Source organism: Curtobacterium sp. MMLR14_002 (genome assembly GCF_001864975.1).
Classification (GTDB): Bacteria; Actinomycetota; Actinomycetes; order Actinomycetales; family Microbacteriaceae; genus Curtobacterium; species Curtobacterium flaccumfaciens.
The window spans coordinates 117,739-175,409 of record NZ_MJGT01000061.1; the positions used below are offsets into that span (position 1 = coordinate 117,739).

At 72.1% G+C, this 57,671-nt stretch carries 46 protein-coding genes and 1 tRNA gene (1 of these 47 running past the window's edge); 30 read left to right on the forward strand and 17 right to left on the reverse strand.

Annotation, left to right across the window (positions count from 1 at the left end; translation table 11 throughout):
* Positions 1–33: 33 nt before the first annotated feature.
* Positions 34–615, reverse strand: a complete 582-nt coding sequence (locus tag BIU91_RS11460; RefSeq protein WP_071405545.1) for a helix-turn-helix domain-containing protein — start codon at positions 613–615, stop codon at positions 34–36.
* Between the two features lie 122 nt (positions 616–737).
* On the opposite strand from BIU91_RS11460, the gene BIU91_RS11465 reads away from it, so the two are divergent.
* On the forward strand, positions 738–1,577 hold the full coding sequence (locus BIU91_RS11465) for an alpha/beta hydrolase (RefSeq protein WP_071405546.1): 840 nt from the start codon (positions 738–740) through the stop codon (positions 1,575–1,577).
* 183 nt (positions 1,578–1,760) lie between these two features.
* On the opposite strand, the gene BIU91_RS11470 is transcribed toward BIU91_RS11465, so the two are convergent.
* Together BIU91_RS11470 and valS are read right to left on the reverse strand one after the other, a co-directional pair.
* On the reverse strand, positions 1,761–2,012 hold the full coding sequence (locus BIU91_RS11470; protein ID WP_027464702.1) for a hypothetical protein: 252 nt from the start codon (positions 2,010–2,012) through the stop codon (positions 1,761–1,763).
* A gap of 65 nt (positions 2,013–2,077) precedes the next feature.
* Complete coding sequence (gene valS / locus BIU91_RS11475) at positions 2,078–4,672, reverse strand: valine--tRNA ligase (protein ID WP_071405547.1); 2,595 nt, start codon at positions 4,670–4,672, stop codon at positions 2,078–2,080.
* Between the two features lie 288 nt (positions 4,673–4,960).
* Here valS and proP point away from each other — a divergent pair, with 288 nt between their 5' ends.
* A complete protein-coding gene (gene proP, locus BIU91_RS11480) occupies positions 4,961–6,526 on the forward strand; it encodes a glycine betaine/L-proline transporter ProP (protein WP_250897950.1) in 1,566 nt (521 codons plus the stop codon).
* A 150-nt stretch (positions 6,527–6,676) separates the two neighbouring features.
* Here proP and BIU91_RS11485 read toward each other — a convergent pair whose 3' ends face one another.
* Genes BIU91_RS11485 through BIU91_RS11500 form a run of 4 tightly spaced genes read right to left on the reverse strand, consistent with a single transcriptional unit; the run spans position 6,677 to position 11,941 of the window.
* Positions 6,677–8,428: an ABC transporter ATP-binding protein gene (locus BIU91_RS11485; protein WP_253183740.1), complete on the reverse strand. Its 1,752-nt coding sequence runs from the start codon at positions 8,426–8,428 to the stop codon at positions 6,677–6,679.
* Entirely contained in the window at positions 8,425–9,324 is a 900-nt protein-coding gene (locus BIU91_RS11490; RefSeq protein ID WP_071405548.1) for an ABC transporter permease, read from the reverse strand. The genes BIU91_RS11485 and BIU91_RS11490 overlap by 4 nt, the downstream gene beginning before the upstream one ends.
* Positions 9,321–10,316: an ABC transporter permease gene (locus BIU91_RS11495; protein WP_071405549.1), complete on the reverse strand. Its 996-nt coding sequence runs from the start codon at positions 10,314–10,316 to the stop codon at positions 9,321–9,323. Before BIU91_RS11495 ends, BIU91_RS11490 begins: the two co-directional genes overlap by 4 nt.
* Positions 10,317–10,321: 5 nt before the next feature.
* Positions 10,322–11,941 carry an ABC transporter substrate-binding protein gene (locus tag BIU91_RS11500; protein WP_071405550.1) on the reverse strand — a complete coding sequence of 540 codons (1,620 nt, stop codon included), beginning with the start codon at positions 11,939–11,941 and terminating at the stop codon, positions 10,322–10,324.
* A gap of 32 nt (positions 11,942–11,973) precedes the next feature.
* Between BIU91_RS11500 and BIU91_RS11505 the strand changes: the two genes are divergently transcribed.
* A complete protein-coding gene (locus BIU91_RS11505) occupies positions 11,974–12,573 on the forward strand; it encodes a TetR family transcriptional regulator (RefSeq protein WP_071405551.1) in 600 nt (199 codons plus the stop codon).
* A 345-nt stretch (positions 12,574–12,918) separates the two neighbouring features.
* Here BIU91_RS11505 and BIU91_RS11510 read toward each other — a convergent pair whose 3' ends face one another.
* On the reverse strand, positions 12,919–13,941 hold the full coding sequence (locus BIU91_RS11510) for a cation diffusion facilitator family transporter (protein ID WP_071405552.1): 1,023 nt from the start codon (positions 13,939–13,941) through the stop codon (positions 12,919–12,921).
* A gap of 244 nt (positions 13,942–14,185) precedes the next feature.
* Here BIU91_RS11510 and ileS point away from each other — a divergent pair, with 244 nt between their 5' ends.
* From ileS to BIU91_RS11535, 5 genes are read left to right on the forward strand one after another with little or no spacing between them, the layout of a single operon-like run.
* Positions 14,186–17,443, forward strand: a complete 3,258-nt coding sequence (gene ileS / locus BIU91_RS11515; RefSeq protein WP_071405553.1) for an isoleucine--tRNA ligase — start codon at positions 14,186–14,188, stop codon at positions 17,441–17,443.
* Positions 17,440–18,948 carry a folylpolyglutamate synthase/dihydrofolate synthase family protein gene (locus tag BIU91_RS11520; protein WP_171907822.1) on the forward strand — a complete coding sequence of 503 codons (1,509 nt, stop codon included), beginning with the start codon at positions 17,440–17,442 and terminating at the stop codon, positions 18,946–18,948. The genes ileS and BIU91_RS11520 overlap by 4 nt, the downstream gene beginning before the upstream one ends.
* Positions 18,945–19,361, forward strand: a complete 417-nt coding sequence (locus BIU91_RS11525; protein WP_071405554.1) for a DUF4233 domain-containing protein — start codon at positions 18,945–18,947, stop codon at positions 19,359–19,361. Before BIU91_RS11520 ends, BIU91_RS11525 begins: the two co-directional genes overlap by 4 nt.
* Before the next feature lie 35 nt (positions 19,362–19,396).
* Positions 19,397–19,816: a nucleoside-diphosphate kinase gene (gene ndk / locus BIU91_RS11530; protein WP_017885984.1), complete on the forward strand. Its 420-nt coding sequence runs from the start codon at positions 19,397–19,399 to the stop codon at positions 19,814–19,816.
* 14 nt (positions 19,817–19,830) lie between these two features.
* Positions 19,831–20,679, forward strand: coding sequence for a thioredoxin domain-containing protein (locus BIU91_RS11535; protein WP_071405555.1), 849 nt, complete (start codon positions 19,831–19,833; stop codon positions 20,677–20,679).
* Between the two features lie 78 nt (positions 20,680–20,757).
* Here the strand turns inward: BIU91_RS11535 and BIU91_RS11540 are convergent, their stop codons facing one another.
* On the reverse strand, positions 20,758–21,621 hold the full coding sequence (locus BIU91_RS11540) for a thioredoxin domain-containing protein (protein WP_071405556.1): 864 nt from the start codon (positions 21,619–21,621) through the stop codon (positions 20,758–20,760).
* Positions 21,622–21,652: 31 nt separating this feature from the next.
* Complete coding sequence (locus tag BIU91_RS11545) at positions 21,653–22,255, reverse strand: vitamin K epoxide reductase family protein (RefSeq protein WP_071405557.1); 603 nt, start codon at positions 22,253–22,255, stop codon at positions 21,653–21,655.
* 347 nt (positions 22,256–22,602) lie between these two features.
* On the opposite strand from BIU91_RS11545, the gene BIU91_RS11550 reads away from it, so the two are divergent.
* Together BIU91_RS11550 and BIU91_RS11555 are read left to right on the forward strand one after the other, a co-directional pair.
* Entirely contained in the window at positions 22,603–25,602 is a 3,000-nt protein-coding gene (locus BIU91_RS11550) for an Rne/Rng family ribonuclease (protein ID WP_071405558.1), read from the forward strand.
* A 1-nt stretch (position 25,603) separates the two neighbouring features.
* Complete coding sequence (locus BIU91_RS11555) at positions 25,604–26,533, forward strand: hypothetical protein (protein ID WP_071405559.1); 930 nt, start codon at positions 25,604–25,606, stop codon at positions 26,531–26,533.
* 216 nt (positions 26,534–26,749) lie between these two features.
* On the opposite strand, the gene BIU91_RS11560 is transcribed toward BIU91_RS11555, so the two are convergent.
* The gene (locus BIU91_RS11560) at positions 26,750–27,022 is read right to left on the reverse strand and encodes a DUF4031 domain-containing protein (RefSeq protein ID WP_071405560.1); all 273 of its coding nucleotides are present in this window, start codon (positions 27,020–27,022) and stop codon (positions 26,750–26,752) included.
* A 179-nt stretch (positions 27,023–27,201) separates the two neighbouring features.
* On the opposite strand from BIU91_RS11560, the gene rplU reads away from it, so the two are divergent.
* The 15 genes from rplU (at position 27,202) to BIU91_RS11635 (ending at position 43,523) form a co-directional block, all read left to right on the forward strand.
* Positions 27,202–27,510: a 50S ribosomal protein L21 gene (gene rplU / locus BIU91_RS11565; RefSeq protein ID WP_027464715.1), complete on the forward strand. Its 309-nt coding sequence runs from the start codon at positions 27,202–27,204 to the stop codon at positions 27,508–27,510.
* A 12-nt stretch (positions 27,511–27,522) separates the two neighbouring features.
* A complete protein-coding gene (gene rpmA / locus BIU91_RS11570) occupies positions 27,523–27,774 on the forward strand; it encodes a 50S ribosomal protein L27 (RefSeq protein ID WP_017885976.1) in 252 nt (83 codons plus the stop codon).
* A 104-nt stretch (positions 27,775–27,878) separates the two neighbouring features.
* Positions 27,879–29,456 carry a GTPase ObgE gene (gene obgE / locus BIU91_RS11575; RefSeq protein ID WP_071405561.1) on the forward strand — a complete coding sequence of 526 codons (1,578 nt, stop codon included), beginning with the start codon at positions 27,879–27,881 and terminating at the stop codon, positions 29,454–29,456.
* Between the two features lie 7 nt (positions 29,457–29,463).
* Positions 29,464–30,282: a glutamate 5-kinase gene (gene proB / locus BIU91_RS11580; RefSeq protein WP_071405562.1), complete on the forward strand. Its 819-nt coding sequence runs from the start codon at positions 29,464–29,466 to the stop codon at positions 30,280–30,282.
* A gap of 427 nt (positions 30,283–30,709) precedes the next feature.
* Entirely contained in the window at positions 30,710–31,975 is a 1,266-nt protein-coding gene (locus BIU91_RS11585; protein ID WP_071405563.1) for a glutamate-5-semialdehyde dehydrogenase, read from the forward strand.
* A 40-nt stretch (positions 31,976–32,015) separates the two neighbouring features.
* Positions 32,016–32,216, forward strand: coding sequence for a hypothetical protein (locus tag BIU91_RS11590; protein WP_035807661.1), 201 nt, complete (start codon positions 32,016–32,018; stop codon positions 32,214–32,216).
* Between the two features lie 11 nt (positions 32,217–32,227).
* Positions 32,228–32,827, forward strand: coding sequence for a nicotinate-nucleotide adenylyltransferase (nadD, locus tag BIU91_RS11595; RefSeq protein ID WP_027464719.1), 600 nt, complete (start codon positions 32,228–32,230; stop codon positions 32,825–32,827).
* Positions 32,824–34,341: a hypothetical protein gene (locus BIU91_RS11600; protein WP_071405564.1), complete on the forward strand. Its 1,518-nt coding sequence runs from the start codon at positions 32,824–32,826 to the stop codon at positions 34,339–34,341. The genes nadD and BIU91_RS11600 overlap by 4 nt, the downstream gene beginning before the upstream one ends.
* Positions 34,342–34,473: 132 nt before the next feature.
* The gene (gene rsfS, locus BIU91_RS11605; RefSeq protein WP_027464721.1) at positions 34,474–34,848 is read left to right on the forward strand and encodes a ribosome silencing factor; all 375 of its coding nucleotides are present in this window, start codon (positions 34,474–34,476) and stop codon (positions 34,846–34,848) included.
* A gap of 108 nt (positions 34,849–34,956) precedes the next feature.
* Positions 34,957–35,029, forward strand: a tRNA-Ala gene (locus BIU91_RS11610).
* Between the two features lie 79 nt (positions 35,030–35,108).
* Positions 35,109–36,032, forward strand: coding sequence for an aldose 1-epimerase family protein (locus BIU91_RS11615; RefSeq protein ID WP_071405565.1), 924 nt, complete (start codon positions 35,109–35,111; stop codon positions 36,030–36,032).
* Positions 36,011–37,528 (forward strand): anthranilate synthase component I family protein, encoded by a 1,518-nt coding sequence (locus BIU91_RS11620; RefSeq protein ID WP_071405566.1) that lies wholly within the window; start codon positions 36,011–36,013, stop codon positions 37,526–37,528. Before BIU91_RS11615 ends, BIU91_RS11620 begins: the two co-directional genes overlap by 22 nt.
* Positions 37,529–37,604: 76 nt before the next feature.
* A complete protein-coding gene (locus BIU91_RS11625) occupies positions 37,605–38,453 on the forward strand; it encodes a hypothetical protein (RefSeq protein ID WP_171907823.1) in 849 nt (282 codons plus the stop codon).
* On the forward strand, positions 38,450–40,078 hold the full coding sequence (locus BIU91_RS11630; RefSeq protein ID WP_084741164.1) for a DNA polymerase Y family protein: 1,629 nt from the start codon (positions 38,450–38,452) through the stop codon (positions 40,076–40,078). The genes BIU91_RS11625 and BIU91_RS11630 overlap by 4 nt, the downstream gene beginning before the upstream one ends.
* Positions 40,079–40,112: 34 nt before the next feature.
* On the forward strand, positions 40,113–43,523 hold the full coding sequence (locus BIU91_RS11635; protein WP_071405567.1) for an error-prone DNA polymerase: 3,411 nt from the start codon (positions 40,113–40,115) through the stop codon (positions 43,521–43,523).
* Between the two features lie 46 nt (positions 43,524–43,569).
* Here BIU91_RS11635 and BIU91_RS11640 read toward each other — a convergent pair whose 3' ends face one another.
* Together BIU91_RS11640 and BIU91_RS11645 are read right to left on the reverse strand one after the other, a co-directional pair.
* Positions 43,570–45,081 carry a HAMP domain-containing sensor histidine kinase gene (locus tag BIU91_RS11640; protein ID WP_084741168.1) on the reverse strand — a complete coding sequence of 504 codons (1,512 nt, stop codon included), beginning with the start codon at positions 45,079–45,081 and terminating at the stop codon, positions 43,570–43,572.
* Positions 45,078–45,755, reverse strand: a complete 678-nt coding sequence (locus BIU91_RS11645) for a response regulator transcription factor (RefSeq protein WP_017885962.1) — start codon at positions 45,753–45,755, stop codon at positions 45,078–45,080. Before BIU91_RS11645 ends, BIU91_RS11640 begins: the two co-directional genes overlap by 4 nt.
* A 195-nt stretch (positions 45,756–45,950) precedes the next feature.
* Between BIU91_RS11645 and BIU91_RS11650 the strand changes: the two genes are divergently transcribed.
* Positions 45,951–46,265: a hypothetical protein gene (locus tag BIU91_RS11650; RefSeq protein ID WP_110864838.1), complete on the forward strand. Its 315-nt coding sequence runs from the start codon at positions 45,951–45,953 to the stop codon at positions 46,263–46,265.
* 41 nt (positions 46,266–46,306) lie between these two features.
* Here the strand turns inward: BIU91_RS11650 and BIU91_RS11655 are convergent, their stop codons facing one another.
* The gene (locus tag BIU91_RS11655) at positions 46,307–47,401 is read right to left on the reverse strand and encodes an aromatic acid exporter family protein (protein WP_084741188.1); all 1,095 of its coding nucleotides are present in this window, start codon (positions 47,399–47,401) and stop codon (positions 46,307–46,309) included.
* A gap of 80 nt (positions 47,402–47,481) precedes the next feature.
* On the opposite strand from BIU91_RS11655, the gene BIU91_RS11660 reads away from it, so the two are divergent.
* Entirely contained in the window at positions 47,482–48,726 is a 1,245-nt protein-coding gene (locus tag BIU91_RS11660) for an aminoglycoside phosphotransferase family protein (RefSeq protein ID WP_071405569.1), read from the forward strand.
* Positions 48,727–49,178: 452 nt separating this feature from the next.
* Complete coding sequence (locus tag BIU91_RS11665) at positions 49,179–51,305, forward strand: DEAD/DEAH box helicase (protein WP_071405570.1); 2,127 nt, start codon at positions 49,179–49,181, stop codon at positions 51,303–51,305.
* Between the two features lie 112 nt (positions 51,306–51,417).
* On the opposite strand, the gene BIU91_RS11670 is transcribed toward BIU91_RS11665, so the two are convergent.
* A complete protein-coding gene (locus tag BIU91_RS11670) occupies positions 51,418–51,690 on the reverse strand; it encodes a mycoredoxin (protein WP_071405571.1) in 273 nt (90 codons plus the stop codon).
* Between the two features lie 58 nt (positions 51,691–51,748).
* Between BIU91_RS11670 and BIU91_RS11675 the strand changes: the two genes are divergently transcribed.
* Positions 51,749–53,278 (forward strand): CYTH domain-containing protein, encoded by a 1,530-nt coding sequence (locus BIU91_RS11675; RefSeq protein ID WP_071405572.1) that lies wholly within the window; start codon positions 51,749–51,751, stop codon positions 53,276–53,278.
* Between the two features lie 75 nt (positions 53,279–53,353).
* On the opposite strand, the gene BIU91_RS11680 is transcribed toward BIU91_RS11675, so the two are convergent.
* Positions 53,354–55,525 (reverse strand): S9 family peptidase, encoded by a 2,172-nt coding sequence (locus BIU91_RS11680; protein WP_071405573.1) that lies wholly within the window; start codon positions 55,523–55,525, stop codon positions 53,354–53,356.
* A gap of 29 nt (positions 55,526–55,554) precedes the next feature.
* Complete coding sequence (locus BIU91_RS11685) at positions 55,555–56,754, reverse strand: Fic family protein (RefSeq protein ID WP_071405574.1); 1,200 nt, start codon at positions 56,752–56,754, stop codon at positions 55,555–55,557.
* 174 nt (positions 56,755–56,928) lie between these two features.
* On the opposite strand from BIU91_RS11685, the gene BIU91_RS11690 reads away from it, so the two are divergent.
* Positions 56,929–57,671: the 5' portion of an amidohydrolase gene (locus BIU91_RS11690; protein WP_071405575.1), read on the forward strand. 457 nt of this gene lie beyond the right edge of the window; the window shows 743 of its 1,200 coding nt (coding positions 1–743); its start codon is at positions 56,929–56,931; its stop codon lies off the right edge, out of view.

Sequence of the window (57,671 nt, forward strand, 5' to 3'; positions counted from 1 at the left end):
CCACGGGCCTCCCGTCCGCTCGCTGGTCGCGTGTCAGCGCATCGCGGCGTCGATCAGGGTCACCGCGGCACGGCGCGCGTGCGCGGCCGGCGCCGTGGTGCCGGCGATGGCCGCGGTGGTCTGCGCGCCCTCGGCGAGCAGTGCGAGCTGCGCGGCGAGTTCCTCGGCGTGCTCGGGGTCGGCGACGACCTCGGCGGTGAGTCGCTGCACGAACTGCTGGAACGAGTCCTTGTGCTTGCGCGCGATCTCGGCGACCGCGGGCGAGGTCGCACCGAGCTCACCGAAGGCGTTGATGAACCCGCAGCCGCGGAACGTGTCGTCGCCGAACCACGACTCCAGGAAGTCGTAGACCGCCAGGAGCTTGTCTCGCGGGCTGGTCGCAGCCTCGACCGCGCCGTGCACGCCCTGCTCCCACATGTCGTGGCGGCCGGCGAGCACCGCGGCGATGAGCTGCTCCTTGCCGGGGAACGCCGCGTACAGCTTCTTGAGGGAGACCCCTGCGCCCGTGCGGATCTCGTCCATCCCCACGGACTGGATCCCGCGCGTGTAGAACAGCTGGTCCGCGACCTCGACGATGTGTGCTCGGACGTCCGGCTCGACGGTGCTGGTGGCCATGTGTGTACCCCGTTCCCTGAGTGTTCACCGTTCTCGACTTGCGCCGGGAACGGGCGTTCTCTACTGTAGTCCACATCGGCGGAGAACGATCGTTCTCCGCGATACTCAGGGAAGGAACGATCATGGGTGCCATCACCGTCGGAACCGAGAACAGCGTCGACATCGAACTCCACTACGAGGACAAGGGCCAGGGGCAGCCGATCGTGCTGATCCACGGCTTCCCCCTCGACGGCAACTCGTGGGAGGGGCAGGTCCCGATGCTCCTCGAGGCCGGCTACCGCGTCATCACGTACGACCGCCGTGGCTTCGGCCAGTCCTCGCAGCCGTCCACCGGCTACGACTACGACACCTTCGCCGACGACCTGCACACGGTCCTGACGACCCTCGACCTGCGCGACGTGATCCTCGTCGGCTTCTCGATGGGCACCGGCGAGATCGCCCGCTACATCGGCCGCCACGGTGAGGACCGGATCGCGAAGGTCGCGTTCCTCGCCTCACTCGAGCCGTTCCTCGCCATCACCGACGACAACCCCGACGGCGCTGGCCCGATGTCGTTCTTCGAGGGCATCGCCGCCGACGTGGCGAAGGACCGCTACGCGTACTTCACGAACTTCTACCAGGACTTCTTCAACCTGTCGGAAAACCTCGGCACCCGCATCTCCGAGGAGCAGGTCCGGAACGCCTGGAACGTCGCGGCCGGCTCCGGGTCGATCGCGTCCGCAGCAGCACCCCTGACCTGGCCGACCGACTTCCGCCAGGACATCCCGAAGGTCACCGTCCCCGCCCTGATCGTGCACGGCACGTCGGACAACATCCTGCCCATCGACGCCACCGGCCGACGCTTCACCCAGGCACTGCCCGCGGCGAAGTACGTCGAGATCGAGGGCGCCCCGCACGGCCTGCTCACCACGCACACCGCCGAGGTGAACGAGGTCCTGCGCACCTGGCTCGCCGAGTCCTGATCCCTCGGCGATCACGCGGGCGCTCCCCGGCGGGGGCGCCCGCATCGTGAGCACAAATGGTCGGGTCCGCACCGGGGACCCGACCATTTCTGCACTCCAAGCGCCGCGCAGCGCGCAGCGCGCAGCGCGCAGCGCGCAACGCGCAGCGCAGCGCGCCGCGCAGCGCGCAACGCGCCGCGCGCGCTAGTCCTCTTCGCCCGCGTCGTCGGGGTTCGTCACCTGGGCGTGCCCGAGCGCGTCGAGGTGGATCGAGGTGCCGTCGTCGAGCTCGACGATCGGCTTGCCCTCCAGGAACGTCAGGGTCCAGCCCCACGTCGCCGTGTCGACGGACTCCGCCGCGAGCTCGTCCTCGACCCCGCGCACGGCGACGACCATCGTCTCGGGCAGTCGCGCAGGCGGCTCCCCACCCACGTTCCAGCGTGTGCCCAACTGCATCCGTGCCTCCAGTCCGGTGGTTGACGGGCCGGGTCGCCGACGCGACCCGGCCCGGATCGCCGACGTTACGCCTGCTGCTCCGCGAGCTCGATCTCGGTGACGGCGAGCTCGTCGCCGTCGACGAACGACAGGTTCTCGATGCGGCCGACGGCCGCGAGGTCGACTGCCGCGCGCTCGATGAGCACCCGCGTCTCGGCGGGCGCCGCGACGACCGCACGCGTCACGGGCGTCTTCTGGGACGCCTTCGCCGCCGTCTTCGCACCGCGGATCCCGATGAGCGCCTGTCCGACGGCCACGAGCAGCCCGGTGGGGGCCGCGTCGGTCGGCAGGTCGGCAGCGGTCGGCCAGGAGGCCCGGTGCACGCTGGTGTCGTGGGTCCAGGCCCACACCTCTTCCGTCGCGTACGGGAGGAACGGTGCCAGCAGTCGGAGCAGCACGTCGATCGCGCCGCGCAGCGCCAGGACCGCGCTCGCCTGCGTCTCGTGCGTCGCGTCGGACGCGGTGCCGTAGGCACGCTCCTTCACGAGCTCGAGGTAGTCGTCGCAGAACGTCCAGAAGAAGCGCTCGGTGATCTCGAGGGCACGCGCGTGGTCGAACCCGTCGAACGCCGCGGTGGCCTGCTCGACGACGGCACCGAGCTCGGCGAGCATGTCGACGTCGAGCGCCTCGGTGACGCTCGTGGCGCCCTCGGGCAGTGGGAAGCCGTAGACGAACTTCGCCGCGTTGAGCACCTTGATCGCCAGACGACGGCCGACCTTGATCTGCTTCGGGTTCTGCGGGTCGAAGGCTGCGTCCGTGCCGAGCTTGGACGAGGCCGCCCAGTAGCGGACCGCGTCGGCGCCGTGCTGCTCGAGGATGGACAGCGGCGTGACGACGTTGCCCTTCGACTTCGACATCTTCTTGCGGTCGGGGTCGACGATGAAGCCGGAGATCGAGGCGTGCTTCCACGGCACCACGTCGGCCTCGAGCTGGCTGCGGAGCACGGTCGTGAACAGCCAGGTGCGGATGATGTCCTGCGCCTGCGGGCGGACGTCGTACGGGTACACCAGGTCGTAGAGCGCCGGGTCGGTCTCCCACTTGCCCGCGAGCTGCGGGGTCAGCGACGAGGTGGCCCAGGTGTCCATGACGTCGAGCTCGCCCTGGAACCCGCCGGGCACGCCGCGCTGGTCCTCGGTGAAGCCGGGGGCGGGCTCGGAGGCCGGGTCGACGGGCAGCTGTGCCTCTGTCGGCACGATCGGCTGGTCGAACACCGGGTTGCCGTCGGCATCGAGCGGGTACCAGACGGGCAGCGGCACGCCGAAGAAGCGCTGGCGCGAGATGAGCCAGTCGCCGGACAGGCCACCGACCCAGTTGTCGTAGCGCACGCGCATGAAGTCCGGGTGGAACGCGATCTCCTCGCCGCGCCGGCGGAGCGTGCTCTTCAGCTGCTCGTCGCGCGCACCGTTGACGATGTACCACTGGCGGGTCGACACGATCTCGAGGGGCTTGTCGCCCTTCTCGAAGAACTTCACCGGGTGCTGGATGGTCTTGACGTCACCGATCAGCTCGCCGGACTCGGTCAGCGCGTCGACGACGACCTTCTTGGCCGAGAACACGGTCTTGCCGGCCATCTCGGCGTAGAGCTCCCGGCCCGTCGCGGACTCGATCCAGGCGGGTTCGTCCGAGCGCACGCGGCCGTCGAAGCCGATGATCGCGCGGTTCGGCAGCTGCAGCTCGCGCCACCACACGACGTCGGTGGTGTCACCGAAGGTGCAGACCATCGCGATGCCGGCGCCCTTGTCCTTCTGCGCCAGGTGGTGTGCGAGCACCGGGACCTCGACGTCGAACAGGGGGGAGCGGACCGTGGTGCCGAAGAGGTCCTGGAACCGCTCGTCGTCCGGGTGGGCCACCAGGGCGACGCAGGCGGGCAGGAGCTCCGGGCGGGTGGTCTGGATGACGACGTCGTCGCCACCGTCGGTGCGGTGGAAGGCGATGCCGTGGTACGCGCCGGGCATCTCCTTGTCCTCGAGCTCGGCCTGCGCGACCGCGGTGCGGAACGTGACGTCCCACAGGGTCGGGGCGTCGGCCTGGTAGGCCTCGCCGCGCTCGAGGTTGCGCAGGAACGCGCGCTGGGCGCTGGCCCGCGAGGTGTCGTCGATGGTGCGGTACGACTGGGTCCAGTCGACCGACAGGCCGAGCGTGCGGAAGAGCTCCTCGAACTGCTGCTCGTCCTGCACGGTCAGGCGCTCGCACAGCTCGATGAAGTTGCGGCGCGACACGGGCAGCTGGTCGGCGGCCTTCGAGGACTTGCCGTCCCCGCCCTCGAACGGCGGCGTGAAGTCGGGGTCGTACGGCAGGGTCGGGTCGCAGCGGACGCCGTAGTAGTTCTGCACACGGCGCTCGGTGGGCAGACCGTTGTCGTCCCAGCCCATCGGGTAGAAGACGTGCTTGCCGCGCATGCGCTCGAACCGGGCCTTGAGGTCGGTGTGCGTGTACGAGAACACGTGCCCGATGTGCAGCGAGCCGGAGGCGGTGGGCGGCGGGGTGTCGATCGACCAGACGGCGTCGCGGTGACCGGCGGCCTCGCGGTCGAAGCGGTAGGTGCCGTCCTGTTCCCAGACCGGCCCCCAGACCTGCTCCAGTCCGTCGACGCTGGGCTTCTCGGGCATGGGCTTGGTCATGGGTGTGCCTTCCGTACGTGTGTGCGGCACCGAGTCCGTGATGAGGTGCCTGAGTGTTCCGCGCCTGACGCGCGGTGCCCCAATCGTAGCGGCCGCGCACGCGCACGCAGGCGGACGAACCGGTCGGACGCGGCCACCACCGAGCAGCGCCTAGCACACCGAACTGTCGGACACGCCCGGAGCCTGCTAGTCTTCCTGGGTTTGTCCGGCGAGCGCAGGGTTCGCAGGAGCTGCAACGTCGCCGTCCGCCGGACGCCCGAAGGAAGCACCGCACCCCGGAGGAACGACTTGGCACCGAACAACGCACCCCACCCGCACGGCGATCGGCCGTTGCGCACGAAGGGCGCCGCGAAGCGCGCTCGTCGCGATCTGACGAAGGACGACGTCACCGTCGTCGAGGAGTCGCTGCTCAAGCGTGCCGTCGCGGCTGCCGCGCTCGGCAACGCCATGGAGTGGTTCGACTTCGGCATCTTCGCGTACCTGACGGTCACCATCTCGCAGGTGTTCCTGCCGCAGGGCGACCCGGCCGCGAACATCGTCGCCACGTTCGGCTTCTTCGCCGCAGCGTTCATCGTGCGCCCGATCGGCGGTGCCGTGTTCGGCCCGATCGGCGACAAGATCGGCCGCCAGAAGGTCCTCGCGCTGACGATGATCCTGATGGCCGCGGGCACGCTCATGATCGGCCTGATCCCGTCGTACGACACGATCGGCTTCTGGGCCCCGGTCCTGCTGCTCGTCGCCCGCTTCGTGCAGGGCTTCTCGACCGGTGGTGAGTACGGCGGCGCCGCGACCTTCATCGCCGAGTACTCGCCCGACAAGCGCCGCGGCTTCATGGGCTCGTGGCTCGAGTTCGGCACCCTCGCCGGCTACGTGCTCGGCGCCTCGATCGTCACCGGCCTGCAGTTCGGCCTGTCCGAGGACGCCCTGCTCAGCTGGGGCTGGCGCATCCCGTTCATCATCGCGGGCCCCCTCGGCCTGATCGGCCTCTACCTGCGCCTCAAGCTCGAGGAGACCCCGGCGTTCCAGAAGCAGCAGGAGCAGGCCGCCGAGCGCGAGGGCCAGAAGACCCCGTTCCTCAAGCTCTTCGCCGAGAACTGGCGCTCGCTCATCATCTGCATCGGTCTGGTCCTGGTCTTCAACGTGACCGACTACATGCTGCTGTCGTACATGCCGACCTACCTCGAGCAGAACCTCGGCCAGAACGCCACGTTCGGCCTGATCCTCATCGTCATCGTGATGCTGCTCATGATGGTCGTCATCACCTTCGGCGGCCGGCTGTCCGACCGGTTCGGGCGCCGTCCGGTGCTCGCCGCCGGCTGCATCGGCTTCATCCTGCTGTCCTGGCCGGCCCTCAAGCTGGTCCAGACCGGCACCGGTGTCGGCGTCTTCGCCGGCCTGCTGATCCTCGGCGTCGTGCTGGTCACGTTCACCTCGACCATGCCGTCGACGCTGCCCGCGCTGTTCCCGACGATCATCCGCTACGGCGCCCTGGCGATCGCGTTCAACGTGTCGGTGTCGCTCTTCGGCGGGACCACCCCGCTCGCGACCGCCGCGCTCATCAACGCCGCGAAGGACGCCGGGTACGGCTGGGCCGAGGACATCCCCGCGTTCTACCTGATGCTCGCCGCCGTGATCGGCCTGGTCGCGGTGTACTTCACCAAGGAGACCGCCGCGAGCCCGCTCATGGGCTCGGGCCCGACGGTCGGCTCCGAGGACGAGATCGCCGGCGTCATCGAGGACTACAACGACCCGACGTCGGAGCTCGCGCAGTCCGACTGGGCGAAGGACTTCTCGACGAGCGAGATCCCGATCATCTCGGCCGACGCCGCCCAGAAGGAACCCTCCGGTTCCTGACCACGGGGCCGCCCCGCGGCAACCCGGCCAGGAGGCCCGGTGCACGTTCCGTCACGGAACGCGCCCCGGGCCTCCTGGCCGTTGCCGGGCCGTCGGTGACGTCACGCGCGCAGCGACAGTCCACGGGTGCGAGCGCGCGTGGACGGTCGCTCAGTCCGTGAGGTCGGCTGCGGTCCCCGCCGCGGGGCCGGCTGCCAGCCGCTCCGCGGCGTGCAGCAGCCGCGCGGTCACCGGGTGCGCCGGGCGCGCGAAGACCTCGGCGGCGGGGCCGTGCTCGACGACCGCGCCGCGGTGCACCACGAGGACGTCGTCGGCCATCCGCCGGACCGCCCGGAGGTCGTGCGACACGAACACCATCGCCACCCCGGTCTCGTCGCGGAGCCGTTCGAGCAGCCGCAGCACGGCGTCCTGCACCGTGGCGTCGAGGGCGGTGACCGGCTCGTCGAGCACGATCACCTCGGGGTCGGTCGCCAGCGCACGGGCGATCGCGAGCCGCTGTCGTTGCCCGCCGGACAGGGTGCGGGGGGAGCGGGACCGCAGCACGGGGTCGAGATCGACCTGCCGCAGTGCCGCGTCGACCCGTTCGCCGAGCGAACCGCGCGCCCGCCGTTCGTCACCGCGTGAGAACGCGTCGGCGAGGACGCGCTCGACGTTCCACCGTTCGTCGAACGTCGCGCCGGGGTCCTGGACGACGGCCGCGACCCGGTGCCGTCGGGGGCGGCGCTCGCGCTCGGGCAGCGGGACCCAGGGTTCGTCGTCGAGCGTGACCGCGCCGGCGTCGGGCGTCTCGAGCCCGAGGAGCATCCGCGCCAGCGTCGTCTTGCCCGAGCCCGAGGCGCCGATCACCCCGAGCACCCGGCCGCGTTCGAGCCCGAACGACACGTCGTCGACCGCGAGCACCCCGTCGTACTCCCGCGAGAGCCCTCGCGCCGCGAGCACGCCGCCCCTCGCACCGTGCGAGGTTGCCCGCTCGGTGCCGCGGTCGCTGATCGGCGCACGGTGCGCAGTCGCGCGGTCGGTGCGAGGTTGGCCGCTCGGTGCATCGTCAGAGGACTGCACGGAGCCATCGACCTCGCACCGGTCTGCGAGATCGGCACCGTGCGCCGGCGCCGGCGCAGCAGCCGCAGCCGCCGCGGCAGCGCCGGCCGCGCGCACCAGCGCCCGGGTCGCGGGGTGCTGCGGCGCCGCGAAGACCTCGGCGACCGCGCCCTGCTCGACGATACGGCCCTCGTGCACGACGGCGACCCGGTCCGCCCACCCCGCGACGAGCCCCAGGTCGTGAGTGATGACGAGCAGTCCGGCACCGCGGGCCTGCGCGGCCCGCAGCTGTTCCATCACGGTGACGGCGACCCCGGCGTCGAGCGCCGTCGTCGGTTCGTCGGCGACCAGCAGCGCGGGGGACCCGACGGTGGCCGCGGCGATGAGGGCCCGCTGTCGCATCCCGCCCGACAGCGTCCCGGCGAGCCGGCCGTCGGTCGCGATGTCCGGGTCGAGGTCCACCGCGGCCAGGGCGTCGCGCACGGCGTCCACGCGCTCGGCCGCACGCATCTCGGTGTGCAGGCGGAGGCTGTCGGCGACCTCGCGCCCGACGGGGCGCAGCGGGTCCAGCGCGCCCAGGGCCTCCTGGCCGACGTAGCCGACCCGTGATCCCCGCAGCCGACGCCACCGCCGGTCCGCGTACCCGCCCACGTCGACGCCGTCGACCGCGAACACGTCGGCGTGCACGGCGGCGCCGGGCGCGGACAGACCGAGCACGGCGCGGGCGGTGACGGTCTTGCCGGAGCCGGACGCCCCGACCAGGGCGACGCACTCGCCGGCGTCGACGCGCAGGTCGACACCGTGCACGATCTGGGTGCCGCCGATGGCGACGGTGAGCCCGCGGACGTCGAGCACGGCGCTCACCGCGCGGCCCCGGTCCGTCGGATCGCCCGGCCGAGCACGGTGACGGCGGTCGCGAGCACCACGATCGCGAGTCCGGGGAAGGTGCTCATCCACGGCGCGGTCTGCAGGTACGTGCGACCGTCGGCGAGCATCGCGCCCCACTCCGGCGCGGGCGGGGGCGTGCCGACGCCGAGGTAGCTCAGCGCCGAGGCCCACACGACCGCCTGCCCGACCCCGAGCGTGGCGACGGCGACGACGGGCCACAGCGCCGTCGGCAGCACGTGCCGGACCACGGTGCGGACGGGGGAGCGGCCGAGCAGCACCGCCGTCTCGACCACCTGCGAACTCCGGGCGGCGCGGACCAGGCCGCGCACGATCCGGGCGTAGCCGGGAGCGGTCGCGAACCCGACGGCGAGCACCGCCGGCACCGGACCCGGACCGGTCACGGCGATGACGACCAGGGCGACGAGCAGCAGCGGCAGGGCGAAGGCGACCTCGGTGACGCGGCCGATGACGGCGTCGAGCAGGCGTCCGGGTCGTCCGGCCCCGGCCCCGAGTCCGGCGACGACGCCGAGCAGGACGCCCACGCCGCCGCCGATCAGGGTCGCGGCGACGCCGACGACGAGCGATGCCCGGGTCCCCGCGACCACCCGCGCCAGGACGTCGCGTCCGGACTCGTCGGTGCCGAACGGGTGCGCGCCGCTCGGCGCGGCCAGGGCATCTGCGGGATGCACCGCGAGCGGGTCCCCGCCGCCGAGCAGGGCGGGCCACGCCGCCGCCACGACGGCGACCAGGACGACCACCCCCGCGGCGATGCCGCCGGCGCCGAGCGTCCCCCCACGGACGCGCTCGGTGCCGGCGGCGGTCTGGTGGCCGGGCGCTCCGGTCTGGAGGCCCGGGTCGGCGATCCCGCTCACCGCGCGCCCGCCGGACGGCCGGGCCCACGGCGTCGCGCAGCACCGGGGCGCAGGGCCGCGTTCCGTGCGGTGCTGCGCGGGTCGACGGCGCGTTCGACGAGGTCGGCCACGGCCAGCACGACCACGTACGCGGCCGCCGACACCATCGCGATGCCGGCGACGAGCGGCATGTCCCGCTGGGTGACGGCGGTGACCAGGGCACGGCCGATGCCGGGCAGGGCGAACACGGACTCGACGACCACGGCTCCGGAGACGAGCGACCCGAAGGCCCACGCGGACAGCGCGATCCCGGGCAGGGCGGCGTGCCGGAGCAGGTGCCGTCCGAACAGGCCGAGGCGGGTCTCGCCCCGACCCCGGGCGGCGAGTGCGAAGGCGGAGCGCTGCGCGTCGACCACGCCGTCGCGCACGGTCTCGGCCAGGTACCCGGCGACCGGCACGGCCACGGTCAGCACCGGGAGCACCCAGCCGCGCGCGGTGCCGTCACTGACCGCCGGCACCCACCCCAGGGACGTGGCGAAGACGACGATGAGCACGCTGCCGAGCCAGAAGTGCGGCATCACGCTCGCGGTGACGCTCAGGGCGCTGGTGAGCCCGGCGGCGACCCGGCCGCGCTGTGTCGATGCCCACGCGGCGACGATCGCCAGCACCCAGGCGACGACGAGGCCTGCGACCGCGAGCGTCAGCGTGACGGGCAGCTGCTGGGCGAGGAGCGTCGCGACCGGGGTGCGGAAGGCGTACGAGTCGCCGAGCTGCCCGGTCGCCAGGCGTCCGAGGAACACCGCGTACTGCACCAGGACCGGCTGGTCGAGGCCGTACTCGTGGCGGACCTGGGCGACGGCCTCGGCCGAGGCCTGCGACCCCGGTCCGCCCAGGATCGCGAGCGCCGGGTCACCGGGGATGAGCCGGATCGCGACGAAGACGATCGTCGCGACGGCCCAGAGCACACCGATGCCCCCGGCGAGCCGCCGGACGGCCCACCAGACCCATCGCATCCGTGTCAGCGGTCGATCCAGGCGGTGCCGAACCAGGGCGTCGAGACCGGGGTGGTCCGGATGCCGTGCACGGCCGAGCGCACCAGGAAGTGGTTCTGCTGGTCGTACAGGGGGAGCACGGTGTCGCTCGCCAGGATCGCCTTCTGCGCCTGCTCGTACAGGTCGGCGCGCTCGTCGGCGTCCGAGGTGCGGGCAGCCTGCTCGAGCAGCCGGTCGAGCGCGGGGTCGTCGAGCTGGGCCAGGTTCGCGAAGTAGCCCGACGGTGCCGGTTCGATGCTCGCGCTGTCGTACAGGATGCGCAGGACGTCCGGACCGACCTTCGTGTACGGGGCGCTGACGACGTCGTACTCGTTCGCGGCGAGGGCGGCGTACCAGCTGGACAGGTCGAGTTCGTCGAGCACGACCTTGAACCCGACGGCCTTCTCGGACGCCTGGATCTGCTGGAACAGGCTGCGCTCGGCCGGCACCGACTGGTTCGTCGAGACGGGGAACGTCACGGTGAGCTGCTGGCCGTCCTTCTCGCGGATGCCGTCGGACCCGACCTTCCACCCGGCGTCGTCGAGGAGATGCTTCGCCTTGCTGGGGGAGTAGCCGAACCGGCTCTTCTCGGAGTACGCGAGCGGCTCCGCGCTCGAGAGCACCGAGTACGAGCGCTTGGCGGTGCCGAGGAACAGCGACTGCAGGCCGGGGTCGATCTCGGCACCGGCGATGAAGGCCTGGCGCACCGCTTCGTCGCGGAACACCCCGTGCCCGGAGTTCAGCTCGAGCCGGTTCGAGGCGCCGGGGCGCGGGGCATCGAGGTCGCGGATGGCACCCTTCGCCGACGCGGCCTTGAGCTGGTCGGGCTGGGCGTTGTCGATCACGTCGACCTGGCCGGACTGCAGCGCGGCGTAGCGTGAGGTCGAGTCCGGCAGGAACCGCCACGTGATGCCGGACAGGCGCGGCTTCGTCGCGCCCCAGTAGTCGGTGTTCTTCATCAGGGTGACGCGGTCGCCGTGCTTCCAACCGGTGACCTCGAAGGGGCCGGTGCCGACGGGGGACTCGCAGTTCGTCGCCTGCTTCCGTTCGAGCGCCTTCGGGGACTCCATGCCCACCCAGGGCTGCGAGAAGGACTCGAGCAGCGCGCTGTCCGGCCGGCTCAGCGTCAGCGTGACGGTGTGCTCGTCGGTGGCGGTCGCCTTCGTGATGGACTGCAGCGCCAGGTAGCCGGTGCTCGAGGCGGTGGCCGGGTCCTGCACGTGCTCGATGTTCGCCACGACCGCGGCGGCGTCGAACGGGGTGCCGTCGGTGAAGGAGACGTCGTCACGCAGGGTGAACGTCAGGGTCTTCCCGTCGTCGCTCGTGGTCCACTTCGTCGCGAGCTCCGGCGTGGGCTTGCCGTCCTCGAGCCCGACGAGCTCCTCGATGTACTGCGTCGCCAGGAGCGCCTGCGGGTAGTTGCCGCCGACGTGCGGGTCGAGGCAGGTCGGTTCGGCGTCGCCGGAGGCGTAGGTGAGCGTGCCGCCCGCGACCGGGCTGCTGCTCCCGGTGCTCGTGCCCGGTCCGCTGCAGGCAGCCAGGACGAGCAGGACCGCCGAGGCGCCCGCGACGGCGGTGAGGGTTTTCTGTACTGAGTCCAAGATCATGGCTGACCGAGTCTAGCGGTTTACTGGGGCCCATGGACGAACCGATCCGCCGCGGTGGCCGACCCCGACGCTCGAGCGCCGAGGTGCTCGCGGACGCCGCCGCCGAGCTCTTCCTCGAGCAGGGGTACGGACGCACCACGGTCGACCAGATCGCCGCCCGCGCCGGGGTCAGCCGTGCGACGTTCTTCAACTACTTCCCGGCGAAGGCCGACGTGATGTGGCTCGAACTCGACGCCGCCGTCGCCGGGCTGCCCGGGTACCTCGCCGCGTCGACCGAGCCGAGCGTCGTCCGGGCCGTCGAGCAGGCGCTCCTCACAGCAGCCCGTGCCCACGACCCCGAGCGCGTGCCGTGGGCCGTCGCGCAGGCCGAGGTGATGGGCATCGGGCCCGAGCTGGTGGCCGGCGTCGCGGTCCGGGTGACGGCGCAGCACGAGGCCGTCGCCGCCTTCGTCGCGGGCCGCACGGGGGAGCAGCCGCGCTCGCTCTGGCCGCAGACGGTGTCCGGCGCGATGCTCGGTGCCGCCGCCGCGGCGTTCGGGGTGTGGGTCACCGACGGGGTCGGCCGCCGTGCGCTCGTCGAGTACGTCGCGGCGGCACTCACCCCGGTGGTCGCGGGCCTCGACGCCCGCTGACGCGCCGGCGTCTTCGCGCGACGCCGCCTCGACGGCGAGACGCCGCCTTATCCTGCGGCGTCTCGAGCACATGGCGGCGTCTTGCTGACACGCCGGCGTCCCACGGGCCGCGCGCGGGGCGGTGGACGTGACGGGCGGCGGACGGGAGGCCCGTGGCGGCCTGGCACCGCGCCTCCCGTCTGACGCTCTGTCGCCCACGGAACACGCCGGCGTCTTCACCTGACGCCGCCTCGACGGCGAGACGCCGCTGAAACCGGCGGCGTCTCGAGCACATGGCGGCGTCTTGCTGACACGCCGGCGTCTTGCAACACGAACTCCGCCGCCGGCCACCCACCCAGCCGGCGCTCACTCCGTGCGCAGGGTCCCCGCGCCACCGGACGCCACGTCCGAAGCCGTGCCGTCGCGCACGACCTCGGGCACGTCGCCGTCGGTCGGCACCAGCGACTCGTCGCCCGGGTAGCTCAGGGTGAGGACGGCCTCCTCGATGTACGGGCTGTCCTCGAGCGACTGCTCCACGTCGCGCAACCGCACCGCCACGTGCTCCTCGGTCTCGTTGCCCGTCAGGTCGACGGCCGCGACGAGGTACACCCGCGACGGCCCCACGAACTCCAGGTGCAGGTAGGTGACCCGCTCGACCTGCGACCGGCCCAGCAGCTCGACGAGCACCGCGTTCTCGAGCTCCGGCGACGTGCTCTGACCGAGCAGGAACCGGCGGTTGCGGTCGATCAGGACGATCGCCACGACCCCGAGCAGCACACCGATCGCGATGGAGCCGAGCGCGTCGAAGACCGCCAGCCCGGTGACCTGGTGCAGGAACACCCCGAGGAACGCCACGACCAGGCCGATCAGCGCCGCCGCGTCCTCGGCGAACACCGCACGGAGCGTCGGGTTCGACGACTGCAGCACGTGCCGCAGCACCGGGACCTTGCGCTTCGTCGCGGCGCCGTGCGCCTGCCGGTACGCCTGCAGGAAGCTCGTGCCCTCGAGCAGGAACGCGACCCCGAGCACGACGTAGTTGAGCACGACGTCCTCGGCCGGCCCGGCGTCCCCGAACTCCGAGATGCCGTGGTAGATCGACACGATCGCACCGGCCGTGAACAGGCCGAACGCGGCGAACATCGACCAGATGTACGTCTCGCGTCCGTACCCGAGCGGGTGCGCGGTGTCCCGCTTCTTGCCGCCCCGTCGTTCCGCGACGAGCAGGAAGATCTCGTTGCCGGTGTCCGCCCAGGAGTGCGCCGCCTCAGCCACCATCGAGGCCGAACCCGAGACGAGCGAGGCGACCGTCTTCGCGATCGCGACGAGCAGGTTCGCCCCGAACGCGATCAGGACGGTGACGAGTGACTCTGGGCGTTCTTCTGCGGGCATCACTCAAGCATGCTCCCGTCCGGTAAAGTCGTGTTCCACGAGCGTCGATCCGGCCATCACCGGGGAGCTTCCGGAAGAACGCGGAGCGCACCAGCGGCTCCGTCAGTAGAACCGGGCGGGTTCGGGACCGTCACCACCCCCGACACAGAGTGGTCGCACAGCGCACGTTGGGCGGCAAACGAGGTGGTACCGCGGAACCTGTTTCCGTCCTCGTGGAGATCGAGCGAACCCACAAGGAGTCCCGGTGCCGTACCCGTTGAACGCCGATGCCGATGGCGTCGTCCCCTCGCCGAGCTTCCCCGCCGTCGAGCGGGGCATCCTCGCCTTCTGGAAGCGCGACGACACGTTCCAGGCGTCCATCGACGCGCGACAGGGCTGCCCGGAGTGGACCTTCTACGACGGCCCGCCCTTCGCCAACGGCCTGCCGCACTACGGGCACCTGCTGACCGGCTACGCCAAGGACGTCTTCCCGCGCTACCAGACCATGCGCGGCAAGCAGGTGCACCGCCGCTTCGGCTGGGACACCCACGGCCTGCCCGCCGAGCTCGAGGCGATGCGCCAGCTCGGCATCACCGAGAAGCACGAGATCGACGCCATGGGCATCGACGTCTTCAACGCCGCCGCCAAGAAGTCGGTGCTGCAGTACACCGACGAGTGGCAGGAGTACGTCACCCGCCAGGCGCGCTGGGTCGACTTCGAGGACGACTACAAGACCCTCGACGTCACCTTCATGGAGAGCGTGCTCTGGGCCTGGAAGCAGCTCTGGGACAAGGGCCTGGCGTACGAGGGCTTCCGGGTCCTGCCGTACTGCTGGAACGACCAGACGCCGCTGTCCAACCACGAGCTGCGCATGGACGACGACGTCTACAAGATGCGCCAGGACCAGTCCGTCACCGTCTCGTTCCCGCTGCACGGCGACCGCGCTTCCGCGCTCGACCTGACCGGTGTGCGGGCGCTCGCCTGGACGACGACCCCCTGGACCCTCCCGACGAACGCCGCGTTGGCAGTCGGTCCGGAGATCGCGTACGCGGTCGTCCCGGCAGGGCCTGGAGGCGCGGCTGACGGTGCCGACGCCGGTTCCGTCTCCTACCTGCTCGCGTCCGACACCGTGGCCGCGCACGCGAAGGAGCTCGGCTACGCCTCGGGTGACGAGGCGCTCGCCGCCGTCGCGCGCACGCTGACGGGCGCCGAGCTCGACGGCGTCGAGTACGAGCGGCTGTTCGACTTCCTAGCCGACCAGGAAGGGTACGAGAACGCTTGGCGAGTACTGGTCGCCGAGTACGTCGAGACCGGTGAGGGCACCGGCATCGTGCACCAGGCCCCGGCCTACGGTGCCGACGACCAGGAGGTCTGCGCCGCCGCCGGCATCCCCGTCGTGCTGTCCCTCGACGAGGGCGGCGTCTTCACGTCGCAGTTCGGCGAGGTCGCCGGCATGCTCTGGTCGGACGCGAACAAGCCGCTGACCAAGGCCGTCCGCGACGCCGGGCGACTGCTCCGCCAGGCGTCCTACGAGCACAGCTACCCGCACTGCTGGCGGTGCCGGAAGCCCCTCATCTACAAGGCCGTCTCGTCGTGGTTCGTCCGCGTCACCGAGCTCCGCGACCGCATGGGCCAGCTCAACCAGGACATCAACTGGGTGCCGGACAACGTCAAGGACGGCCAGTTCGGCAAGTGGGTCGGCAACGCCATCGACTGGTCGGTCTCGCGCAACCGCTACTTCGGCACGCCGATCCCGGTGTGGCAGTCCGACGACCCCGAGCACCCGCGCACCGACGTGTACGGCTCGCTCGCCGACATCGAGCGCGACTTCGGTCGCCTGCCGGTGAACGCCGACGGTGAAGTCGACCTGCACCGGCCGTTCATCGACGACCTGACGCGGCCGAACCCCGACGACCCGACGGGCAACTCGACGATGCGCCGGATCACCGACGTGTTCGACGTGTGGTTCGACTCCGGCTCGATGCCGTACGCCCAGGTGCACTACCCGTTCGAGAACGCTGCGTGGTTCGAGTCGCACAGCCCGGCCGACTTCATCGTCGAGTACATCGGGCAGACGCGCGGCTGGTTCTACGTCATGCACGTGCTCTCCACCGCGCTGTTCGACCGGCCGGCGTTCCAGAACGTCATCAGCCACGGCATCGTCCTCGGCTCGGACGGCCAGAAGATGTCGAAGTCGCTCCGGAACTACCCGGACGTCTCCGAGGTCTTCGACCGTGACGGCGCCGACGCCATGCGCTGGTTCCTGATGTCCTCGTCGGTGATCCGCGGCGGCAACCTCGTCGTCACCGAGGAGGGCATCCGCCAGGGCGTCCGCGAGTTCATGCTGCCGCTGTGGTCGACGTACTACTTCTTCACCCTGTACGCGAACGCCTCGGGCCCCGACGGGTACCGGGCCCAGCGCCGGACCGACTCGACCGACGTGCTCGACCGGTACCTGCTCGCGAAGACCCGGGTCCTCGTCACCGACGTCCGGACACACCTCGACGCGCTCGACACCCCGCTCGCGGCCCAGGCCGTCCGCGACTTCGCCGACGTGCTCACGAACTGGTACGTCCGCCGCTCGCGCGACAAGTTCTGGACCGGGGCCGACGCGGACGCCGGCGCCGAGACCCGTGCGGCGTTCGACACGCTGTACACCGTGCTCGAGACCCTGACCCGGGTCGCCGCCCCGCTCGCGCCGCTCGTCACCGAGGAGATCTGGAAGGGCCTGACCGGCGGACGCAGCGTCCACCTGACGGACTTCCCGGACCCCGACGAGTTCCCGGCCGACGACGCCCTCGTCGACGCGATGGACCGCGTGCGCGACGTCGCCTCGAAGGGTCTGGCGCTCCGCAAGGCCACCGGCAAGCGCGTCCGCCTGCCCCTGGCCACGCTGACCCTGGTGGTGCCGGACCCGGCCGCGGTCGAACCGTTCGCCGACATCCTGCGCGACGAGCTCAACGTCAAGCGCGTGGTGCTCGAGGCCCAGGCCGAGGAGTCGCTGGCGCAGTACGGCATCGAGCGGAAGCTCACCGTCAATGCCCGCGTCGCCGGCCCCCGCATCGGCAAGCAGGTGCAGCAGGTGATCCCGGCCGCCAAGAAGGGCGACTGGACCGCGACCGACTCCGGCGTGACCGTCGGTGGCGTCGACCTGATCGAGGGCGAGTACTCGCTCGACCTCACCGTGGCCGACGCCTCGGTGGCCGTGGCGTTCCTCGACGAGGGCGGTTTCGTCGTGCTCGACACCGTAACCACGCCCGAGCTCGAGGCCGAGGGGCTCGCCCGTGACGTCGTCCGCGCCGTCCAGCAGGCCCGCCGCGACGCCGACCTCGACGTCAGCGACCGGATCGCCCTGACCCTCCGGGTGGACGACACGGCCGACGGCGCGGTCCGCGCGCACCAGGAGCTCATCGCGGGGGAGACCCTGGCGACGAGCGTCGAGATCGTGCCCCTCGGGGCGGACGACACCACCACCGACGTCGGTGACGGTGCGAAGGTATCCGTGGAGGTAGCACGCGCATGAGTGACCACGACCAGTACGACGACCACGAGGCGAACGAGGAGTTCGTCGGACACGACGAGCTCGACGGTCACGGTGTTGATGGGCGCGACGCGGACGGCATCCGGATCCCGGTCGGCCCCTCCGGCGACGCTCCGGCCGACGCCGTGCCCTACGGCGGCGACGACGACGAGGTCCGCCGCGTCGAGGCCGCCCTGTACGCCCGCATCGGCGAACAGGCCCCCGAGCGCCGGCTGACCGCCACGCGCCGCGCCGTCGAGCTGCTCGGCGACCCGCACCTGGCGTACCCGGTGATCCACGTGACGGGCACGAACGGCAAGACGTCGACCGCGCGCACCATCGAGAGCATCGTCCGGGCCCACGGTCTGCGGACCGGTCTGATGACGAGCCCGCACCTGGTGTCGATCCGGGAGCGCATCGTGGTCGACGGTCAGCCGATCGCGGCGGACCGGTTCGTCGAGAACTGGGACGACATCGCCCCGGTGCTCGAGATCACCGACCGCGAGCTCGCCGACAAGGGCGAACTCCCGCTGACCTTCTTCGAGGCGCTCACGGTCCTCGCCCTGGCGTGCTTCGCCGAGGCGCCGGTGGACGTCGCCGTGATCGAGGTCGGCATGGGCGGCGAGTGGGACTCCACCAACGTCGTGCAGAGCCAGGTGTCGGTGTTCACGCCGATCGCCATCGACCACGCGAAGCAGCTCGGTGCCACCGTGGCCGAGATCGCCCGCACCAAGTCGGGCATCGTCAAGCCGTCGTCCGCCGTGGTCTCGAGCCGGCAGGTCCCCGAGGCCCTCGCCGAACTCGAGCGTGCCGCCGAGCTCACCGAGTCCACCCTGGCCGTCGAAGGTACGGGATTCAGTGTCGTCGACGTCACCCCGGCCGTGGGCGGACAGCTCATCACCGTGCAGGGCATCGCCGGCCGCTACGACGACCTGTTCCTGCCGCTGTTCGGCCGGCACCAGGCCGAGAACGCCGCCGTGGCGATCGCGGCGGTCGAGTCGTTCCTCGGCCGCGGGGCCCAGGCCCTCGACGAGGACGTCCTGTCCGAGGGCATCGCCGGCACGACCAGCCCCGGTCGCCTGCAGCCCATCGCGACCGACCCGACCGTCGTCGTCGACGCCGCGCACAACCCGCACGGTGCGAAGGCCCTGGCCGAGGCGCTGCCGGTCGCGTTCCCGTCCGAGCACGTCGTCGGCGTCGTCGGGATCCTCGGCGACAAGGACGCCCGCGGGTTCGTCCGCGCGCTCAAGGACACCGTCGCCACGTTCGTCGTGACGCAGCCGCCGGGGGAGCGTGCGCTCGACGCGGACGAGTTCGCCCGGGTCGTCGTCGACGAGGTCGGCGAGGACCGCGTCGTCGTCGAGCCGTCCCTGGCGTCCGCACTGCAGGAAGCGCGCAGCCTGGCCGACGAGGCGGACGCCGAGGACGCCCTCGTGCTCGTCGCGGGCTCCATCGTGATGGTGGGCGCGGTCATGGACCTCGTGCACCGCGAAGGCGAGGCGAAGTGACGGACGCACCACGGGCCTCCCGGCCGGGCCGCGCACCGCGCACCCGGAAGCCGCGCCGCGAACGCGGGGCGCAGGAGAGCCTGCTCTCGATCACGCTCGTGCTCGAGGCGATCATGTTCTTCTTCCCCATGCTCGTCGTCTACGGCAAGGGCACGCTGCCGCCCGCAGCGGCCTTCGGCGGGGGCATCGGCGCGATCATCGTCCTCGCAGCTGCCTCACGTCTGACGGGCAACCGGGCCGGTGTATGGTTCGGGTGGCTGCTGCAGGCGGCCATCCTCGCCACCGGGTTCATCGAACCGTTCATGTTCGCGGTCGCCGTGGTGTTCCTGGCGCTGTGGGTCTTCTGCTTCGTCAAGGGCGGTCAACTGGACCGTCAGAACGCCGCGCGCCGAGCGGCCATGGGCGAGGACTGACCACCACATTCGACCCCGAACACAGGGAGTACTGCGTGTCCGACTTCGAAGAGACCCTCGTCCTCGTCAAGCCCGACGGCGTCGCCCGCCAGCTGACCGGTGAGATCCTCCGCCGGATCGAGGCGAAGGGCTACGAGCTCGTCGACCTGAAGATGCTCACCGCGCCGCGTGACCTGCTCGACGCGCACTACGAGGAGCACCAGGGCAAGCCGTTCTTCGAGCCGCTCGTCGAGTTCATGCAGTCCGGTCCCGTCGTCGCCGTGCGCGTCGCCGGCAACGGTGCGATCGCGGGCTTCCGCTCGCTCGCCGGCACCACCGACCCGACCTCGGCCGCGCCCGGCACCATCCGTGGTGACCTGGGCCGCGACTGGGGCCTCAAGGTGCAGCAGAACCTGGTCCACGGTTCGGACAGCCCCGAGTCGGCCGCGCGCGAGCTCGCGCTCTGGTTCGCCTGAGCGACGGGGACGACGTGACGAACAACGACCGACCCACCAAGAACGAGCGGCGTCAGCACGCCCGAGAGGTCGCACGCCAGCGCGCCGACGCCGAGAAGCGCCGCAAGCGCCGCAACAAGTGGTTCCTGCAGGGCGGCATCGGCCTGGGCATCGTGGCGATCGCCGCGATCATCGCGATCGTCGTGGTGAACGTGAACAACGCGCCCGTGGTGTCCGCAGCCGGGCCGAAGAACATGGCCACCGGCGCGATCCAGTTCACCGGCCAGGACGGCAAGGTCACCCCGGTGACCACGCCGGCCGTCTCCGCGACGGGCTCGGCCTCGCCGGTCCCGACGGCGAACAGCGACGGTGCCGTGACGGTCACCGAGTACGTCGACTGGGCCTGCCCGGTCTGCAAGCAGTTCGAGGCGGCCTACTCCGACCAGATCCTCGACAAGGTGAAGTCGGGCGACGCGACCCTGGCGATCCAGCCGGTGTCGATCCTCGACCGCAGCTACGCCGGCTCCCGCTACGCCAGCCGTGCCGCGAACGCCGCCATGTGCGTGGCGAACTACGCGCCGGACAAGTTCCTCGACGTGCAGACGCAGTTCTTCGAGAACCAGCCGGCCGAGGGCACCAAGGGCCTGACCAACTCCGAGATCGCGAAGCTCGTCAAGGCGGGCGGCGCGACCGGTTCGGACCTGTCCCAGTGCCTGTCGTCCGAGCAGTTCAAGGGCTGGGTGACGAAGTCGACGCAGGCCGTCACCACGAACGAGGCGCTCGCGGGCACGCAGGGCTTCGGCACGCCGACGATCGTCGTCGACGGCAAGCGCCTGGACGACCTGAGCACCGTCATCACCGCGATCGACGCCGCGGCGAAGTAGCACTCCCCGAACGACCGACGGCCCTCGCTCCCATCCGGGAGCGGGGGCCGTTCGTCGTGAGTGGGGGGGCGGGGGAGGCTAGGGCGCCCTGCCGTGCTGCCGGACGAAGGCCGCGAACGCGTCGACGTCGGCGAGGGATGCCGCACCGTCCGCGTTGTACTGCTCGCCGTCGACGATGATCGTCGGCGTGCTCGTGATCCCGTCGAGGGACGAGTTCGGCACCGGGTCGTTCATCGCCCGGTTCGTGGCGTCGGCCACCCACCCGGCGAAGTCCTGCCGGGTGATGCACGGCGTCACGGCCGGGGCCGTCGCCCCGGCCTCGTGCGCGAGGGACGCCAGCTCGTCGTTCGTGAGTCCGCGCGTGCTCTCCGAGGGCTGGTGGTCGTAGAGCGAGCTGTTGAAGGCCAGGAACGCGTCCGGGTCGTGGTCCGCGACGCACGCGGCAGCCGCGGCCGAGCGGGTGGAGTACCGCGATCCGAGCGACACGCGGTCGAGCAGCCCGAGCGGGTGCAGCTCGAGGGTGGCGGTTCCGTCCTCCACCCACTGCCGGATCCGGGGCATCTGGGCCGTCTCGAACTGGTTGCAGTACGGGCACATGTAGTCCGCGTAGATCGTGATCGCGGTCTTCGAGCCGTCCTGCGCGGTCGGGGTCGGGGTCCCGCCGTCGGGCACCGCTCGCGTCTCGACGGGCACGATCCTGCCGTGCACCCCGGTGAGCAGGACGCCGTCGCTCGCCGTGTTCCGCGGACCCGGCCCGGCGGGCTGCACGGAGTTCGCGATGACCAGGACGACCACCGCGACCACCGCGAGGCCACCGACGATGATCCCGCTGATGCCGAGTGTGCGGAGGCGCCGGCGTCGAGACTGCTCCGCCGCCCGTGCCGCTCGCGCACGTTCACGTGCGGCGTCCCGGCGCGCCCTGCTGCTCTCGATCTCGCTCATCGATCCCGAGCGTAGGGGCAGCGGGGACGGCTCAGAAGCTGGTGAGGACCGCGGGGAACTTGATGATGATCGTGACGATGATGACCAGGTAGTTCGCCAGCGCGAACGCCCAGCTGAAGGGCAGGAGCGACCGCCCGACACGCTGTGCCCCGGCGCCGAAGCGACCCTGGGCCATGTTCCAGATCGTGAACACCCAGAACATCGGGATCGTCATCGACCAGACGAGCATGCACCACGGGCACAGCGCGCCGATGACGAAGACGGTCTGCGTGAACAGCCAGGTCACGAACACCCACGCCAGGAAGACCCCGGCGTTGAAGACGATCCAGAACCAGCGCGAACCGTTCCGGAACCCGGCGAGCAGCAGCACGGCGACGGCGATCGGGGCGACGAACCCCATGACGCCGAGCAGCGGGTTCGGGAACCCGAACAGGTGCCCCTGCCAGCTGGCCATCACGTCGGAGCAGTTGATGAACGGGTTCACGTCACAGCTCAGGACGGCCTTCGGGTTCTCGTACTTCGTGAACTCGTCGAGGACGAGCCGGAACGAGCCGAACAGGCCGACGATCCCGGTGACGAGCAGGAAGACCGCCATCGCGATCGGACGACGGGGGGCAGGTGCAGACGCGGTCACGCGGTCATCATCGCATGCGGGTTCCGGTGCTTTCCGGGTGCGGCATGCGATAATGCCTGGAGGTCGTGCGGCCAACCGCACACCGAAGAGAGCTTTCCGAGTGACGCCCCACCGGGCCGAACCCGGACGATCCGGTGCGGTGAGAGCGCACTGTGGTCGGGCAGCGTCACTCCGATGCCGAGCCGGAACGGGCCGGGTGCCCGGACCGGAACGGGCGCGGACGCAACGAGAAGTTGACGCGGACCGATCACGAGACAGCGAGCGCGGGGGCGTCGACGCCGCCCGCCACGACACAGAATTCCCGCCACCCGAAAGGGTGCGAGTGGGGCCGAGGAGTGCACCAGTCCATGGTGGAGCAGAACAACGACAACACGACCAACGACGAGAACGCGCCGAAGCGCCGGAGCCGCCTGTTCGGCGGTCGCCGCGCCCGGTCGTCCGGCCAGGAGGCCCGTGGGGGCGCCGAGCAGGCACCCCACGCCGACGAGACCCTCGCGCTGACGGGCGGCGCTGACGCCCGTCCCGCGGCCAGCGTCGCGTCGGCCGGTTCGCCGGACTCTCCCGATTCGCCGGACTCGCCCGACTCTCCGGCCTCGCCCGCGTCGCCCGTCGAGCCGACCGACACCGGGGCGGTCTCCGTCGCGGTCGAGGCCGTCGCCGACAGCGGTGCCGAGCCGCACGACGTGAGCACCCTGACCGGTGACCTGCCGGTCGTGACGGGCGACCAGTCGGGCAGCGCGACCGACGGGGCGGACGGGGACCGCGCCTCCCGTCCGGCCGACGCCGCACCGACGGCCGAGGCGAGCGACGACGCCGCACCCGCCGACGAGCCGTTCGTGCCGAAGGCCACGAGCACGCTCAGCCTGATCTTCCACGCGCCGGTGCTGCCGGAGCTGCCGCAGCGCGCGCCCCGGTTCGAGCGCGATCGCGACCGCGACCGCGACCACGACCGCGACGAGGACGACCGCTACGACCGCGAGGATCGGTTCGACCGCGATCGCGACCGTGACGACCGCGACGACCAGGGCGGCTCGCGCCGTCGCTCGCGTCGCCGTGGTTCGAGCGCCGACCGCGAGGCCCGCGAGCCGCGCGACCACCAGGAGCCGCGCCGCCGCGAGCCGGAGCTCATCACGGAGCCGCAGCGCATCAAGGGCTCGACCCGGCTCGAGGCGAAGAAGCAGCGCCGTCGTGACGGCCGCGATGCCGGACGCCGCCGTCAGGTGGTCAGCGAGGACGAGTTCCTCGCCCGCCGCGAGAGCGTCGACCGCCAGATGATCGTCCGCTCCAGCTCGTCGACGATCGAGATCGGCGTGCTCGAGGACGGCATCCTCGCCGAGCACTACATCACCAAGTCCGAGAACGTGTCGCTCATCGGCAACGTCTACCTCGGCAAGGTGCAGAACGTCCTGCCCTCGATGGAGGCGGCGTTCGTCGACATCGGTCGTGGCCGGAACGCCGTGCTCTACGCCGGTGAGGTCGACTGGAACTCCGTCGAGACCGGCAACCACGGTCGCCGCATCGAAGCAGCGCTCAAGCCGGGCGACAAGGTCCTCGTGCAGGTCACGAAGGACCCGGTCGGCCACAAGGGTGCCCGCCTCACCAGCCAGATCTCGCTGCCGGGCCGCTACCTGGTCTACGTGCCGAACGGCTCGATGAACGGGATCTCGCGCAAGCTGCCGGACACCGAGCGTGCCCGACTGAAGAAGATCCTGAAGGAGGTCCTGCCGGAGCACGCGGGCGTCATCGTGCGCACCGCCGCCGAGGGCGCGACCGAGGAGCAGCTCACCCGCGACGTGCAGCGCCTGACCAGCCAGTGGGAGGCCATCCAGAAGAAGGTCGCCGGTGGCCACGCCCCGGTGATGCTGCACTCCGAGCCCGACCTGCTCATCAAGATCGTCCGTGACGTCTTCAACGAGGACTTCACGAAGCTGATCATCGACGGCGAGGCCGCCGGCGGCACCATCGACGAGTACCTGTCGGCCGTCGCCCCGGACCTCAAGGACCGCGTCGTCCGGTACGAGGGCCCCGACTCCTTCGAGGAGTTCCGCCTCAACGAGCAGATCGACAAGGCGCTCGACCGCAAGGTCTGGCTGCCCTCCGGTGGTTCGCTCGTCATCGACCGCACCGAGGCCATGACGGTCGTCGACGTCAACACGGGCAAGTTCGTCGGCTCCGGCGGCAACCTCGAGGAGACGGTCACGAAGAACAACCTCGAGGCCGCCGAGGAGCTCGTCCGCCAGCTCCGCCTGCGCGACATCGGCGGCATCATCGTCGTCGACTTCATCGACATGGTGCTGGAGGAGAACCGCGACCTCGTGCTCCGCCGCCTGGTCGAGTGCCTGAGCCGCGACCGCACGAAGCACCAGGTCGCCGAGATCACCTCGCTCGGCCTCGTGCAGATGACCCGCAAGAAGATCGGTGTCGGCCTGCGCGAGTCCCTCGACGAGGTCAACGCCAAGATCAACGACAACAACGCCGACCCGGGCCCGAGCAAGGGCCGTCGCAAGGGCCGCGGCGGGAACGGCAACGAGAACGGCCGATCCGACAACGGCAACGGCAACGGCAACGGTGGCAAGGGGAACTCCGGTTCCTCGGGGCAGTCGAACGGTGCCTCCGGCCAGGCGCACCAGATCACCGACGACGTGAAGAACGCGCTGTCGCGGATCGCCGCCTCGACCCTCTCGCACGACGAACAAGAGGCCGCAGCCGCTGCCGTGACCGCGACCGCGACGGAGGCCACGGCACCGTCGTCGGCCGACGCGTCGACCGGCCCGGACAGCACGGGTAGCGAGCAGCCGACCGGTTCGAAGCGTCGTCGCCGTGGCCGTGGCGGCCGCGGGGCAGAGCAGCAGAGCGGCGACCAGCAGGGCGGCGACCAGCAGGCCGCTGCCGACGCTCGGGCCACCGATGCGCCGCAGGCACCCGCTGCCGAGCAGTCGGACGCGCCCGGGTCGTCGGTCACCGCTGAGCCCTCCGTGATCGTCGAGCCCGAGGCGCGCGCGCCGAAGGTCGCTGCTCCGACCGTCACCGAGCCCGCAGCCGCACCGAAGGCGAAGGCCCCGGCCCGCCGTCGCGTGAGCTCGAGCGCCACCGTGACGCCGACCGACAACACCGTCGCGATCCTGGACATCCCGATCGCCGCGGCGCCCAAGCGCGAGCCCCGCGCGGTCGCCCCGGATGCCGAGTCCCTGCTCGACTCGGTGCTCCAGGCGCTCCCGGAGCCGAAGCAGCCCGGACAGGGGCGCTCGCGCTCCCGCCGGGTCTCCTCGCCGAGCATCAGCGCTCCCGCCACGCCGACGGAGGAGTCGACCGACGGCTCCGACGGCTCCGTGATCCTGGGGAACTGACGTGTCGAACCCGGGCGACCCGCAGCAGCAGCGTGGGTACTACGGTGCGGGCTGGTCCCAGCCCGCACCGCCCGGCCCGGGTGCCCAGCAGCCCGGCGGCCCGGTGCCGCCGCAGCAGGGCGGTGTGCCGCAGTACGGGCGTCAGCCCGGTGCCGGCGCGCCGTACGCTCCGCCGCGGCCGCCCCGTGTCCCGGCCGACCCCCGCCGGGCCTTCGCGCCCGGTGCCTCGGTGACGAACACGGCCGGTGCGCTCATCGCCGTGGTGGCCCTGGTGCTCGTCGAGTTCGTGTCCGGGCTCTTCGGGCTGCTCGGCACCTCGCTCGTGGTCAGTCCGTTCCGGCACTACGGCGCCGGCACGAGCCTGCTCGGCAGCTTCACGACCGGGGTCTTCGTGGCTCCGTTCCCGTACTACGTCGGCGCGTTCCTGGCCCTGGCGTTCCTGACGCCGATCGACCGCCGCAGCCCGCTGCCGAGGCTCCTGCTCCGCGTGGTCCTCGCCGGCGCCGCGGGCACGGTGGCCCTGATGCTCGTCGGGGTCTTCACCGGCTCGTTCGGAGCGGCCACCGCCGGCGGCTCCCAGCTCGTCATCGACGTGCTCACACGACCGCTGCAGAACGGTCTGCCGTTCACCGTGATGCTCCTGGCGACCGCCACGGCAGCTTGGCTCTGGCTCGGTCGGCCGCGCCGCGGACGTGGCTCGTCGACGACCCCGGGGATGCCGGGCACCGTCCGACCCGCCGACGCGGTCCCGCCCTCGACGATCCAGCCGCAGGCACCACAGCAGCCACAGCAGCAGCCGCCGGCACCGTACGGGCAGGGGCGCGTGCAGCCCGACCCCCACGGCCAGTACGGCGGCCAGTACGGCGCCGGGCCACGCCCAGACCAGCAGCAGCCCCCGGTGAACCCCTGGGGCGGTCCAGCGCCCCGCTGAGCCCGTTCGCGGCCCCTCGCACGGTGCGAGGCCCGGCCGCGTCACCGCCGCCTCCTTCGAGCCGTGCGGGGTTCCGTACTCGGTGCGCCCGTCTCCACGTCGCACCGAACACGGAACCTCGCACCGTTCGCGCGGCCCTGCAGGCCGGCGGCGCACCGTGCGCGGTGCCGGGCGGGGCGGACGCACGCCGCGCCTCCCGGGCGTCCGGACGGGCGGTCAGAGACCGCGCTTGTCCCGCTGCGCCACGCGCAGCCCACTGCGGATCAACCGCAGCACGAGCTCGCGTCCGGTCACGGCCGAGGCGCCAGCGGCCACCAGTTCGTCGTACCGCGAGAGCGGGACGTCGTAGTGGTCGTGGTCGAACGCACGGCGCGGCACACCGGCCCGCGCAGCGAACGCGTGGAGTTCCGCGTAGGATTCATCACTGACGAGGTGCGACCACAGTGTGTCGTGGGCGGGCCACGTCGGTGGGTCGATCAACACGGTCACCGTGCAATCGTACGGGTGTCGCCGTTTGACCGGACCCAGGGTGATCGAGTATTCTCGGTCCCTGGTGTCAGCGGGCCGTTCTGCCTGCGTCGCCGATCGGGCCCGGCCTTCCGGGAGCCGCTCGTGCAGAAGTGGGCACCCGAGACTTCCCTCAAGCAGAGTTACGTAAGGATTTCCACGTGGTTTACGCAGTAGTGCGCGCCGGCGGCCGTCAGGAGAAGGTCGAGGTCGGCACCATCCTGACCATCGACCGTGCCAAGGCGGACGACAAGGGCAACATCGACCTCGCCCCCGTGCTCCTCGTGGACGGTGACAAGATCACGTCGGCGGCTTCCGAGCTCGCGAACGTGACCGTCACCGCCGAGGTGCTCGACGACCTCCGTGGTCCCAAGGTCATCATCCAGAAGTTCAAGAACAAGACCGGGTACAAGAAGCGCCAGGGTTTCCGCGCTGAGCTGACCCGCGTCAAGATCACCAAGATCGCGTAAGGGAGTCAACTCATGGCACACAAGAAGGGTGCGAGTTCCACTCGCAACGGTCGTGACTCGAACGCACAGCGCCTCGGCGTGAAGCGCTTCGGTGGCGAGGTCGTCAACGCCGGCGAGATCATCGTCCGCCAGCGCGGCACGCACTTCCACCCGGGCGCCAACGTCGGCCGCGGTGGCGACGACACGCTGTTCGCCCTCTCGTCCGGTTCGGTCGAGTTCGGCACCAAGGGTGGCCGCAAGGTCATCAACATCGTCAACGCGTAGTCGTTCGAACGACTGCAGCTGGAGGGGCGGGCCGAGTGCCCGCCCCTCCTTCGCTTTTCCCGCCGACGATCCCGTCGGCACAACGAAACACCTGGAGTGGACCCATGGCGACCTTCGTCGACCGCGTGACCCTGCACCTCAGCGCGGGGCACGGCGGCAACGGCTGCGTGTCGGTCCGCCGTGAGAAGTTCAAGCCCCTCGCCGGGCCCGACGGCGGCAACGGCGGTGACGGCGGCGACATCGTGCTCGTGGCCGACCCGCAGGTGACGACGCTGCTCGGCTACCACCGTTCGCCGCACCGCTCGTCGAAGAACGGGCAGCCCGGCATGGGTGACCACCGCAGCGGTGTCAGCGGCGAGGTCCTCGAGCTCCCGATGCCCGTCGGCACCGTGGTGTACGACGAGTCCGGCGAGGTCATCGCCGACCTCACCGAGCCCGGCATGCGCGTCGTCGTGGCCCCCGGTGGACAGGGCGGCCTCGGCAACGCGGCGCTCTCCACCACGAAGCGCAAGGCCCCCGGCTTCGCGCTGCTCGGCACCGAGGGCTGGGCGGGGGACATCAGCCTCGAGCTGAAGACCATCGCCGACGTGGCCCTGGTCGGGTTCCCGAGCGCCGGCAAGTCCTCGCTGATCGCGGCCGTCTCCGCCGCCAAGCCGAAGATCGCGGACTACCCGTTCACGACCCTCACCCCGAACCTCGGTGTCGTCGAGTCCGGTGACACCCGCTTCACCGTCGCCGACGTCCCCGGTCTGATCGAGGGCGCGTCCGAGGGCAAGGGTCTGGGTCTCGAGTTCCTGCGCCACGTCGAGCGGTGCGAAGCGCTGCTCCACGTCATCGACTGCGCCACGCTCGACCCGGGCCGTGACCCGATCAGCGACCTCGACGTCATCCTCGGCGAGCTCGAGCGCTACCCGGTGCCCGAGGGCCAGGTGCCGCTGCTCGAGCGCCCGCAGCTCATCGCCCTGAACAAGATCGACGTGCCCGAGGCGCAGGAGCTCGCCGAGTTCGTCACCGCCGAGCTCGAGGGCCGCGGCTACCGCGTCTTCCCGATCTCCACGGCGTCCCGCAAGGGGCTCCGCGAGCTGACGTTCGCCCTGGCCGACATCGTCGAGCAGGCCCGCGCCGCCCGTGCGGCCGAGCCGGTCCCGGAGCGCATCGTGCTCCGCCCCCGCTCGGTCAACGAGAAGCCGTTCACCGTGCGCGCCGAGGGCGGCGAGGAGCACCGCTTCTACCGCGTCCGCGGCGCCAAGCCGGAGCGCTGGGTCCAGCAGACCGACTTCACCAACGAAGAGGCGATCGGCTACCTGGCCGACCGGCTCGCCAAGCTCGGCGTCGAGGACGGCCTGTTCAAGGCCGGAGCCGTCGCCGGCTCCACCGTCGTCATCGGTGGCGACGGCGGCATGGTGTTCGACTGGGAGCCCACGCTCACGTCGACCGCGGAGCTCATCACGAGCGCCCGTGGCACCGACGCCCGCATCGGTGCGACGGCACGTCCGACCCGCAACGAGCGGCGCGAGGAGTACTTCGAGCGGATGGACGCCAAGGCGGCGGCCCGTGCCGAGCTCGAGCAGGAGCGCGTCTCCGGGCTCTGGGTGGACGACGAGGTGGTGACCAGCGACCAGCTCGGCACCGGCGAACAGTTCGACGCCGACCAGGTCGAGACCAGCGACCAGAAGGACTGACCGCGGCATGACCGACACGACCGCCCGCACCGACCTCGGACCCGTCACACGGCGCGAGGACATCCCGCGTGCGCGGCGGATCGTGGTCAAGGTCGGCTCGTCCTCGGTCAGCGGTGACGCCACCGGCCAGATCGGCCCCCTGGTGGACGCGCTGGCTGCCGCCTACGGCCGGGGGACCGAGGTCGTGCTCGTGTCGTCCGGTGCGATCGCGACCGGGTTCCCGTTCCTCGGACTCGAGGGCCGGCCGGACGACCTCGCCACGCAGCAGGCGGCGGCGGCCACCGGGCAGAACGTCCTGATGTTCCGGTACCAGAAGGAGCTCGACCGGCACGGTGTCGTCGCGGCGCAGATCCTGCTCACCGCCGGTGACCTGCAGAACCCCACGCACCGGGTGAACGCCCAGCGCGCCATCGACCGCTTGCTCGCCCTGCGCGTGCTCCCGATCGTGAACGAGAACGACACCGTCGCCACGCACGAGATCCGCTTCGGCGACAACGACCGGCTCGCGGCCCTGGTGGCCCGACTGCTCGGCGCCGATGCCCTCGTGCTGCTCTCCGACGTCGAGGCGCTCTACACGGCACCCCCGGAGCAGCCCGGCGCGACCCGCATCGACGAGGTGCCGTTCGGCGACGAGCTCGCCGGGGTCACCTTCGGCTCGATCGGCACCGCCGGCGTCGGCACCGGGGGAGCGGGGACCAAGGTCGCCGCCGCGCGGCTCGCGGCCGAGGCGGGCACCGCGGTGCTCGTGACCGACACGGCGCTGGTCGACCGCGCGCTGGCGGGCGAACACCTCGGTACCTGGTTCCACGCCGCACCGCATTCCTGACGCAGCCCGCACCGCACCCGGAGCGGCGGCAGCGAGTGGTCACGACTCCCCGTCGGGACGGTGCCGACTGGTCGGAGGCCGTCGGTGGGGGCGTCGCGGAGCGACGGACTGTGACCGCGCGCGTGGCGCAGGACGACGTGTCGTGACCGGTCGGGGCGGCCGGTCGGTGGGGTGGACGCGACCGCCTGGAGGCCCGGTGCGGGTCCGGGGACCGGTGCCGGGCCTCCAGGCGGTCACGACTCCCCGGCGGGACGCCGTCGAACGGTCGGGAACCGTCGGTATGGGCGGCGCGGAGCGACGATTTGCGACCGCTCGGCGGGCAGTTGACGACGTGTCGTGCCCGCTCGGACCGGCGGACCGAGCCTGGAGGCACGGCGAGCGTCAGCAACGCCCGTCACGAACCGAGGAGCGGACCTACAATCGGTCCATGTCGTCGATCGCGCCCGCCCCGACCCTCACCGACAAGCTCGTGGCGGCACGGGCCGCTTCGTCGGCGCTCGCGACCGCGACGACCGCCGTCAAGGACGCGGCCCTCGGCGCGATCGCCTCGGCGGTGCGTGCCGCGACCGACGAGATCGTCGCCGCGAACCACGACGACCTCGTCGCCGGCGAGGACGGCGGGCTCTCGTCCGGGCTGCTCGACCGGTTGCGACTCGACCCCGTCCGGATCGAGGCCCTCGCCGCCGCGGTCGAACACGTCGTCGGACTGACCGACCCCGTGGGCGAGCACGTGCGCGGGTCGCAGCTGCCGAACGGACTCCAGCTCACCCAGGTGCGCGTGCCGTTCGGTGTCGTCGGGGCCATCTACGAGGCACGCCCGAACGTCACCGTCGACATCGCCTCGCTCGCGCTCAAGTCGGGCAACGCCGTCGTGCTCCGTGGCGGATCGGCGGCCCAGCACACGAACGCCGTGCTCGTCGCCCGGATCCAGGACGCGGTCGAGTCGGTCGGCCTGCCCCGCGACCTGGTGCAGACCATCGACGAGTTCGGCCGCGCCGGTGCCACCGAGCTCATGCGGGCACGGGGCCTGGTCGACGTGCTGATCCCGCGGGGGAGCGCCGCGCTCATCCAGACCGTCGTCACCGAGTCGCAGGTGCCCGTCATCGAGACCGGTGCGGGCGTCGTGCACGTGTTCCTCGACGCCTCCGCGCCCGAGCAGCGTGCGGTCGACATCGTCCTGAACAGCAAGGTGCAGCGGCCGAGCGTGTGCAACGCCCTCGAGACCCTCCTGGTGCACGAGGCCGCGGCCGAACGGCTCCTGCCGCTGCTGGCCGACCGGCTGCGGGCGTCCGGCGTCACGCTGCGCGGCGACGACGCCACGCGGGCGATCGTGCCCGGGGTGCTCCGCGCCACCGACGACGACTGGGCGACCGAGTCGATGGACCTCGACCTGTCGATCCGCGTCGTGCCCGACGTCGACGCGGCGATGGCGCACATCGCCCGGTGGTCGACGCACCACACGGAGTCGATCGTGACGAACGACGTCGACACCGCCGAACGGTTCCTGGCGACCGTCGACTCGGCGGTCGTGATGGTGAACGCCTCGACCCGGTTCACCGACGGCGGCGAGTTCGGTTTCGGTGCCGAGGTCGGCATCTCGACGCAGAAGCTGCACGCGCGCGGTCCGATGGGCCTGCCGGAGCTCACGAGCACGAAGTGGATCGTGCGCGGCTCCGGGCAGATCCGCGGCTAGACTGAACGGCGTCTTTCCCCGACCGAACGGAGCACGAACGATGACCCTCCTCGCAGAAGCTGCTGAGCACGCCTCCGGGGCGCCCGCGTTCGTGTTCCCCATGGTCGGCGCCCTCTTCTTCATCTTCCTCGGCTTCGTGACCTGGAGCTTCCGCGACGTGGCCTACCGCCACTCGCAGAAGTTCGAGGCCACCCGCCACCACGAGACGGGTGTCGACGAGTTCGGTCACACCAAGATCTGACCGACCACTCGATGCTCGAGACCACCGGACGGCCACGCATCGGCGTGATGGGTGGCACGTTCGACCCCATCCACCACGGGCACCTGGTCGCGGCGTCCGAGGTGGCGCGGGCGTTCGACCTCGACGAGGTCGTCTTCGTCCCCACCGGACAGCCGTACATGAAGTCCGACGTCACCGACGCCGAGCACCGGTACCTGATGACCGTGATCGCCACCGCGTCGAACCCGATGTTCACCGTCAGCCGCGTGGACATCGACCGCCCGGGGCCGACGTACACGGTCGACACCCTGCGGGACCTGCACGAACAGCGACCGGATGCCCAGCTCGTCTTCATCTCGGGCGCAGACGCCGTTCAGCAGATCGTCGACTGGAAAGACCATGATGGTCTCTGGGACCTCGCGCACTTCGTGGCCGTGACGCGTCCGGGACACGCCTTGAGCCTCACCGGATTGCCCGAGCGGGACGTAAGCTTGCTCGAAGTCCCTGCACTGGCCATATCCTCGACGGATTGCCGTGACCGGGTTCGACGGGGGTTCCCCGTCTGGTACTTGGTTCCCGACGGTGTCGTCCAGTACATCTCCAAGCACCATCTGTATCGGAGCGTTGCATGAGTTCGTCCGACGCGCAGCCGCCCCTGTCGCGGCGCCAGGCGCGCGAGCGGGAGCGTGCCGCCGCGGCCGGTTCGCAGCCCGCGACGCCGCCCCCGACCGTCGCCGCACCCGCCGCCGAGACCCCCGAGTCCCGTCGCCGTCCGGGGTCGCACGTCGCCCCGGCCCCCGGTGGCCCCGCCCAGTCGTCCGCGCCGGCATCGGCGCAGACCGACCCCGGATCCGCCGCGTCCGTTCCGGTGTCGGCACCCGCGGCCGGTGTGCCGCCGTTCCCGCCGGCCTCCGCGACCGAGATCGTCCCCGGCAGCGGTGGGCTCACCCGTCGGCAGATCCGGCAGCTCCGTGCCGCCGAGCGCCAGGCGGTCCTGCCGGTCCCGCTGCAGAACCCCACGCCCCAGTCGTCCGACCGCACCGTCGAGGACGTCCTCGGGTCGGTGGACACGATCGACCCCTCCGCCGCGCCGCAGAGCGCTCCGGACGCCGAGGCCGCGCACGACGAGCAGCCCGCTGCCCCGACGGTCCTCGACCAGGCCGCGGTCGCCCAGGCCACCGAGGCCGACGGGTCCCCGGACGCGCTCGAGCCCCTCGACGAGGCCGCCGCGCACGCCGAGGAGCCCCGCCGCCACCGGTCGACGTGGTCGCCGCCCGCCGACGTCACCGAGTCCGACGCGTCCGCGACCGACGTCCCCGAGTCCGATGCGCCGGAGACCGGCGTCCCGGCGGACGACGTCCCGGCTTCCGACGCCCTTGCGGAGGAGACGACCGACGTTGCACCGGCGGACGAGTCGTCCGAGGACGCTCCGGATCGGTCTGCCGACGACGCTCCCGCTCCCGCTGCCGGGTTCCAGCCCGCTGTCACGCCGGTGCCGATCCCGACGAACGCCGCCGCGGCGACCCCCGCGGTGTTCCCGCTCTCGCTCGACGCCGAGGACGACGACACCAACGAGGTGCCGCTGCCCGAGCCCGCGACCGAGGCCCCGAAGGTCCCCGCGGCGTTCCAGCGTCCGACCGAGCCGAAGCCGGTGACCACGGCCTTCGCGCCGCCCGCCGGCCACTGGTCGCAGCAGGCGCACGACTCGAACGACTCCGAGGTGCACGACGCCGAGACGGGCACCCGCCGCGTCGCGGTGACGAACACGAACGCGATCATCCTGCCGAACTCGGCCCTGGCCGACCCCACCGGGGCGCTCAACGCGACGGGCGAGGTGATCCTGACCGGGTCGATCGACCTGCCGGCGTCGCTGTCGTCGACGGGGTCGCACCGGCCGATCGACGGCGCCGAGGTCGACCGCCTGCTCGAGCAGCAGGACGAGCAGCCCGAGACCGACGCCAGCCCGGTGCGGGCCAGCCGCGCGGTGTCCAGCCACACCTCGACCCGTCAGGTCGTGCTCGCCGCCGCCAAGCCGAAGGAGTCGCGCACGCCGCTGATCCTCGGTGTGACGGTCGGCGCGGTCGGGCTGGCTGCGGCCGGCGTCATCATCACCGCACTGCTCACCACCCACGCGTTCGGCGGCTGACCGCTGCCGTCCTCGACGTCCGTTCTCCACCACCCCGCCGACCCTGGCCTGGCCGCTGTCGGCGGGGTGGCTTATGATCGTGACCCATCAAGCGAACCGGCTGTCCGTCGGTTCGACGACCGGAAGGAATCCGTGACCGCCTCCACTCGCGCACTGGAACTCGTGCAGGCCGCAGCACTCGCGGCCGACGCCAAGCAGGCCGAGGACCTCGTCGCTCTCGACGTGACCGGGCCGTTGCAGCTCACGGACGTGTTCCTGCTCGCAACCGGTCGGAACGAGCGCAACGTGCAGTCCATCGCCGATGCCGTCGAGGAACGCCTCCTCGAGCTCGGTGCCAAGACGCTCCGCCGCGAAGGCCGTACCGAGGGCCGCTGGGTCCTCATCGACTTCGGCGAGATCATCGTGCACGTCTTCCACGACGAAGACCGTCAGTACTACTCGCTCGAGCGTCTCTGGGCCGACTGCCCGACGATCCCGCTCGAGCTCCCGGTGGACCACACCGCCTGATCAGCGACGCGCCCGGGTGACGGCTTCGATTTCGTTGCCCGGCGTTCGCATGGTGTACGCTTCTATGGTGCCTCCGGGGAACCGGTTGGTACGGAAGCAGCACGATCTGGGTCTGTGGCGCAGCTGGTAGCGCACCTGCATGGCATGCAGGGGGTCAGGGGTTCGAGTCCCCTCAGATCCACCCTCAACCCCGTCGTTCCTCGGAACGGCGGGGTTTTTCGTTCACCCGGCGGGCCTCGGCGGCCCGATACGCTGAGCGCATGAGCAACGACGCGCCGCTGTCCGGGTCCCCGCTGACGATCACCTCCGCCGGGTACACGGCCGACATCGCCACCGTCGGAGCGACACTGCGGACCCTGCGGCACGAGGGCCGAGACCTGGTCGTCCCGTTCGACGCCGACGAGGTCCGTCCGGTCTTCCGCGGTGCCGTCCTGGCCCCGTGGCCGAACCGGATCGTCGACGGCGAGTACTCGTTCGGCGGCGTCGATCACGAACTGGCCCTCACCGAGCCCGCACGGCACCACGCCCTGCACGGACTCGTCGCGTGGACGGACTTCCGCGTGCAGGAGCAGGCGGACGACCGCGTGGTGCTCGCCACGACCGTCCAGGCGCAGCAGGGCTACCCGTACCGCGTCGAGGTCACCGTGGAGTACCGGCTCGACGCCGAGGGGCTGCACACGACGATCACCGGGACGAACACCGGGGCCGAGGACGCACCGTGGGGGACCGGCCCGCACCCGTACCTCGTCGCGGGTACCGGCACCGTCGACGACTGGACCCTGACGCTCCCCGCCGCCCAGGTGCTCGAGGTGACGCCGGACCGGCTCGTCCCGACCGACCTGGTCCCCGTGCACGACGAGTTCGACCTGCGCACGCCCACCCTGATCGGCGACCGGTTCATCGACCACGCCTTCACCGGCTTCGACCGCGACGCCGCCGGCCTCGCCACCATCGCGGTCACGGCGGCGGACGGTCACGGGGTCCGTGCGACCTTCGGGCCGGAGTGCGGCTGGGTCCAGGTGCACACCGCCGACCACGTCGTCCCCGAGTACCACCGCGCCGGTCTCGCCGTCGAGCCGATGACGTGCGCCCCCGACGCCTTCAACGACGGCGAGGACCGCGGCCTCGTGGTGCTCGCGCCCGGTGCCTCGCACGCCGCCGCATGGACGATCGCCGCGATCTGAGCACCCCCGACCCCGGCGTCCGCGTCGAGGTCCGCCGACTCGACCCGGTCCCCGACCTCGCGGCCCTGGCGGCGCAGGTCCCCGGGGACCTGGTGTGGCTCGACTCCGGCCTGCCCGACGGTGCTCCCGCCACGGCTCGGCCCCGGGCGCGCTTCTCCGTGCTGGCGTGGACGGACGGGCCGTTCGCCGCCCGGTTCCGGCACCAGGACCGTCGTGCGCACCTGACGGTCGCCGCGCCCGCCGAGGGGTGGTTCGGGCCCGCCCGATCCGAGGAGCGTCCGGCCTTCGCGGTGCTGGCTGACCTGCTCCGACGCACGCCCCGCCTGCCCGAGCCGGTCGTCGGGTGCGGGTTCGCGCTGGGCTGGGTCGGGTTCCTCGGCTACGAGCTCGGCCGCGAGTCCGGCGGCCCGGACCGCACCGCCGACGGGCACGCCGACGCCGACCTGCGGTTCGTCGACCGAGCCGTCGTCGTCGACCACACCGGTGGCGCCTGGGCGCTCGCGCTCGTCGCCGACGCGGAACCGGCGGCCAGTGCGCGGAACCGCGCGTGGCTCGAGGAGGTGCCCACCCCCGCGACGCCGGCCGACGTCGTGGACGCGGCCACGGGCCTCCCGGCCGGGGTGTCCACGGCGACCGGGCGCGTCACGCGCGCCGCCTACGAGCGGGCGGTCGACGCGTGCCGCGCGGAGATCCGCGAGGGGAACGCGTTCCAGGTCTGCCTCACCACCGCCTTCGCGGTCGGACTGGAGGCCCGTGGCGGCTCCGGTACGGACCCGCACCTGGGCGAGTACCTGCGGATGCGGGCGGCCGACCCGGTGCCGTTCGGCGCGTTCCTGCGGCTCGGCCCGCTGCGCGTGGCGAGCCGGTCACCGGAGCGGTTCCTGCGGATCGACGCGGCCGGAGCGGTGCTCGCGGAGCCGATCAAGGGCACGCGGCGGCGGCTCGCCGACGCGGTGGCGGACGCGGCTGCGCGGGACGACCTGGCGGCGAGCCCGAAGGACCGCGCCGAGAACGTGATGATCGTCGACCTGCTGCGGAACGACCTGCTGCGGACCGCGGTGCCCGGGTCGGTGCACGTCGAGCGGCTGTGCGCCGTCGAGACGTACGCCAGCGTGCACCAGCTGGTCTCGACGATCGGGGCGGTGCTGCCGCCGGGGACGTCGCGGGCCGACGTGGTGCACGCGGCGTTCCCGCCGGGGTCGATGACCGGCGCGCCGAAGAGCAGTGCCACGGCGATCGCGGACCGGCTCGAGGGGGCGCCGCGCGGGGTGTACTCGGGCGCGATCGGCTACTTCTCGGCGAGCGGGGCGGTCGACCTGTCGGTGGCGATCCGTAGCCTCGTGACCGTGCTCGACGAGTCGGGGGCGGTGCGTTCTCGGACCCTCGGAGCCGGGGGAGCGGTGACCTGGTCGTCGGTGCCCGCGGACGAGGCGGACGAGGTCGAGACCAAGACGCGGTCGGTGCTCGGCGGGGTCGGGGCGGTCGCCAGCTGGTGAGTTGATGCCCTGATCCGAACACGTGTTCGACCAGGACTGTCCACGGATGTCGGACGCGATTGACATCATCGAACACATGTTCGAATATGAGGGCATGCAGACGGCGGCGGCACTCCGGTCGCCCACCCCGGACCGGGGCGGGCGGAGCGGTGCTGCACGCGGCAGCGGTGCGGGCGGTGGCGCGGCCGGTGGCGGTGCGCGCCGTGGGTCGGACCACCTGAGCGATGCCCGGGCCGCGCTCGACCGCATCACGTCCCTGCGGTCCCGGGTGGCCGACATGGAGTCCACCCGGGTCGACACCGCCGGGCTCCCCACCGCCCCGGCACTCGAACCCCTGCTGCCCGGCGGCGCGATCCGGGTCGGTGGCACCTACGCCGTCCCCGAGTCGGTGCTGCTCGCGATCACCATGCTGCAGGCGGCCTCGGCGGCCGGGGCGTGGTGTGCGGTCGTCGGGGTGCCGTCCTTCGGGATCGAAGCCGCCGCCGCCGCGGGGATCGACCTCGAACGGCTCGTACTCGTCCCCGATCCGGGTGACCAGTGGCTCGCCGTGACGGCGGCGATGGCCGACGTCGCCCAGATCGTCCTCACCCGACCGCTCGGCCGGGTCGTGCCGGGCGACGTGGCACGGCTGTCGGCCCGGCTGCGACAGCGCGGTGGCGCACTCGTCGCGCTCGGCTCCTGGCCCGGGGCGGACGTCACGCTGCGGGTCACGTCCTCGACGTGGAGCGGCATCGGTCAGGGCCACGGCCACCTGACGGAGCGCCGGGCCACCGTGACCGCGACCGGGCGTGCCGGCGCGGTGCGTCCGGCGACCGCCGAGCTGCTCCTGCCCGCGGCCGACGGTGCGGTCCGGGCCGCCACACCGGTGCCGACGGTGGGCTCCGGGGACACCCGCGTGCTGCGGCCCGTGGCGGTGGCGTCGTGATCGCCTCCGGGCGCGTCCGGACCGACGCGATCACGCGGGGAGCGGCACTGCCCGAACCACCCCCGACCCGGACGATCGTGCTCTGGTGCCCGGACTGGCCGGTCATCGCGGCGGCTCGGGCCGGTGGCACCCCGCCGGAGCAGCCCCTCGCCCTGACCGCGAAGGGGCTCGTGTTCGCGAGCTCCGCGTCCGCGCGTGAGCAGGGTGTCGTGCGGGGGCTCCGCGTGCGTGAGGCGCAGGCGCGGTGCCCCGAGCTCCTCGTGCAGCCCTACGACGACGCCCTCGACCACCGCGCCTTCGAGCCCGTCATCCGTGCGGTCGAGGCGGCTGTCCCGGGGGTCGAGGTGCTGCGGCCGGGCACCCTCGCGCTCCGTGCCCGCGGGCCGGCCCGGTACTACGGCGGTGAGCGCGCGGCGGCGGCGACCCTCGCCGGCATCGCGGCCGACCACGGCGCCCCCGCGGTGCGGGCCGGGGTGGCCGACACCCCGTTCGCGGCGGACCAGGCCGCCCGGGCCCGTCCGGTGCGTCCCGGCGAACGGGTGCGGCTCGTGCCCGTCGGGGGATCGGCGGACTTCCTCGCGCACCTGCCGCTCGGTGTGCTCGGCGACCCCGACCTCACGACGGTGCTCGACCGGCTCGGCATCACCACGCTCGGCGACTTCGCGGCACTCGGCGACGAACAGGTGCGGGACCGCTTCGGCGTGGCCGGGGCGTTCCTGCACCGGTTGGCCGGGGGCCGCGACCCCCGCGAGATCGCGGCGCGGGAGATCCCGCCGGAGCTCCGGGTCGAGGCGTCGTTCGAACCCCCGCTGGACCGTGCCGACCAGATCGCGTTCGCGTTCCGGCGTTCCGCCGACGACTTCGCCGAGCGACTCCGGGCCGCGGGGCTCGTGGCGACGACCATCCGTGTGGGGATCGTCGACGAGCGCGACATCCTGCTCGAACGGACCTGGGCGCACCCGCGCTGGTTCGACGCCGCCGACGTGGTCGACCGGGTGCGGTGGCAGCTCGCCGGCGGGGTGGACCCCAGCGGGCTCGAGGCGCCGGTCACCTCGGTCGTGCTCGAGCCGGTCGCCGTCGACGACATGGCGAACCACGAGCGCGGGCTGTGGGGATCCGGCCCGGACGAGCGCGTGCACCACGGCCTCGCCCGGATCCAGGGCATGGTCGGCCACGACGGTGTGGTGAGTCCGCGCATCGGTGGGGGCCGCACCCTGTCCGAGCGCGTGGTGCTCGTGCCGTGGGGCGACGCACCCGCCGGCGGTGAGCGAGCCCTGGCGACCGTCCGCGACCGACCGTGGCCCGGCAAGCTGCCCGGCCCGCCCCCCGCCACCGTGCTCGAGCGCCCCCGACCGGTCGACGTCGTCGCCGTCGGCGGTGCGAGCGTCGACGTCGACGAGCGCGGCGTGCTGTCCGGCGCACCCGACCGGTTCCGCGCCGAGGGCGACCGGGGCGGCGGGTTCTCCGCCGTGACGGCCTGGGCAGGGCCGTGGCCGCTCGTCGTCCGGTGGTGGGAGTCCGGCGGCCGACGCCTGCACCGGCTGCAGCTCGTCGACGCCGAGGGGCGCGCCTGGTACCTGGTGCTGGCGGACCACCGCTGGTGGGCCGAGGCGATCGCGACGTGACCCCGATCACCACCACCGACAGGAGCGTGACCTGATGGGATACAGCAACCCACCCATCCCGTGGTCGCAGTTCGAGCGCGCGCTGTCCGACAAGCGGAGCCCGGGCACGGCGCACGACGGCGACGGCGGCGACAGTCCGGCGTGGTCGCGGAAGCGCGAGCCGTACGTCCCGTCACCACTCGACACCGACGGCGGGCCCGTGGTGCCGTACGCCGAACTGCACGCGCACTCGGCCTTCAGCTTCCTCGACGGCGCCAGCCAGCCCGAGCACCTGTTCGAAGAAGCCGCTCGGCTCCGACTGCACGCCCTCGCGCTCACCGACCACGACGGCTTCTACGGGGCCGCCCGGATGGCCGAGGTCGCCGAGTCGTACCCGCAGGTCGGCACCGTCTTCGGCACCGAGCTGTCGCTGGGGCTGACCGAACCGCAGAACGGTGTGCCCGACCCCGAGGGCTCGCACCTGCTCCTGCTCGCCGACGGCCAGGACGGCTACCACCGGCTCGCCGGTGCGGTGACGAGCGCACACCTGGCCGCCGGGTCCGAGAAGGGCAGCCCGCAGTACGACCTCGACGACCTCGCCGCGCGGGCCGACGGGCACTGGCGGGTCCTCACCGGCTGCCGGAAGGGCTCCGTACGGCAGGCCCTCGAGCAGGGTGGCGAGTCCGCCGCCGAGACCGCGCTCCGGGTGCTGCTCGACCGGTTCGGCAGCCGCAACGTCGTCGTGGAGCTGCTCGACCACGGCGACCCGCTCGACAGCGCCCGCAACGACGCCCTGGCCACCCTCGCCGCGAAGCACGCGCTGCCCCTGGTCGCCACCGGCAACGTGCACTACGCCACCCCCGACCGGTTCCCGGTGGCGACCGCGCTGGCGGCGGTGCGTGCCCGCCGCAGCCTCGACGAGATCGACGGCTGGCTGCCGGCCGCCGACACCGCCCACCTGCGCTCCGGCGCCGAGATGGCCAGACGGTTCGGGCGCTACCCCGGCGCGATCGAGCGGACCGTGGAGCTCGCCGACGAGCTCGGGTTCCGGCTGAAGACCGTGCAGCCCGGGCTGCCCGACCTCGACGTCCCGGACGGGCACACCGCGATGTCGTGGCTCCGCGAGCTCACGTGGACGGGTGCCCGGCGGTTCTACCCCGGCAGCGCGGACGGCGTCGACCCCCGCAAGCGGGAGCGCATCGAGCGTGAGCTGTCCGTGATCGAGGAGAAGAACTTCCCGGGGTACTTCCTGATCGTGCGCGACATGGTGCAGTACGCCCGCGGTCGGGGCATCCTCTGCCAGGGGCGTGGCTCGGCGGCGAACTCGGCGGTCTGCTACCTGCTCGAGATCACCGCGGTGGACTCGATCCGGTACGGGCTGCCGTTCGAGCGGTTCCTGTCGGCGATGCGCGACGAGGAACCCGACATCGACGTCGACTTCGACTCGGACCGCCGCGAAGAGGTGATCCAGTACGTGTACGCCAAGTACGGCCGGCACAACGCCGCCCAGGTCGCGAACGTCATCACCTACCGGCCCAAGGGCGCAGTGCGCGACATGGCGAAGGCGCTCGGCCACAGCCCCGGGCAGCAGGACGCCTGGTCGAAGCAGGTCGAGCGGTGGGGCTCGGTGACCGAGAGCCAGGACCACGACATCCCGCCCGCGGTCGTCGGGCTCGCGAGCGACGTCCTCGGGTTCCCGCGGCACCTCGGCATCCACTCCGGCGGCATGGTGCTGACCGACCGCCCGGTGGGCGAGGTCGTGCCGATCGAGCACGCCCGGATGGACGGCCGCACCGTGCTGCAGTGGGACAAGGACGACTGCGCGTACATGGGGCTCGTGAAGTTCGACATGCTCGGGCTCGGCATGCTCGCGGCGCTGCAGTACTCGTTCGACCTGGCGGCAGAGCACTGCGGGGAGCGCTGGGAGATGCACTCCATCCCGAAGGAGGAACAGGGGGTCTACGACCAGCTCTGCCGCGCGGACACGATCGGGGTGTTCCAGGTGGAGTCCCGTGCGCAGATGGGCACCCTGCCCCGACTGCTCCCGCGGCGGTTCTACGACCTGGTGATCGAGGTCGCACTCGTCCGACCCGGTCCGATCCAGGGCGGCGCGGTGCACCCGTACATCCGCCGGCGCACGGGCGAGGAACCGATCACCTACATGCACCCGGCGCTCGAGCCCGTGCTCGAACGCACCCTCGGGGTCCCGCTGTTCCAGGAGCAGCTCATGCAGATGGCGATCGCGGTCGGCAACTGCTCCGGTGACGACGCCGACCTGCTGCGACGGGCGATGGGGTCGAAGCGCGGGCACGAGAAGATCGACCGGCTGCGCGACAAGCTCTACACGGGGATGGCGGACAACGGGATCCACGGTGCGGATGCCGACGCGATCTACGCGAAGATCCAGGCGTTCGCGAACTTCGGCTTCGCGGAGAGCCACTCGATCAGCTTCGCCCTCATCGTCTACGCGAGTGCGTGGATGCGGCTGCACTACCCGGGGGCGTTCCTGGCGGCACTGCTCCGGGCGCAGCCGATGGGGTTCTACTCACCGCAGACCCTGGTCGCCGACGCCCGGCGGCACGGCGTCCGCGTACTGCGACCGGACATCCTGCGGTCCGGGGTCGACGCCACGCTCGAACCCCTGCCGGACGGGGACGCCCCTGCCGGTGACGACGCGTGCCTGGCCGCCGAGCAGCCACCGGTGCTGCCCTTCGACAAGGCGCTCCCCGACGACACCGCGAGCCACCGACGCGACGGTGCCTTCGCCGTGCGGCTCGGGCTCGCCGAGGTCGCGTCGCTCAGCCGGAAGAGCGCCGAGAAGATCGTCGCGGAGCGGGACGCGAACGGCCCCTTCCGCGACATGTCGGACCTAGCCCGCCGGGTCGGGCTCACCACGCCGCAGCTCGAGGCACTCGCCGCCGCCGACGCCTTCGCCCCGTTCGACATCGACCGCCGCGGTGCGATGTGGTCGGCTGCCCAGGCGGCCGCCGAGCGTCCGGACCAGTTGCCGGACACGCAGGTGTTCGTGCAGCCGCCGCTGTTCGGGCAGATGACGAGCGGGGACGTGCTCATCGCCGACATGTGGTCGACGGGCATGACGACCGACGACCACCCCGTCCGGCACGTGCGCGACCGGCTCGCGGCCCGCAGGGTGCTCAGCGTGCAGGACACCGCGACCGCCGAGACCGGACGACGGGTCGAGGTCGGCGGGATCGTGACGCACCGGCAGCGTCCGGCGACGGCCTCCGGCATCACGTTCCTGAACGTCGAGGACGAGACCGGGCTGGTCAACGTCATCTGCAGCGTCGGGGTCTGGGGGCGCTTCCGCCGGGTGGCGCGGGAGTCCCCGGCGGTGATCGTCCGGGGCATCCTCGAGCGCTCGCCCGACGGGGTGGTCAACCTGGTGGCGGACCGCATCGAGCACCTGTCGCTGTCCGTCCGCACCCGCTCGCGGGACTTCCAGTGAGCGGTCGTGCTCGGGTGAGCGGGCGCGCCCGAGTGAGCGGTCGTGCTCAGCGCACCTCGGGCAGGCTGATCGTGACCTCGAGCCCACCGGCGGGCACGTTGCGGAGCGACGCCGTGCCTCCTGCCCGTTCCGCCACCGCACGCACGATCGCGAGTCCCAGCCCCGAGCCGCCGGGCAGGGCGCCGGCACCGGTCGACGGGTCCGGGTTCGGGCGGGACGTCCGGGCCTCGTCCGGACGGGTGAAGCGGTCGAACGCCACCGGGATGAAGGACTCGGGCACGCCGGGGCCGTCGTCGGTGATCTGCAGCACGCCCTCGCCGCCGGTGCTCCGCCAGGACACGAAGATGCCGCCGCCGCGGGGGAGCGCGGCCACGGCGTTGCCCGCGATGTTCGTGACGAGCTGGGCCATCCCGCCGGTGTCGATCCGGTACCGCGGTTCGACGGTGCCGCCGCCGATGCCCGGGCCGGAACCGCCGACGGCGACGGGCGGCTCGAGGTCGAAGTCGACGGTGACGTCCTTCGCCGACGCGATGAGCCGGACGCGGTCGACCGCGGCCATCACCTCGTCGCCGAGGTCCGACCACGCGGTCTCGGGGCGCCGGTCGCCGTCCTGTTCACGGCGCTCCGACTCCTCGATCCGCGACAGGGCGAGCAGGTCGTTCGCCAGCCGTGACAACCGCGCGACGCTGTGCTTGGCGCGTTCGATGTGGGCGGCGAGGGCGGCGGCGTCGTTGCCGTCGAGCGACGCGAGGTCGAGCTGGGTCGTCAGGATGGCCAGGGGCGTCCGGAGCTCGTGGCTGGCGTCCGACACCATCTGGCGTTCGCGCTCGGTCGCCTGCCGGGTCCGGGCGAGGAAGGCGTTGAGCGTGGTCGCCAGGGACGCCAGCTCGTCCTGGGCGGGGCCCACCGGCAGTTCGGCACGCTCCGGGGCGACGGAGAGCCGTTCGGCCTCGCGGCGCATCCGGTTCACCGGGCGCAGCGCGGTGGTCGCGAGTACCCAGGACGCCACGCCGAAGGCGAGCAGGATGGCCAGACCGGTCAGCGACAGGGTCGTCGTGAGGTCGTCGACGACGATGGCCTCGGCCTGCGAGTTGCGGGCGGCGACGACGGTCCAGCGGCCGGCCTCGTTGACGGGGTGCTCCACCACGACGCGGTACTCCGAGCCGGATGCCGTGATGATCGAGGTGCCGGCGGGGGTGGACCGCAGACTGCCGAGCGCCTGCTCGACACGGTCGGGCATCGTCGACAGCACGATCTCGCCGGACGGGGACACGACGGCGACGAGCTGCGCGTTGCCCGGCGGCGAGAGGTCGGGGTCGCTGTCGACCTCGAGCGTGGCGACGTACGGGTCGGCATCGGCGTCGAGCAGGGTGCGGGTCGCACTCGCGACGACGCTGACCACCTGGAAGCGCATCACCAGGACGAGCAGCAGGATGACGATCGCGGCGATCGCCGTCGACCCGATCGTGATCCGGGCACGCAGCGACAGCAGACGCAGCGGCCGGATCGGGCCGCCGCGTCGGCGGTCCGATCGTGGGGCGTCGTCGGCCCCGCTCACGCCCCGAGCAGATCCAGGCGGTACCCGCGACCGCGGACCGTGGCGATGGCGACGGTGGCCTCGTGCGCGGTGAGCTTCTTGCGGAGGTACGAGATGTACTGCTCGACCACGTTCGGGTCGACGTGCTGCGAACCGTCCCAGACCTCTTCGAGGATCTTCGGGCGGTCGACGACACTGCCGGCGGACCGGGCGAGCAGTCGGAGCAGGGCGAACTCGGTGGGGCTCACGGCGACGCGCTGGCCCTTGATCGAGATGCGGCGGGCCTCGGAGTCGATGGAGACGTCCCCGACCTCGATGGTGCGGGGTGCTCCGGCGGACTCACGACGGCCGAGCGCTCGCAGCCGAGCGGTGAGCTCGGCGAAGGCGAAGGGCTTGGTGAGGTAGTCGTCCGCGCCGGCGTCGAGCCCGAACACGCGGTCATCGACGGCATCGCGTGCGGTCACGAGCAGGATCCGCACGGGGTCCTCGCGCTCACGGATCCGCCGGGCGAGCTCGAAGCCGGACATGCCGGGCATCATCACGTCCACGACCGCAAGGTCGAACGCCTGCTCGCCGAGGGCGATGAGCGCCTCGACACCGTTCTCGACGGCCGTGACCCGGTACCCCTCGGCCGCGAGTCCGCGTTCCATCAGGGCACGCATCTCGTCGTCGTCCTCGACCACCAACAGCCGCATAGTGGACCTCCTCGGACCCATCGTGGCATCGAACCGGGGCGGACGGCCGTTCTGCGGGTCCGACTCGCTGAATCTCGTCACAGGACAAAGCAGAACGGTCTGTCCCACGTTCTAGGGACGTGAGCGCCGCTTGCTTCGTTGCTAGGCTCCGGCAGCGGACAGCGCGACCCGATGCGCCGCCCGCACTGGGGGATCATGAACGACTCGATCGACCACCCGGCCATCGTGCGCCTGCGCGCCGAACTGGACGCCGCGTGGAAGGGCATCGGCGCGCTCGCGCAGCTGGAGGACGCTCCGCGCGACCGCGTGGTCGCGGAACTGCGGACGGCCGTGCCGGACGTGGCGAGCCGTGCTGCACGCGAGGTCGGCACCGAGGCCGTCGTCGCCGAGATCAGCCGGTACGCCGACGCCGGCATCCCGGGTGCGACCGCGACCGACGTCGTGCCGACCGCGGTGATCTGGTCGGACGTCGTGCGGACGGCGTCGGAAGCGGCCTGCGCGGCGCGCTGAAGCAGACCGAGCGGCCTGCGCAGCGCGCTGACGGGGACTGACTAGTCGTCCTCGCCGAGCAGCTCGCCACGCACCCGTCGGATGTCCTCGAGCAGCGCACCGATGAGCACCCAGTGCCGGGAGTTCGGCCGGACCACCTCGAGCGGCGCGGTGAGCGCCGGCTCGGAAGCCTCCGCCCACGGCCCGACGTCCGGCCCGGAGGCAGCGCTGTCCGCTCCGCCGACCCCGTCCACCGGGTCGAGCCGTGTCGATTCCACCCGAGCGCTCAGCGCCCGGACGTCCGCACCGATCCGTGCCACCTCGGTCGCGATGCCGTGCACCACCGGGTCGTCGCGCAGGTCCGGTGCGGTGTTGTCGCGGATCGCCCGGGTCATCCCGGTGACCCGGGTCACCAGGACGCGCAGGTGGTCGGTGGTCACCACGTCGCGGTCGAGGATCGTCCGGTGCCGGCCACTGCGCGGGTTCATCGTCAGGGACTCGCGCGCCGACCCCAGGGAAGCCTCGGCCTTGGCGTGCTGCTGCCGCAGTGCGCGGGCCGCGACGAGCGCCTCGTCCCAGCGCTCGCGGTCCCACCCCTCGGTCAGGCCGATCGCGATCCGCTCGAACGCCACCGCGGTGTCACGGGCGAGCCGGGCGACGGCGAGGTGCGCCGGTTCGAGCAGCACGGGCGGCACGATGAGCGCGTTCACGACCAGGGCGACGATCGCACCGATGACGGTCTCGAGGATCCGGTCGGCGGAGTAGTTCGGCGTCACGACCCCGGCGGTGAGCACGAGCATCCCGCTGATCCCGACCTGGGTGGCCGAGGTCGGGGTGAGCCGGAGCGCCCACGCGATGAGGATCGCGAGCACGATGACGAGCAGCACGACGAACACGCCGTCGCCGAGCAGCAGGTGGAACCCGGTGGCGAGCACGACGCCGATCACGACGCCCGCGCTCCGCTCGAGCCCCTTCACGAACGACTGGTTGATGCTCGGCTGCACCACGAGCAGCGCGGCGATCGCCGCGAAGGTGGGGAACGGCCCCTGGATGACCAGACGGCACAGGAGCACGGCCGCGACCACCGCGACGGCGGTCTTCACGACCTGCAGGAACGGCGTGCGACTGGAGCTGCGGAGACGCGCGACCGGGTTCACACCGACCACGGTAGCCACCGGCCCCGCGCCGAGCCGTGCACGAACGCGACGAAACCCGCGCGACACGGTTGACTGATGTCGTGTGGCCCAACCATGAGCGCGTCATCCCGCAGGCCTTCGCCGGCTCCGGGACCTCCGTGGTGGCCGCGCGGGCGCACTCCGTCGAGCCCTCGGGCAACGGCTACCTGTACGGCTACGAGGTCGACACGGTGGACCGCAACGGCCAGCGCGCCACGGTCCTGACCTACGTCGACACCGGCGGCACCCACGACCAGAACAGCGCGATCGTCACCGATCCGGCGACGGGCGACCCGGTGTCGGTGTGGGCGTACCCGAACGACCCCGGCCTGCCGGTGCTGCCGCAGGTCACCTACCGCGACGCCGTCGCCGAGTTGCTGACCACGCTCGGCATGCCCGTCACCGACCCGGTGCTCACCGTGGCGGCGTACCGGCCCGGCAAGCGCGCGGTCGTCCGTGTGGACGCCCCCGAGCGCACCCTGTTCCTGAAGATCGTCCGTCCGCACCGGGTCGCGCCGATCGTGCAGTCGCACGAGCAGTTCGTCGCGGCCGGTCTGCCGGTGCCGCGTGTGCTGTCCAGCCGTGGCGACGGCCTGCTCGTGCTCGAGCGCATCCGCGGCGTGCCCGCCGGCAGCCGCATCCTCGACATCGCCGACGACCCCCGTTTCGTGGCGTCGCTCGCCGCGCTGAGCGGTCGGGTCGCCACCGTCCCGATGACCCAGCAGGCCCGCGCCGACGCGATGGACCACGCCGACTGGCACCGTCGCACGCTCATCGCGGCTCTTCCGCGCGACGCCGAGGAGATCGACCGCCTGTACGACGCCATCGGCCGCCGCTCCATCGGCTGGTCGAGCTCGACCAAGCAGGTCGTGCACGGCGACCTGCACCTGGAGCAGGTCTTCGTCGACGAGGACGAGCCGTGGCGCATCTCCGGCCTGCTCGACATCGACACCGCGGGCTGGGGCTTCCCGGTCCGCGACGTCGGTGCCGTCGTCGCCCACCTCGTGGTCACCGGGCTCTGGCACCGGTCCCGAGGCGACGCCGAGCGCGGCGCCGCCGCCGAGCGCCTCGCCGACGCGATCGCCCGCGACTGGGTCGCGCGCAACCCGCGCGAGGCCGACCGCATCGGACCGGCCATCGGCGCCCAGCTGCTCGCCCACGCCGGCGGCCAGGCGACCACCGGTTCCGCCAACGGGATCCAGACCGCCCAGCAGCTCCTCGCCGCGACGCAGGCCGCCCTGGCGGACGCGGCCCCGAGCCTCCCGACCGGTGGTTCGACCCGCCCGCGGTCCGCACCGCAGGTCTGAGACGCGACCGAAGGACGGACTGGAGGCCCGGGTCGGGCCCGCCACGGGCCTCCCGTCCGCCGTCGCGACGCGCGCGGGCAACGCGCCGGTCGCCTCCGTCGGTGGTCCGGGAGTAAACTGAGCGCGCACGCACCGCGTTCCCGCGTGCCGCGTCGATTCCGGACGCAGCCGTCGATCACTTGATCGACGCGGGGACCGGGCCGTGACCGCCCCGAGGGGGCATCACGTGCGTGTGACGACGCCGGATCCCGGCGCGGACCGTCCGAACCTGCTCCCGGCAGGTGCTCGTGTGGAACGGCTCGCGGGAGTCCACCGGACGTCCCGATGCGGGGACCGGCGATGCGGTGGGCCACGGTGGCCCGCAGCTGAACCGGAGCCGCGCCAGGCACCGGTGCAGGACTTCCCGCCCCACGGGCGGATCGCCCCGACGTGTGGGCGGAACAGGAGGAGCGTTGGCTCGATCAGGCACCCGGCGTGCTGCCGGCGGGACGCGGACCGCGTCACGTCGCACCAGGCCGCTGGACAACGACGGCGTCATCCCCGTCCTCGCCCGCGCTGTGCGCGAGGTCGAGGCCGCGGCGCAGCGCGGACCGCTCAAGGCATCGAACCGGACGAAGTTCCAGGCGGTCGCCCTGCTCATGCGCGAAGAGCGCGCGCGGGTGAAGGCCGACTCGGAGCTCACCGACGCGCAGCGCGCCGAGCAGCTCAAGCGGCTCGACGGCGTGGCCACGATCCTGGCGAAGACGGCGGCGCGGGACACCAGCGTCATCCAGCTCCTCGCCGAAGAGGTCCAGGTGTCCGAGGCGACGCGTGCGGTCAAGCGCGACATGATGATCGCCGGCGGCATGGAACTGCAGCCGGAGGACCTCGTCATCGCGTCCGAGCCCGCCGCGGTGGTCGAGACCCCGGTGCGGGCCGTCGTGCCGCAGGCGGTCGTGCAGCGCCAGCTGGCGAACCCCTTCATGCCACCGGACTTCGCCCTCGCCGACCAGCCCGTCGCGCACCCGCGTCGCCTGGCGAACTGGGAACTGTTCGGACCGCTGTTCAAGTCGTTCGAGTACGGCGCGGGCGGGGGAGCGGCGACGATGCCGCTGCCGGAGCCCACGACGCTGCACTCGCGCTCGGGCACCACGCTCATGAAGCACCAGGCGGAACTCGTCGCCGCCGCTGCGCAGGGACACCGCACGTTCCTGCTCGCCGACGAGCCCGGCCTCGGCAAGACCGCACAGTCGCTGCTCGCCGCCGATGCCGCGAACGCGTTCCCGCTGCTCGTAGTCGTGCCGAACGTCGTCAAGACGAACTGGGCGCGTGAAGCCGAGCGCTGGGTGCCGAACCACCGCGCCACGGTGATCCACGGGGACGGCAACGACCTCGACGGGTTCGCCGACATCGTCATCGTGAACTACGAGATCCTCGACCGGCACGCCGGGTGGCTCGGCAACTTCGGGTTCAAGGGGATGGTCGTCGACGAGGCGCACTTCATCAAGAACAGGGACTCGCAGCGCGCCCGGTTCGTGCTGCAGATCGCCGAGCGCATCCGGCAGCGCACCGCCGCACCGCTGCTCATGGCGCTGACCGGTACCCCGCTGATCAACTCGGTCGAGGACTTCCGCACCATCTGGGAGTACCTCGGCTGGATCGACGACAAGAAGCCGCGCGCGAAGCTCATGAACGAGCTCGAGGAGATCGGCCTGACGCCGGCCGACCCCGGGTTCTTCGTCGAGGCCCGCCGTGCCGTCATCGACCAGGGCATCGTCCGACGCCGCAAGGTCGACGTCGCCGCGGACATCCCGGCCCGCCGGATCGCCGACATCCCCGTCGAGCTCGACGGTGACGAGGGCCGCTCCATCCGCGACGCCGAGCGCGAGCTCACCGCGAAGCTCGTCCGCCGCTACCACCAGGCGCTCGACGCCCGCACCGGGCAGGACCCGGTCGTCGGCATCGACCACAAGCTGGTGCGCCAGGTCGCGCGCTGGGAGCTCGAGGACCAGGACGCCTCGTCGACCGGCGAGAACGTGTTCTCGATGGTCCGCCGCATCGGCCGTGCCAAGGCCCAGCTCGCGGCCGACTACGCGGCGCAGCTCGCCTCGAACGTCGGCAAGGTCGTCTTCTTCGCGAAGCACCTCGACGTGATGGACCAGGCGGAAGAGGTGTTCGCCCGTCGTGGCCTGCGCACCGCCACGATCCGCGGCGACCAGACCCCGACGCAGCGCACGGCCGAGATCGACTCGTTCGTGAACGACCCCGACGTCGCCGTCATCGTCTGCTCGCTGACCGCGGCCGGTGTCGGTCTGAACCTGCAGGTGTCGTCGAACGTCGTGCTCGCCGAGCTGTCGTGGACGAGCGCCGAGCAGACCCAGGCGATCGACCGTGTGCACCGCATCGGGCAGGAAGAGCCCGTCACCGCGTGGCGCATCATCGCCGCGCAGACGATCGACACCAAGATCGCCGAGCTCATCGACTCGAAGGCGTCCCTGGCCGCCCGCGCGCTCGACGGTTCGGACGAAGAGGTCGTCGACTCCGGTGACATCCAGCTCGACGCGATGGCTGCGCTGCTGACCGAGGCGCTCGGCGGCTAGCGCCGGCGCGTCCGGTGCTGTCCCGGACAGCAAAACACCGGTGTTCGCACTCTGAACCGCGTCATGCGCGTGTTCGGAGTGCGAACACCGGTGTCTTGCGAGGAGGACCCGCTCAGATGCGGGACTGCACCTCGGCCAGGGACGGGTTCGTCGCCGTCGAGCCGTCGGGGAACACGAGCGTCGGCACGGTCTGGTTGCCGCCGTTGACCTCGGCGACGAGCTCGGCGGTGCCCGGGGTCTGCTCGATGTCGACCTCGGTGAAGGGCACCCCGGCCTTCGACATCTGGTTCTTCAGGCGGGCGCAGTAGCCGCACCACGTGGTGGTGAACATCGTGACGCCGCCGGCTTCGGGCGTGAACTGCTCGCGGGTGATCGTGTCGCTCATCCCTGCAGGCTAACCCCGGGTGCGGGGAAACCCCGCAGTGCCTGGTAGACAAGAGCGTGTGAGCCACACGCACCTCGAGATCGAGCGCACCTACGACCTGCCCGAGGGCGGTGCCCTCCCCGACCTCGTCGGCGCGGGCGGCATCCTCCGCACCGAGCACCAGGAGCCGTTCGAACTGGACGCGACCTACTGGGACACCGAGCGGTACGACCTGGTGGCCGCGCGGGTGACCGTCCGCCGTCGCACGGGCGGCCCCGACGCCGGCTGGCACATCAAGCGCTCGGAGTCGGACACGGTCCGCCACGAGCAGCAGTTCCCCCTGACCGACGACGCCGACACGGTGCCCGACGAGGTCCTCGCCGCGCTCTTCACGGAGCGTCGTGGCCGCGGGCTGCGTCCCGTCGTCCGGATCACGACCACCCGCACCGTCACCCGACTGCTCGACGAGGACGGCGACCAGATCGCTGAGCTCGCCGACGACCAGGTCACCGCCCAGCGTCTCGACGACGATGCTCCGGAGACCCCGCGCACCTGGCGCGAGGTCGAGGTCGAGACCGTCGACGGCGTCGACCCGCAGATCGCCCACGAGCTGTTCGCGGCCCTTGACGGACGCTTCGCGGCCGTCGGCGCCGGCCCGGCCGCCGTCGCGTCCAAGCTGGCACGCGGGCTGGCAGGAGCACCGGCACCGCGCCTCCAGACCGAGGAGAAGCCGGCCAAGGGCACGACCGCACGCATCCTGGCGAAGCGGGTGCGCAAGCTGCGCGTCGCGCTGCTCGGCCAGGAGGCCCGGCTCCGCTCCGGCGACACGGCCGACCTCCGGCAGGCGGCCGACACCACCCTCGAGATCGCCGCGATCCTGGGCGCCTACCGCCCGGCGTTCCCCGACGGCGAGGCCGTCGACCGCGCCGCCGAGGCGGCGGACGGCCTGGCGGGCGTCACCGCGCGTGCGGCGCTGGCCGAGTACCTGATCGACCGGCTGCCGCGGGCGTCGTCGCCGGCGCAGGACGACCTGGTCGACGCGATGACCCGCGAGCGCATCCTCGCCTCGACCCGGGAACGTCGCGACCAGGCGGTGCGGGACGTCGTCGCGTTCCTGCACGGCGAGCCGTTCCTCGAGCTGCTCGACGCCCTCGACGACGCGGCCGAGCGACCGGCTCCGACGGCGTGGTCGCTCCGCGCACCGAAGCAGGTCGCACAGGACGTCGGCGCCGACGTGAAGCCGCGCGTGCGCGAACTCGTCCGGGCCGCCGTCGCCGACGACACCTCGGACACCGCTGCCGAGCGCGAGGCCGCCGACCGGACCACCACCGAGGCCGCGTGGCAGGAGACGATGCGCGCCCGGATGGCGATGGACGTCCTCGGCGACGACGCGTTCCCGCACGCGCTGTGGAAGCGGATCGGCACCGCCGCCGACGTGCTGACCGAACGGGTGCGGTCCCTGCACGCCCTCGACATCCTTCGGGCGAACGCGGCGATCGCCGAGCGTGGAGGTGAGGGCACCTTCGGGTACGGGGTGCTCGCGGGGGACCGGGTGCGCCTGGCCGAGGAGTCCTACGACGAGGCGGTGCACGCGCTCAACCGCGTGTGAGCGCTTGGTGAGCAGAAGAGGTCGGGTCCCGCGTTCGGACCCGACCTCTTCTGCTCACGAAGCGCGTGGCGTTGCTCAGCCCGCGGCGATCGGGTTGGCGGTGGCCGCGGCGGGCGTCTCGTCGGCGAGCCCGAGCACGTCGAGCAGCCAGGCGAGTTCGAACGCCCGCTCCTTCCACGACGCGTAGCGACCGCTGACACCACCGTGGCCGGCGGACATCTCGGTCTTCAGCAGCACCGGCGCGCCGACCTCGCGGAGCTTCGCGGTCCACTTCGCGGGCTCGACGTACAGCACGCGGGTGTCGTTGATCGAGGTCACGGCGAGGATCTGCGGGTACTGCACGTCGTCGCGGACGTTCTCGTACGGGGTGTACTCGCTCATGTAGCGGTAGACGTCGGCGTCGTGCAGCGGGTCGCCCCACTCGTCCCACTCGATGACGGTGAGGGGCAGGTCCGGGTCGAGGATGCTCGTCAGGGCGTCGACGAACGGCACGGCGGCCAGGATGCCGGCGAACCGCTCGGGTGCGAGGTTGGCGACCGCACCCATCAGGAGCCCGCCCGCGCTGCCACCCTCGGCCACGAGGCGGTCGGCGCTCGTGCGGCCGGACTCGATCAGGTGCTCGGCGACCGCGACGAAGTCGGTGAAGGTGTTCTTCTTCGTCAGGGTCTTGCCGTTCTCGTACCAGTGCCGGCCGAGCTCACCACCACCACGGACGTGCGCGACGGCGAAGACGACACCGCGGTCGAGCATCGACAGGCGCATGACGCTGAAGCCGGGGTCGATCGAGTGCTCGTACGAGCCGTAGCCGTAGAGGTGCAGCGGTGCCGGGGTACCGTCCTCGACGGCGTCACGACGCCAGACGAGCGAGATCGGCACACGGGTGCCGTCCGACGCGGTCGCCCAGTCGCGTTCCTGCACGTAGTCGGCCGGGTCGTAGCCGCCGAGCACGGGCTGGCGCTTCAAGACGGTGACCTCGCCGGTGGCCAGGTCGAGGTCGCTGACCTCGGAGGGGGTCACGAACGACGTGTACCCGATGCGGAGCGTCGGCTGCTCCCACTCCGGGTTGCCGCCGAGCCCCGCCGAGAACAGTGCTTCGTCGAAGGGGACCTCGTGCGCGTCGCCGTAGCCGTCGCCCTCGATCGGGATGATCGCGACGCGGGGCAGTGCCTCGGAGCGGTACTCCAGGGCGAGGTGTCCGGCGAAGGCGTCGACCGACTCGATGCGGCGTTCGGTGTGGTGCGCCACGACGACGCGGCGGTCACGCTCGGACGTCGGGTCGTCGGCGGGGACGTCGACGAGCTCGAAGTTCTCGGCGCCGTCGTTGTGCAGCACCAGGAACCGGTCGCTGCCGCCGACGATGGCGTGCTCGATCTCGTACTCGACACCCTCGCGCCGGGGCCAGACGACCTGGAACTCACCGGTCGGGTCCGCGGCGTCGAGGACGTGCGCCTCGGACGTGATCTTCGAGCCGAGCTCGATGACGATGTACTGCGACGAACGGGTGACACCGACACCGACCCAGTAGCGGTCGTCGGGCTCCTCGAACACCAGGACGTCCTCGGACGCCGCGGTGCCGACCGTGTGGCGCCAGATCTTGTCCGGACGCCACGACTCGTCGACCGTGGGGTAGAAGACGTAGCGCCCGGCCGGGTCGAACGTGGCGCCGGCGCCCGTGTTCGGGATGGCGTCGCCGAGGTCGGTCCCCGAGGCCAGGTCGCGCACGTGCAGGGTGTACCGCTCGTCACCCTCGACGTCGATGCCGTAGACCAGGCGGGTGCCGTCGTCGCTGATGTCGTAGGTGCCGAGGGAGAAGAACTCGTGGCCGTCGGCCAGGGCGTTGCCGTCGAGGACCACCTGCTCGCCGGGGAGTGTCGACTCGCCCTCGACGACGGCGGGCGGCGTCCAGTCGTCGGGGCCGGCGACGGGCACGCGGCAGTGCACGCCGTACTGGCTGCCCTCGGCGGTGCGGGTGAAGTACCACCAGTCGCCCATGCGGACCGGCACGGAGAGGTCGGTCTCCTGCACGCGGCTCTTCACCTCGGCGAAGATGCGGTCCCGCAGCGGCGCGAGGTGCGCGGTCGCGGCGTCGGTGTGGGCGTTCTCGGCTTCGAGGTACGCCAGGGTGTCGGGGGATTCCTTGTCCCGCAGCCACTCGTAGTCGTCGACGAAGTCGATGCCGTGGTGGGTCCGTGTCACGGGCCGCTTGGCGGCGCTGGGCGGGGTGGATGCGGTGTGCTCGTTGCTCACCGTCCCACCCTATTCGCCCGCACCCCCGGTCAGGCCGCCGTGCGCTCGCGCCCGCCCACCGCCGCCTGCACCCGCTGCTCGAACGCCTCGAGCTCGTCGACCACGGCCGGTGCGACCCACGCCCGGTCTCGGAGACGATCGGTGACCGGACGGAGCACTCCCGCCAGCACCAGATCGTGCGTGACGCGCTCGACCTCGTCGGTGGTGAGCAGGGTGTCCAGGTGCGCTTCGGTCAGGACGGGGTCGTCGGCGAGCGCACGGCCGACGACGGCGTGCGGGCCCGAGGCACAGGGGCCGACGGACCGATCGGCGTCGTGCTCGGCGAGCAGCAGGGCGCTCAGGGTCGCCTCATCACAGACCGTCCCGATCGCGAGGGCCAGGTCGACCACGAACCCGGTGACCTTGCCGTCGCGGTACTGCTCGAGGTGCCGGAAGTACCGCCGCCGATCCGCCGCGAGCGCGGTGGCCACCGGTGCCGTGACCGTGGTCGTCACCCCGCGAAACCGGAGCACGGCACCGATCAGCGCGCGCCCGATCCGACCGTTGCCGTCGGTGAACGGGTGGATCGACTCGAACTGCGCGTGGGCGATCGCGGCCTGGGCGATCGGGTGCAGGTCCACGCGGTGCACGAACGCGAACAGGTCGGCCATCAGCGGTGCCACGAGCTCGGGCGGTGGTGGCACGTACACGGCGTCGCGGGGCGTGGCGCCGCCGCCGATCCAGTTCTGCACGTCGCGGTACCGGCCGGCGTACCGTCCGTCCACCGGGTCGTCGCGCATCAGCAGGTGGTGCGCCTCGAGCAGGGAGGCCTCGGTGACGGTGCCCGAGTCCGCTCCGGACACCAGGTGCTCGACGGCGCCGCCGGCACGGACGACCGCGGTGGCACCGGCGTTCGCCCGGATGCCGACGAGGGCCCGTGCCAGGTCGTCGATCGACGCGGACTCGTCCTCGATCCGCGACGACGCCACGGCTTCGGTCCGGCCGAGCACGGACCCGAGCGGCGCGAGCCGGGAGCCGTGGTGGACGTCGAGGGCGCGCAGGGCCGTGGCACTCCGGTCGAGCAGCGCGACGGTGTCGTCGTCGGGCGTCCACCGAGCCCTCGCGATGGACGGGGGCAGCGACACCTGCACGGTGGTCACCAGCCGGTCGTCACGGCACCCGCGGACGGTGCTCCGCCACGGTCGCTCGCTGCGTTCGTGCGTGGGCCAGGTGTCGCTCCGGTGTGCCATCCCGCGACGGTAGAGCCACCCGGACGCTCGACGCCAGGAATCGGTATTTCGCCCGCTCGCCGCCTGCCGCCGCGGGCCCGCCCCGCGCCGCCGCCCGACCCCCCCCGGCCCCGCCGCGCGCGCCCCTGCGACGGCGCCCGCCCGCGCACCGCGCCCCCGCGTACCGTTGGTGCCATGAGCAACTCCTTCGCGATCACCGGTGCCCACGTCGTCCCCGTCTCCGCTCCAGCCTTCGACGGCGGCGCGGTCGTCGTCGAGGACGGCCGGATCACCGCGATCGGTCCGGACGTCTCCCCGCCCGAGGGGATGCCCGTGGTCGACGCCACCGGTTCGTGGCTGGTGCCCGGCTTCGTCGAGGCGCACGGCCACGTCGGCATCCACGAGGAGGCCAACGGCGAGGCCGGCAACGACACGAACGAGATGACCGCCCCGAACATGGCCGGCGTCCGGGCGATCGACGCGATCGACATCGACGACGAGGGCTTCCGGGACGCGCTCGCCGGCGGGATCACGAGCATCGTCGTCAAGCCCGGCTCCGGCAACCCGATCGGCGGGCAGAGCGTCGCCATCAAGACCTGGGGCGGCCGGACGATCGACGAGCAGCTCATCTCCGACTCGGTGAGTGTGAAGAGCGCCCTCGGCGAGAACCCGAAGCGCGTCTACGGCGGCAAGGGTCAGACGCCCTCGACCCGGCTCGGCGTCGCGAAGATCATCCGCGACGCCTTCGTGGAGGCGCAGAACTACAAGGCCGCCCGTGACGCCGCCGCCGCGAAGGACGAGCCGTTCGCCCGCGACCTGACGAAGGAGACGCTCGTCCGGGTGCTCGACGGCGAGCTCGTCTGGGACCAGCACACCCACCGCCACGACGACATCGCCACCGCGATCCGCCTGTCCGAGGAGTTCGGCTACCGCCTCGT

Excerpts from the sequence above, each read along its gene's own strand:
- BIU91_RS11615 (WP_071405565.1), top strand. The coding sequence starts at position 35,109 with ATGAGCAACGACGCGCCGCTGTCCGGGTCCCCGCTGACGATCACCTCC.
- proB (WP_071405562.1), top strand. The coding sequence starts at position 29,464 with ATGACCGACACGACCGCCCGCACCGACCTCGGACCCGTCACACGGCGC.
- BIU91_RS11635 (WP_071405567.1), top strand. The coding sequence starts at position 40,113 with ATGGGATACAGCAACCCACCCATCCCGTGGTCGCAGTTCGAGCGCGCG.
- BIU91_RS11625 (WP_171907823.1), top strand. The coding sequence starts at position 37,605 with ATGTTCGAATATGAGGGCATGCAGACGGCGGCGGCACTCCGGTCGCCC.
- BIU91_RS11585 (WP_071405563.1), top strand. The coding sequence starts at position 30,710 with ATGTCGTCGATCGCGCCCGCCCCGACCCTCACCGACAAGCTCGTGGCG.
- BIU91_RS11495 (WP_071405549.1), bottom strand. The coding sequence starts at position 10,316 with ATGCGATGGGTCTGGTGGGCCGTCCGGCGGCTCGCCGGGGGCATCGGT.
- rpmA (WP_017885976.1), top strand. The coding sequence starts at position 27,523 with ATGGCACACAAGAAGGGTGCGAGTTCCACTCGCAACGGTCGTGACTCG.
- BIU91_RS11510 (WP_071405552.1), bottom strand. The coding sequence starts at position 13,941 with ATGCCCGCAGAAGAACGCCCAGAGTCACTCGTCACCGTCCTGATCGCG.
- BIU91_RS11650 (WP_110864838.1), top strand. The coding sequence starts at position 45,951 with ATGAACGACTCGATCGACCACCCGGCCATCGTGCGCCTGCGCGCCGAA.
- valS (WP_071405547.1), bottom strand. The coding sequence starts at position 4,672 with ATGACCAAGCCCATGCCCGAGAAGCCCAGCGTCGACGGACTGGAGCAG.
- BIU91_RS11465 (WP_071405546.1), top strand. The coding sequence starts at position 738 with ATGGGTGCCATCACCGTCGGAACCGAGAACAGCGTCGACATCGAACTC.
- BIU91_RS11645 (WP_017885962.1), bottom strand. The coding sequence starts at position 45,755 with ATGCGGCTGTTGGTGGTCGAGGACGACGACGAGATGCGTGCCCTGATG.
- BIU91_RS11505 (WP_071405551.1), top strand. The coding sequence starts at position 11,974 with ATGGACGAACCGATCCGCCGCGGTGGCCGACCCCGACGCTCGAGCGCC.
- BIU91_RS11550 (WP_071405558.1), top strand. The coding sequence starts at position 22,603 with ATGGTGGAGCAGAACAACGACAACACGACCAACGACGAGAACGCGCCG.
- BIU91_RS11460 (WP_071405545.1), bottom strand. The coding sequence starts at position 615 with ATGGCCACCAGCACCGTCGAGCCGGACGTCCGAGCACACATCGTCGAG.
- BIU91_RS11500 (WP_071405550.1), bottom strand. The coding sequence starts at position 11,941 with ATGATCTTGGACTCAGTACAGAAAACCCTCACCGCCGTCGCGGGCGCC.
- obgE (WP_071405561.1), top strand. The coding sequence starts at position 27,879 with ATGGCGACCTTCGTCGACCGCGTGACCCTGCACCTCAGCGCGGGGCAC.
- BIU91_RS11600 (WP_071405564.1), top strand. The coding sequence starts at position 32,824 with ATGAGTTCGTCCGACGCGCAGCCGCCCCTGTCGCGGCGCCAGGCGCGC.
- BIU91_RS11685 (WP_071405574.1), bottom strand. The coding sequence starts at position 56,754 with ATGGCACACCGGAGCGACACCTGGCCCACGCACGAACGCAGCGAGCGA.
- BIU91_RS11590 (WP_035807661.1), top strand. The coding sequence starts at position 32,016 with ATGACCCTCCTCGCAGAAGCTGCTGAGCACGCCTCCGGGGCGCCCGCG.
- BIU91_RS11540 (WP_071405556.1), bottom strand. The coding sequence starts at position 21,621 with ATGAGCGAGATCGAGAGCAGCAGGGCGCGCCGGGACGCCGCACGTGAA.
- nadD (WP_027464719.1), top strand. The coding sequence starts at position 32,228 with ATGCTCGAGACCACCGGACGGCCACGCATCGGCGTGATGGGTGGCACG.
- BIU91_RS11470 (WP_027464702.1), bottom strand. The coding sequence starts at position 2,012 with ATGCAGTTGGGCACACGCTGGAACGTGGGTGGGGAGCCGCCTGCGCGA.
- BIU91_RS11670 (WP_071405571.1), bottom strand. The coding sequence starts at position 51,690 with ATGAGCGACACGATCACCCGCGAGCAGTTCACGCCCGAAGCCGGCGGC.
- BIU91_RS11520 (WP_171907822.1), top strand. The coding sequence starts at position 17,440 with ATGAGTGACCACGACCAGTACGACGACCACGAGGCGAACGAGGAGTTC.
- BIU91_RS11620 (WP_071405566.1), top strand. The coding sequence starts at position 36,011 with ATGGACGATCGCCGCGATCTGAGCACCCCCGACCCCGGCGTCCGCGTC.